The organism is Thermaerobacter sp. PB12/4term (assembly GCF_003403315.2).
Classification (GTDB): Bacteria; Bacillota; Sulfobacillia; order Thermaerobacterales; family Thermaerobacteraceae; genus Thermaerobacter.
Window position 1 is genome coordinate 1,785,032 of record NZ_CP048407.1, and the last position, 57,671, is coordinate 1,842,702.

The 57,671-nt window shown below is 72.6% G+C and carries 46 protein-coding genes and 1 pseudogene (2 of these 47 running past the window's edge); 26 read left to right on the plus strand and 21 right to left on the minus strand.

Annotated elements, in window-relative coordinates:
• The 3 genes from DYI95_RS07415 to DYI95_RS07425 form a co-directional block, all read right to left on the minus strand.
• Positions 1-404 carry the 5' end (the start) of a xanthine dehydrogenase family protein molybdopterin-binding subunit gene (locus DYI95_RS07415; RefSeq protein WP_116900412.1) on the minus strand. It extends 1,948 nt beyond the left edge of the window, so only the first 404 of its 2,352 coding nucleotides appear in the window; its start codon is at positions 402-404; its stop codon lies off the left edge, out of view.
• Position 405: 1 nt separating this feature from the next.
• Entirely contained in the window at positions 406-951 is a 546-nt protein-coding gene (locus DYI95_RS12615; RefSeq protein ID WP_371731902.1) for a (2Fe-2S)-binding protein, read from the minus strand.
• A gap of 233 nt (positions 952-1,184) precedes the next feature.
• Entirely contained in the window at positions 1,185-2,081 is an 897-nt protein-coding gene (locus DYI95_RS07425; protein WP_116900411.1) for a xanthine dehydrogenase family protein subunit M, read from the minus strand.
• A gap of 265 nt (positions 2,082-2,346) precedes the next feature.
• On the opposite strand from DYI95_RS07425, the gene DYI95_RS07430 reads away from it, so the two are divergent.
• A complete protein-coding gene (locus tag DYI95_RS07430; RefSeq protein WP_116900410.1) occupies positions 2,347-4,482 on the plus strand; it encodes a PucR family transcriptional regulator ligand-binding domain-containing protein in 2,136 nt (711 codons plus the stop codon).
• Between the two features lie 30 nt (positions 4,483-4,512).
• Here DYI95_RS07430 and DYI95_RS07435 read toward each other — a convergent pair whose 3' ends face one another.
• On the minus strand, positions 4,513-5,370 hold the full coding sequence (locus DYI95_RS07435; protein WP_116900409.1) for an enoyl-CoA hydratase/isomerase family protein: 858 nt from the start codon (positions 5,368-5,370) through the stop codon (positions 4,513-4,515).
• Positions 5,371-5,676: 306 nt separating this feature from the next.
• Here DYI95_RS07435 and DYI95_RS07440 point away from each other — a divergent pair, with 306 nt between their 5' ends.
• Complete coding sequence (locus DYI95_RS07440; RefSeq protein WP_116900408.1) at positions 5,677-7,632, plus strand: acetate--CoA ligase; 1,956 nt, start codon at positions 5,677-5,679, stop codon at positions 7,630-7,632.
• A gap of 171 nt (positions 7,633-7,803) precedes the next feature.
• Here DYI95_RS07440 and DYI95_RS07445 read toward each other — a convergent pair whose 3' ends face one another.
• Positions 7,804-9,312, minus strand: a complete 1,509-nt coding sequence (locus DYI95_RS07445; protein ID WP_116900407.1) for an MFS transporter — start codon at positions 9,310-9,312, stop codon at positions 7,804-7,806.
• 263 nt (positions 9,313-9,575) lie between these two features.
• Here DYI95_RS07445 and DYI95_RS07450 point away from each other — a divergent pair, with 263 nt between their 5' ends.
• From DYI95_RS07450 to DYI95_RS07460, 3 genes are all read left to right on the plus strand, one after another.
• Positions 9,576-11,489: a 2-oxoacid:acceptor oxidoreductase subunit alpha gene (locus DYI95_RS07450; protein WP_116900406.1), complete on the plus strand. Its 1,914-nt coding sequence runs from the start codon at positions 9,576-9,578 to the stop codon at positions 11,487-11,489.
• Positions 11,482-12,828: a 2-oxoacid:ferredoxin oxidoreductase subunit beta gene (locus DYI95_RS07455; RefSeq protein WP_116900405.1), complete on the plus strand. Its 1,347-nt coding sequence runs from the start codon at positions 11,482-11,484 to the stop codon at positions 12,826-12,828. Before DYI95_RS07450 ends, DYI95_RS07455 begins: the two co-directional genes overlap by 8 nt.
• Positions 12,829-12,914: 86 nt before the next feature.
• Positions 12,915-13,352: a DUF2267 domain-containing protein gene (locus tag DYI95_RS07460; protein WP_116900404.1), complete on the plus strand. Its 438-nt coding sequence runs from the start codon at positions 12,915-12,917 to the stop codon at positions 13,350-13,352.
• A gap of 117 nt (positions 13,353-13,469) precedes the next feature.
• Here the strand turns inward: DYI95_RS07460 and DYI95_RS07465 are convergent, their stop codons facing one another.
• Together DYI95_RS07465 and DYI95_RS07470 are read right to left on the minus strand one after the other, a co-directional pair.
• Entirely contained in the window at positions 13,470-15,149 is a 1,680-nt protein-coding gene (locus DYI95_RS07465; RefSeq protein WP_158556042.1) for an aldehyde dehydrogenase family protein, read from the minus strand.
• Between the two features lie 98 nt (positions 15,150-15,247).
• On the minus strand, positions 15,248-15,625 hold the full coding sequence (locus DYI95_RS07470) for a PH domain-containing protein (RefSeq protein ID WP_116900402.1): 378 nt from the start codon (positions 15,623-15,625) through the stop codon (positions 15,248-15,250).
• A 212-nt stretch (positions 15,626-15,837) separates the two neighbouring features.
• Between DYI95_RS07470 and DYI95_RS07475 the strand changes: the two genes are divergently transcribed.
• The 3 genes from DYI95_RS07475 to DYI95_RS07485 all read left to right on the plus strand — a co-directional run bounded on the left by DYI95_RS07475 (position 15,838) and on the right by DYI95_RS07485 (position 18,224).
• Positions 15,838-16,038, plus strand: a complete 201-nt coding sequence (locus DYI95_RS07475; RefSeq protein WP_116900401.1) for a hypothetical protein — start codon at positions 15,838-15,840, stop codon at positions 16,036-16,038.
• Positions 16,039-16,278: 240 nt separating this feature from the next.
• A complete protein-coding gene (locus tag DYI95_RS07480) occupies positions 16,279-17,901 on the plus strand; it encodes a hypothetical protein (RefSeq protein ID WP_116900400.1) in 1,623 nt (540 codons plus the stop codon).
• Positions 17,902-17,906: 5 nt separating this feature from the next.
• Complete coding sequence (locus DYI95_RS07485) at positions 17,907-18,224, plus strand: metal-sulfur cluster assembly factor (protein WP_203530595.1); 318 nt, start codon at positions 17,907-17,909, stop codon at positions 18,222-18,224.
• A 144-nt stretch (positions 18,225-18,368) separates the two neighbouring features.
• Here the strand turns inward: DYI95_RS07485 and DYI95_RS07490 are convergent, their stop codons facing one another.
• Positions 18,369-19,121, minus strand: coding sequence for a DUF2249 domain-containing protein (locus DYI95_RS07490; protein WP_116900399.1), 753 nt, complete (start codon positions 19,119-19,121; stop codon positions 18,369-18,371).
• Positions 19,122-19,665: 544 nt separating this feature from the next.
• On the opposite strand from DYI95_RS07490, the gene DYI95_RS07495 reads away from it, so the two are divergent.
• The 6 genes from DYI95_RS07495 (at position 19,666) to DYI95_RS07520 (ending at position 25,734) form a co-directional block, all read left to right on the plus strand.
• Positions 19,666-21,015, plus strand: a complete 1,350-nt coding sequence (locus DYI95_RS07495) for a sulfurtransferase TusA family protein (protein WP_116900398.1) — start codon at positions 19,666-19,668, stop codon at positions 21,013-21,015.
• Positions 21,016-21,221: 206 nt separating this feature from the next.
• Positions 21,222-21,725, plus strand: coding sequence for a hypothetical protein (locus DYI95_RS07500; RefSeq protein WP_116900397.1), 504 nt, complete (start codon positions 21,222-21,224; stop codon positions 21,723-21,725).
• A 16-nt stretch (positions 21,726-21,741) separates the two neighbouring features.
• Complete coding sequence (locus DYI95_RS07505) at positions 21,742-22,230, plus strand: Fur family transcriptional regulator (RefSeq protein WP_158556041.1); 489 nt, start codon at positions 21,742-21,744, stop codon at positions 22,228-22,230.
• Positions 22,231-22,580: 350 nt separating this feature from the next.
• The gene (locus DYI95_RS07510; protein ID WP_116900395.1) at positions 22,581-23,135 is read left to right on the plus strand and encodes a TQO small subunit DoxD; all 555 of its coding nucleotides are present in this window, start codon (positions 22,581-22,583) and stop codon (positions 23,133-23,135) included.
• Positions 23,136-23,235: 100 nt separating this feature from the next.
• Complete coding sequence (locus tag DYI95_RS07515) at positions 23,236-24,393, plus strand: glycosyltransferase family 2 protein (protein ID WP_243149675.1); 1,158 nt, start codon at positions 23,236-23,238, stop codon at positions 24,391-24,393.
• Between the two features lie 231 nt (positions 24,394-24,624).
• Positions 24,625-25,734, plus strand: a complete 1,110-nt coding sequence (locus DYI95_RS07520) for an Mrp/NBP35 family ATP-binding protein (RefSeq protein ID WP_116900394.1) — start codon at positions 24,625-24,627, stop codon at positions 25,732-25,734.
• Positions 25,735-26,137: 403 nt separating this feature from the next.
• Here DYI95_RS07520 and DYI95_RS07525 read toward each other — a convergent pair.
• Positions 26,138-26,371, minus strand: a pseudogene (locus DYI95_RS07525) (ferredoxin); the annotation flags it as partial.
• An 88-nt stretch (positions 26,372-26,459) separates the two neighbouring features.
• Entirely contained in the window at positions 26,460-27,203 is a 744-nt protein-coding gene (locus tag DYI95_RS12830; RefSeq protein ID WP_116900392.1) for a DUF2249 domain-containing protein, read from the minus strand.
• Between the two features lie 174 nt (positions 27,204-27,377).
• Here DYI95_RS12830 and DYI95_RS07535 point away from each other — a divergent pair, with 174 nt between their 5' ends.
• The 4 genes from DYI95_RS07535 (at position 27,378) to DYI95_RS07550 (ending at position 32,372) form a co-directional block, all read left to right on the plus strand.
• Positions 27,378-27,860, plus strand: coding sequence for a DUF4149 domain-containing protein (locus DYI95_RS07535; RefSeq protein WP_116900391.1), 483 nt, complete (start codon positions 27,378-27,380; stop codon positions 27,858-27,860).
• 339 nt (positions 27,861-28,199) lie between these two features.
• A complete protein-coding gene (gene nirK, locus DYI95_RS07540) occupies positions 28,200-29,333 on the plus strand; it encodes a copper-containing nitrite reductase (protein ID WP_116900390.1) in 1,134 nt (377 codons plus the stop codon).
• Positions 29,334-29,552: 219 nt separating this feature from the next.
• Positions 29,553-30,650 (plus strand): radical SAM protein, encoded by a 1,098-nt coding sequence (locus DYI95_RS07545; RefSeq protein WP_116900569.1) that lies wholly within the window; start codon positions 29,553-29,555, stop codon positions 30,648-30,650.
• 564 nt (positions 30,651-31,214) lie between these two features.
• The gene (locus tag DYI95_RS07550) at positions 31,215-32,372 is read left to right on the plus strand and encodes a multicopper oxidase family protein (RefSeq protein ID WP_243149964.1); all 1,158 of its coding nucleotides are present in this window, start codon (positions 31,215-31,217) and stop codon (positions 32,370-32,372) included.
• 297 nt (positions 32,373-32,669) lie between these two features.
• Here the strand turns inward: DYI95_RS07550 and DYI95_RS07555 are convergent, their stop codons facing one another.
• Positions 32,670-33,362: a Crp/Fnr family transcriptional regulator gene (locus DYI95_RS07555; protein WP_116900389.1), complete on the minus strand. Its 693-nt coding sequence runs from the start codon at positions 33,360-33,362 to the stop codon at positions 32,670-32,672.
• Between the two features lie 814 nt (positions 33,363-34,176).
• Here DYI95_RS07555 and DYI95_RS07560 point away from each other — a divergent pair.
• On the plus strand, positions 34,177-35,682 hold the full coding sequence (locus DYI95_RS07560; RefSeq protein ID WP_243149676.1) for a hypothetical protein: 1,506 nt from the start codon (positions 34,177-34,179) through the stop codon (positions 35,680-35,682).
• Between the two features lie 170 nt (positions 35,683-35,852).
• Here DYI95_RS07560 and DYI95_RS07565 read toward each other — a convergent pair whose 3' ends face one another.
• The 6 genes from DYI95_RS07565 to DYI95_RS07590 form a co-directional block, all read right to left on the minus strand.
• Entirely contained in the window at positions 35,853-36,707 is an 855-nt protein-coding gene (locus DYI95_RS07565; protein WP_116900388.1) for a YhfC family glutamic-type intramembrane protease, read from the minus strand.
• A 45-nt stretch (positions 36,708-36,752) separates the two neighbouring features.
• Positions 36,753-38,279, minus strand: coding sequence for an aldehyde dehydrogenase family protein (locus DYI95_RS07570; RefSeq protein ID WP_243149677.1), 1,527 nt, complete (start codon positions 38,277-38,279; stop codon positions 36,753-36,755).
• On the minus strand, positions 38,276-39,328 hold the full coding sequence (locus DYI95_RS07575; protein ID WP_116900565.1) for a R2-like ligand-binding oxidase: 1,053 nt from the start codon (positions 39,326-39,328) through the stop codon (positions 38,276-38,278). Before DYI95_RS07575 ends, DYI95_RS07570 begins: the two co-directional genes overlap by 4 nt.
• Before the next feature lie 105 nt (positions 39,329-39,433).
• Positions 39,434-40,480 carry an alcohol dehydrogenase family protein gene (locus tag DYI95_RS07580; RefSeq protein ID WP_116900387.1) on the minus strand — a complete coding sequence of 349 codons (1,047 nt, stop codon included), beginning with the start codon at positions 40,478-40,480 and terminating at the stop codon, positions 39,434-39,436.
• Between the two features lie 76 nt (positions 40,481-40,556).
• Positions 40,557-40,985 (minus strand): SCP2 sterol-binding domain-containing protein, encoded by a 429-nt coding sequence (locus DYI95_RS07585; RefSeq protein WP_116900386.1) that lies wholly within the window; start codon positions 40,983-40,985, stop codon positions 40,557-40,559.
• 185 nt (positions 40,986-41,170) lie between these two features.
• A complete protein-coding gene (locus DYI95_RS07590; protein ID WP_116900385.1) occupies positions 41,171-41,863 on the minus strand; it encodes a TetR/AcrR family transcriptional regulator in 693 nt (230 codons plus the stop codon).
• A gap of 566 nt (positions 41,864-42,429) precedes the next feature.
• On the opposite strand from DYI95_RS07590, the gene DYI95_RS07595 reads away from it, so the two are divergent.
• From DYI95_RS07595 to DYI95_RS07625, 7 genes are all read left to right on the plus strand, one after another.
• Complete coding sequence (locus DYI95_RS07595) at positions 42,430-43,143, plus strand: NTP transferase domain-containing protein (RefSeq protein WP_243149678.1); 714 nt, start codon at positions 42,430-42,432, stop codon at positions 43,141-43,143.
• The gene (locus DYI95_RS07600; protein WP_116900384.1) at positions 43,140-43,709 is read left to right on the plus strand and encodes a PH domain-containing protein; all 570 of its coding nucleotides are present in this window, start codon (positions 43,140-43,142) and stop codon (positions 43,707-43,709) included. The genes DYI95_RS07595 and DYI95_RS07600 overlap by 4 nt, the downstream gene beginning before the upstream one ends.
• Positions 43,710-43,984: 275 nt before the next feature.
• Positions 43,985-44,839: a YCF48-related protein gene (locus DYI95_RS07605; RefSeq protein ID WP_243149965.1), complete on the plus strand. Its 855-nt coding sequence runs from the start codon at positions 43,985-43,987 to the stop codon at positions 44,837-44,839.
• A 463-nt stretch (positions 44,840-45,302) separates the two neighbouring features.
• On the plus strand, positions 45,303-47,099 hold the full coding sequence (locus DYI95_RS07610; RefSeq protein ID WP_116900382.1) for an AarF/ABC1/UbiB kinase family protein: 1,797 nt from the start codon (positions 45,303-45,305) through the stop codon (positions 47,097-47,099).
• 27 nt (positions 47,100-47,126) lie between these two features.
• Positions 47,127-49,748 carry a long-chain-fatty-acid--CoA ligase gene (locus DYI95_RS13270; RefSeq protein ID WP_371731860.1) on the plus strand — a complete coding sequence of 874 codons (2,622 nt, stop codon included), beginning with the start codon at positions 47,127-47,129 and terminating at the stop codon, positions 49,746-49,748.
• 32 nt (positions 49,749-49,780) lie between these two features.
• The gene (locus tag DYI95_RS07620; RefSeq protein ID WP_116900381.1) at positions 49,781-50,146 is read left to right on the plus strand and encodes a hypothetical protein; all 366 of its coding nucleotides are present in this window, start codon (positions 49,781-49,783) and stop codon (positions 50,144-50,146) included.
• Between the two features lie 251 nt (positions 50,147-50,397).
• A complete protein-coding gene (locus DYI95_RS07625; RefSeq protein ID WP_116900380.1) occupies positions 50,398-52,575 on the plus strand; it encodes a CocE/NonD family hydrolase in 2,178 nt (725 codons plus the stop codon).
• 504 nt (positions 52,576-53,079) lie between these two features.
• Here the strand turns inward: DYI95_RS07625 and DYI95_RS12635 are convergent.
• From DYI95_RS12635 to DYI95_RS07645, 4 genes are all read right to left on the minus strand, one after another.
• Entirely contained in the window at positions 53,080-54,288 is a 1,209-nt protein-coding gene (locus DYI95_RS12635) for a ribokinase (protein ID WP_116900378.1), read from the minus strand.
• A 179-nt stretch (positions 54,289-54,467) separates the two neighbouring features.
• Positions 54,468-55,403: a carbohydrate kinase family protein gene (locus DYI95_RS07635; protein WP_158556039.1), complete on the minus strand. Its 936-nt coding sequence runs from the start codon at positions 55,401-55,403 to the stop codon at positions 54,468-54,470.
• A gap of 140 nt (positions 55,404-55,543) precedes the next feature.
• Positions 55,544-56,692: a pseudouridine-5'-phosphate glycosidase gene (locus DYI95_RS07640; protein WP_116900376.1), complete on the minus strand. Its 1,149-nt coding sequence runs from the start codon at positions 56,690-56,692 to the stop codon at positions 55,544-55,546.
• Positions 56,689-57,671, minus strand: partial view of an XdhC family protein gene (locus tag DYI95_RS07645; RefSeq protein WP_116900375.1) — the 3' portion only. 364 nt of this gene lie beyond the right edge of the window; only the last 983 of its 1,347 coding nucleotides appear in the window; the start codon falls outside the window, past its right edge — the gene reads right to left on this strand; the stop codon is at positions 56,689-56,691. Before DYI95_RS07645 ends, DYI95_RS07640 begins: the two co-directional genes overlap by 4 nt.

Consider the following 57,671-nt stretch of genomic DNA (forward strand, 5'->3'; position numbering starts at 1 on the left):
GCCGGCAGGGGCTCGTACTCCACCTCGATCAGGTCCAGGGCGTCTTCGGCGATGTAGCGGCTCTCCGCCACCACCAGAGCCACCGGCTCCCCCACGTGGCGGACCACCCCCGGCGCCAGGGCGTACTGGGTCCGGGCCCGCAGGGTGGGATGGGGGATCAAGAGGGGCAGGGGCCCGGCCAAAGGCCCCAGGTCCTGGTTCGTCCACACGGCATGGACGCCGGGCAGGGCCCGGGCCCGGGAGGTGTCGATGCGGAGGATCCGGGCGTGGGCGTGGGGGCTCCGCAGGATGGCCGCGTGCAGCATGCCCGGCAGGTGGACGTCATCGACGTACAGGCCCCGGCCGGTCAGCAGGCGGGGGTCCTCGTTGCGCGGAACCGGCAGGCCGAAGGAACGGGTGGTCATCTCAGGCGCCCTCCCCTCCCGCGGGCTGGTGCCGCGGCACCGCGGGCACCCCGGTCTCCGCCAGCAGGCGGGCCGCCCTCTTGACGGCCGCCACGATGTGCTGGTAGCCCGTGCACCGGCACAGGTTGCCCGACAAGGCCTCGCGGATGGCCGCCTCATCGGGGTCGGGGTCCGGGTGGTCGCGGAGGAACGCGGCCACCGTCAGCAAAAACCCCGGCGTGCAGAACCCGCATTGCAGGCCGTGGGTCTCGCGGAATGCCTCCTGGACGGGGTGCAGCCTTCCGCCGGGGGAGGCCAGGCCCTCCACGGTGGTCAGGTGGGCGCCGTCGGCCTGGACGGCCAGCAGCAGGCACGACCGCACGGGCTCCCCGTCCCAGAGCACGGTGCAGGCGCCGCAAACCCCGTGCTCGCAGCCCACGTGGGTGCCGGTCAGCTCCAGCTCGTGGCGGAGGAAGTCGGCCAGGAGCATCCGCACCGGCACCTGCCGCCGGTAGCGGATCCCGTTGACCCAGACGGTGATCTCCCGCCGGGGTTCGGCGGCCTCCAGGGCCCCGGAGGACTGCGCCCTGCCGGCTGCAGCCGCCGGCGAGCCGGGTTCCACCTCCCGGACGCCCCCTTCTCCCGCCGCCCGCTCCAGCCCGCCAGGGGCCTGCCCCGGCCGGCCCCCCGCGTCCGGCCGGGCCTCCGCCGGGCCCGCCGGCTGCCGCGCGGCGCCCGCCGGGTCCATCGCCGCGTGATGCGGCGCCGGTTCGCCGGTCCCGAAACCGTACCGTTCTGCCGTCACCGGCCCTCACCTCCGCCGCTCGCCGGCACCACGGCCCGCCGGGCCGCCTGATCCAGGGCCCGGCGCGCCAGCACACCCGCCAGCTGGCGCCGGTAAGCGGAGCTGGCGTGCAGGTCCGAATCGGGTTCGACCTCGTCTTCCACCAGGGCGGCCGCCTCCTTCCAGGTGGCCTCCCCGGGTTCCCGGCCGGCCAGGAAGGCCTCGGCCCCGCGGGCCCGGCAGGGGACCGGTCCTACCCCCGCCAGGCCGAGCCGGGCCCGGGCGATCCGGCCCTGGGCGTCGAGTTCCACCACCGCCGCCACCGCGGCCAGGGCAAAGTCGCCGTGCCGGCGGGCCACCTCCACGAAGGCCCAACCGGCGCCCGGCGGCAGGTGGGGCAGCCCGGCACCCACCAAAAGCTCGGTGGGCTCCAGGGTGGTGGTGAAGTAGGTCAGGAAGAACTCGGCCGCCGGCACCTCCCGCTCGCCTTGCGGCCCCCGGGCTCGCACCACGCCGTCCAGGGCCACCCAGACCGCAGGAATCTCGGCGGCCGGGTCGGCGTGGGCCAGGCTGCCGCACAGGGTGCCCCGCTGGCGGATGGCCGGATGGCCGACCCAGCCCATGGCCTCGGCCAGGAGCGGGCAGTGGCGGCGCACCAGCTCCGACCGCTCCACCTGCCGGTGCCGAACCAGGGCCCCGACCTCCAGCCGGTCGCCGGCCAGGGTCAGGGAGTCGAGCCCCGGGATGCGGTTGATGTCGATCAGCGCCGCGGGCCGGGCCAGGCGGAAATTCAGGAGGGGAATCAGCGACTGCCCCCCCGCCAGGATCTTGGCCTCACCCCCGTACCGGCCCAGCAGTTCCACGGCTTCGTCCAGCGACCGGGGGTCGTGATAAGCAAACCGCGGCGGCTTCATGGCACGTCCCTCTTTCTCCCGCCCATGGCCGGGCGCGTTCCCGGCCCCTCAGGGTACCGGAGGGTTCGTCCCGCCGGGCGGTCGCCCCTTTGGTGGGTTTTCCTAAAGACCCTTGAGGAGAGTTAGCGATTTTTTACGAGAACGCCGGGCTTCATGGCAGGAACCCGCCGGTCGCCGGGCCAATGACCCTCTTCATGCGGGGAAGCCCGCTTTAGGCAGGGCAAGCCGCTTCATCCGAGGTAAGCCGCCTGGGGGAGGGGTGCGGATGACGGGGTTTGCCGGCGGCAGCCCGGGTCCCGGCGGGGCCGCCGACGCCGTGACCCTGGCCGAGGTGCTGCGCCTGGAGCCGCTGCGCGAGATCAGGGTGCTGGCCGGGAACGGATCACTGCACCGGCCGGTGCGCCTGGTGAACGTCATCGAGGTGCCCGATATCGTCGACTGGGTGCTGGAAGGCGAACTCCTGCTGACCACCGGCTTCACCTTCCGGGACGACCCGGGCCACCTGGCGAAGCTGATTCCCGGCCTCGCGGCCAAGGGAGCGGCGGGCCTGGGCATCAAGCCCCGCCGCTACATGGCCGAGGTCCCGGGTGAAGCCATCCGCCAGGCCGAGGAGTGCGGCCTTCCCCTGCTGGAGATCCCCTACCATCTCTCCTTTTCCGAGGTCATCGGCCCGGTGATGCAGGCCATCGCCCACCGCCAGGCGGCGGCCACCCTGGCCGCGGACGGTCTCCAGCGGGAACTGCTCGACCTGGTCCTGCGGGGGGCGAGCCTGGACGACCTTTGTGCCGCCGTGGCCCGCCACCTGGCTCGCCCGGTGTGGATCGAGGACGCCGCAGGAGCCCTGGTGACCCAGGCCGTGCCGGGGCTGCCGGGCCCGCCCCCGTCCCTGCAGGAAGGCGGTACCCCAGCGACCGTCACCCCGGACCCCGCGGCCGGCCTTCAGCGCGGCCCGGCCTGGCGGGTTCCCGTCGCCTCCGGCGGCCGGTTCTTCGGGACCCTGTGCGCGGCGTCGCCCGGCCGCCCTCCCCTGGCCGTGGAGGCCGGCCTGCTGGAGAGGGGGGCCGCCATTCTGGCGCTGCAGTGGGGCAAGCAGGCCGCGGTGGTGGAAGTCCAGCGCCGCTTCCGGACGGAGTTCCTGGACCGGCTGCTGTCGGGCGATCTCCCCCACCCGGCGGAAATGGCGGAGCGGTGCCGCGCCCTGGGTTGGGACCTGAACCGCCCCCACACCGTGGTGGTCTTCGGCCCCCTGGCACCCCCCGGCCCCGGACCGGCGGCCGGTCGTCCGGACGCGGCCGCCGGGCAGCCGGCCCGCGGGAGCGCCGGTTCGTCCCCCCGGGACGAACCCGGCCCGGACCGGGACCTGCAGCCCCTGCTGCGGGCGGTTGAGATGGTGCTCTCCATGGAGGGCGGCGAGCCGGTGGCCGGCATCCGCGACGGCCTGGTGGTGGCCCTGATCCCGGGCGACCCGGCGGATCCGGCCGGGCGCCACCGCATCCTGACGGTGGCCAAGGCGGTGCTGCGTTCCTATGCCTCCAGCACCGGTGCCGCCCGGGGGTCGCGCGGCCCGCTGCCCGCCGGCCATGGCCCCGCGGCCGGCATCCCCCCTGCCACCGGCGGCGCTCCCGGACCCGACGTCCGGCGGCCGGTCCGGGACGGCGGGCCGGCCGGGGCGCCCGGCGGGGGACCGTCCACCGGCTGGGGGAACGGGACGGCGGCGGCCGCCGCAGGTGTAGGGCGGGTGGCACCCGGCCCCACTGCCCTAGCCCGCAGCTACCGGGAGGCTCGCACCGCCCTTCAGGCAGCCCGGGCCACGGCCGCCCACCGGGACGGCAGGGCCGAGCGGACCGGCATCGCCGGGCGGGCCGGCATCCCCGGGCGCACCGCCGCCGGCACCTCCGGCAGCTCCCCCCGGCGCGCCCCTGCCGGCATCCCGGGCGGCTCTCCCGGGCGCGCCGCCGGACGAGCCCCTGAGGCCGTCCAGTTCTTTGCCGAACTGGGCATCCTGCGCCTGCTGCACCACCAGCCCCGGGAGGAACTGGCCGGCTTCGTGGCCGACCACCTGGGCGCCCTGCTGGCCTACGACCGCCGCCATGACGGCAAGCTGCTCGAGACCCTGGAGGCCTACTTCCGTTACGGCGGCAACATGAAGCGGATGGCGCAGGCCCTCTACACCCACTACAACACCGTGGCCTACCGGCTGGGGCGGATCCGGCAGATCACCGGCCTCAACCTGAAAGACCCCGACCAGCTGTTGAGCCTGCAGGTGGCTCTTCATGCCCTGCCGTTGCTGGACGGCATGCCGGCATGGGAAGGGCCCGCCCGGGAACCGCGCGACGCCGCAGCCGGCGGCCCGGGTCCCGGCCGGCCCTCCCTGGGACGGAGCGGCCAGGAAGGTCCGTGAGCCGGCGGGCCCCTTGGGTCACCGCGGCGCTTAGGGCCGGTGACCGTTGCGCTCCGCCGGATCGGGGGAGCGGGGCGAATCCGGGGAGCGCGCGGGGCGCGGCGGGCGGGCCGCCCGGTCGAAGCGCGGCGCCCGCTTCTCGAGAAAGGCCCGCACGCCCTCGCGGAAGTCGTCCTCGTCGATGTAATAGGGCACCGGCTCGCCGGCCGGATCGGGCGGCGGAGCGGGCTGGGACAGCAGCACCGAGCGCTTGGCTGCCCGGATGGACGAGGGCGAGAGGCGGGCCATGTTCTCCGCCAGCCGGCGTGCGAAGGGGTCGACCTCTTCGTGGGGCACCACGTGGGTCACCAGGCCCACCGCCCGTGCCTCGGCGGCGTTCAGCAGGCGGCCGGTGAAGAGCAGGTCCTTCGCCTGGTTGGGCCCCATCAGGGCCACCAGCCGCCGGGTGAATTCGGGGCTGAGCATGATGCCCAGCCGGGCGACCGGCATCCCCACCTGGGCCCGCTCCGAGGCAACCTGGAGGTCGCAGGCACAGGCCAGCTCGAAGGCCGAGCCCAGGGCGTAGCCGCCGATGGCCGCGATCACCGGGTACGGCAGGCGCTCCACCTTGCTGATGGTCTGCTCCATGGTCAGGAAGCAGCGCCGCACCTCGTCGATGGTCATGGTGGAGAACTCCTTCAGGTCCGACCCGGCGGAAAAGGCCCGCCCGCCCTCACCCCGCAGGATCACCACCCGCAGGTCGCTGTACCGGCGGGCTTCCTCCGCCAGCCGGTCCAGGATGCCCCCCAGATCCCGCCACATGGCGAAACTGATGGCGTTGTGCTGCTCGGGCCGGTCGATGGTGATGGTCACCACGGCACCGTCCTCGTCGACCCGCAAAAACCCCATGCCCTCGCCCCCTTCCACGGCCCCGGTGTCCCGCCGCAGCGCCGCGCCGGTCCGGCCGGCGCCGCATCCATGTTCACTCCCGGCGCTTTCATCCTCGGCGCTGGCCGTCCAGCGCCCGGTGACCGGCGGGACTTCCGAAAGGGTTCCACCAGGGACCCAGCAGACCCTTGTGAACCCTTTACAACCTTGGCGGCACCCCTTCGGGCCGCCCGGCCCTGGCAGGAAAGGGCAGGCCGGATCCCGAATGGCCGCCGCAGGATGACGCGGGGGCGGGGTGCCGGCCCGCCCCCACCGGGGGGGAGCGTCATGGACGGGATGCCTTCCGCGGCCGCCCCGGCCCCGGGGCCGGGGCTCAACCCGCTGGTGCGGCGGCGGGTCGAGGAGGGCCTGGCGGACTGGGAGGGATTCTGGGCCCGCGAAGCCCGCAAGCTGCCCTGGTTCCGCCCGTGGGACCGGGTCTTCCAGCCCGAGCCGCCTTCCTTCCGCTGGTTCGCCGGGGGCCTGACCAACCTGGCCCACAACGCCCTGGACGTCCACCTGGAACGGGACTGGGGCGGCCACGCGGCCCTCATCGCCCTGAACGAGCGGGGCGAGCGCCGGGTGTACACCTATGCCCAGCTCTGGCACCAGGTCCGGCAGGTGGCGGCCGCCCTGCGGGGACTGGGCGTGCAGCGCGGCGACCGGGTGGCCCTCTACATGCCCACCATCCCTGAAGCCATCTGCACCATGCTGGCCTGCGCCCGCATCGGCGCCATCCACATGGTGGTGTTCGCCGGCTTCGGCAGCGCCGCCCTGGCCCAGCGCATGCAGCTGGCCGGGGCCCGGGTCCTGGTGACGGCCGACGTCACCTGGCGCAAGGGCCGGGAAATCGACCTCTGGGGGCTGGCCGTGGACGCCCTGGCCACGCCGGGCTGCCCGGTGGAGCGGGTGGTGGTGCTGCCCCGCAGCGGCCGCCACCTCGCCCTGACCCCGGGCCGCGACATGACCTGGGACCAGTTCCTCTCCCTGGCCGCCGATGGCTCGCCCGAGGTGGAGTTGATGGAGGCCAACGAGCCCGCCTTCATCCTCGCCACGTCGGGCACCACGGCCCAGCCCAAGCTGGTGGTCCACAGCCAGGGAGCCTACCAGGTGGGGGTCTACAACGCCGCCACCATGGGCTTCGGGCTCCGGCCGGGAGACATCTGGTGGTCGACCTCGGACATCGGCTGGATCGTGGGCCACGGGTACATCGTCTACGCTCCGCTGCTGGTGGGATGCACCACCATCGCCTATGAGGGCGCCCTGGATCACCCCGGGCCCGAGACCTTCTACCGGATTCTGGAGGAGAACCGGGTGACGGGAATCTTCACCGCACCCACCGCCGTGCGGATGCTGATGGCCTACGGCACCGAACCGGCCCGCCGGTTCGACCTGAGTTCGGTGGAGCGCGTCTTCTGCGCCGGCGAGGTGCTCAATCCCCCGGCCTGGGACTGGCTGCAGAACCGGGTGTTCGGCGGGCGGGTCCCGGTGATCGACCACTGGTGGCAGACGGAGACCGGGGCACCGGTCACCGGCAACCCCTACGGCATCAGCCTGCTGCCCATCAAGCCCGGTTCGGGGGGCATCGCCCTGCCGGGGCGGGAGGTGGAGGTGCGGACGCCGGAAGGGGAGCCCTGCGGCCCTGGCGAGAAGGGCGTCCTGGTCATCACCCGGCCTTTCCCCGGCTTGACGGCAGAGCTGTGGGGTGATCCCGAGCGGTACGCCTCCGATTACTGGGGGCGCATCCCCGGGGTCTATTTCACCGGCGATGCGGCCGCCATGGACGAGGACGGCTACGTCTGGTTCAGCGGGCGCAGCGACGAGCTCATCAAGATCGCCGGCCACCGCATCGGCACCATCGAGGTGGAAACGGCCTTCCTGCGCCATCCGGCCGTGGCCGAAGCGGGGGTGACGGCCCGCCCGGACCCGGTGCGGGGCGAGGTGATCGTCGCCTTCATCGTCCTCAAGAAGGGCCACGAGCCGTCTGCCGCCCTGCGGGAGGAGCTCATCGCCACCGTCCGGCACCACCTGGGCCCCGTGGCCGTCATCGGCGACCTCCACTTCGTGCCCCTCCTGCCCAAGACCCGCAGCGGCAAGATCATGCGGCGGGTCCTGGAGGCGGTGGTGCTGGACCGCGACCCCGGCGACATCTCGACCATCGAGGATGAAGGGGCGGTGGAGCAGGCCCGCCAGGCGTGGCAGGCCATGCGGGCCAGCCTGGAGTCGGACGCGGCCGGGACCTGACGGGACGAACCGGCCCCTCCGGCCGTGGCACGGGGGGCGGTATCCGTGGCGCAGGGCCCGGGGAAGGTCCAAAGCCCCCCGGGCCCGGGGACGGCCCAATGCCCCTTGGGGCGTCACTTCCGGGGTGGCCCGAACAGGGCTTAGCGGGCTTGCGGGCCCGCGCCGGGCGCTTCACCGGGCGGCGGGGGCTCCGGCTCCGCCCGCCGCCCGGCCTGCCGGCGCCGGGCCGCAGGTGATCCGGGGACGCCGGGCGCCGCCTCCCGCACCCAGGGCCCCAAGGCCAAACACCGCCGCCGCCAGCACGCCCAGGGCGGCCATGGCCGACCAGAGGAGCTCCGGCCCCCCCTTGCCCAGCAGCGCCCCGCCGATGGCCGGCCCCAGGGTCCAGCCCATCCCGAAGAGCAGGCTGGCCGCCGCCTGATAGCGGCCGCCCTGGCCGGGCGGGGCCATGGCGGCGACCCCGGCCTGCAGCAGCGGGGTGAACATGATCTCGCCCACCGTCAGCACCGCGAAAGCCACCAGGAACAGGGCGACGGGCTCGGCCACCAGGATCAGCAGTGCCGCCACCGCATAGAGCAGCGCCGCCAGCACCCGGCGCGGCCGCGGGCTGTATCGCTGCAACCACCGGGTGGCGGGGTACTGCAGCAGGGCGATCATCGCGCCGTTCAGCGTCCACAGCCAACCATACCAGGAGACTTCGCCGAACCGCTGGTTCAGGTCCAGGGGCAGGTTCGACCCCATCTGGCTGTAGATCAGGTTCATCACCAGGGCACCGGCGGCCAGCTGCCAGAAGGCCGTGTGGGAAAGGGGCGGGAAGAACGCCAGGAACCCGCGTAGGACCCGGCGGCTCAGCCCGGTGCCGCCGTCGGTCCGGCCGGAGGAGCGGGATGCGGAAGGCGGTTCGACCGCCTCGGGGCGACCCGGCCCCGTTAGCCCCATTTGGGTCCTCGTTGCGACCGCCCGTTCGGATGCCGCTCCGACCGCCCCGCGAGGGTCGCCCCGCGCCGGCGCCGGTTCGGCCTCCCCGAGGCGATCCGGCCGCGCAGGCGCCGGCGCCGGTTCGGCCGGGGCCGCGTTCGTCCCCGGCGGCTCGGTGGCCGGAACCGGCCGGGTCCCGGTCCCGGCAGCAGCCTCCCGCAACGCCGGCACCCACCGGGCCACGATGGCGGAAAACGCCAGGAAGGACAGGCCGTCCAGCAGGAAGATCAGCCGGATGTCCCGCTGCACCACGTAGGTGCCCAGCACCGGCCCGATGGCGATGCCGGCGTTGGACAGCAGGTTCATGATGCTGTAGGCCTCTTCCCGCCGGCGCGGCGGCACCATAAGCCCCGCACCGTGCAGCAGGGCGGGGAACGATCCCCAGACCATGGCGCTCATCAGGGCGTAGCAGAAGGCGAAGGTCCACGGTCCCGGCGCCCAGCCTGCCAGCGTCACCGCCACCCCGGCGCCCGCCAGGCCTGCCACCACCACGGGCTTGAAACCCAACCGGTCCGCCAGCCAGCCCGCCGGCATCCGGGCCACCAGGGAGAACAGCCCGGCCGTGCTCATGATCAGGCCTACCTGCTCCGGGGGAAGGCCGTGGACCCGCTGGAGGAACACGGCGATGAAGGGGAAGAAGAAGCCGTCGCCCAGGGCGCTGATGAACCGCCCCGCGGCCAGGGCCCAGAAGGCCGGGGTCATCCTTCGCTCCGTCTCCTCTCCGCCGGCCGGCGGTGGCCGCGCCGGCAGTCTACGACTGATGGTAGCCCAGCCGCCCCACCGGACCAATGGGAAGGCCCATCCAGGCAGGAAGGCCCATCCAGCCGGCCGGCGCCCCGTTCCGGCGCCCCGTTCCCCCACCCCGCAACGGCAGCCCCGCGCGCCCGGCCGCCGCCCGCAGGCGGGTATAATCGTCCCCCGTTTCGGCATCCTGACCAGTGCCAGCGCATTGGGGAGGGTTGCCCATGTCCGCCGATCACGGCCGGACCCAGCGTCACGGATCCACGCCCCGCCTTGCGGCCGGCGGGTCCCTGGCACCAGAGCCCGGACCCCGCGGAGCCGGCGCGGCCCCGGCCGTGGCGCCCGGGGCGCGCCGGGCCGGCACCCCGGGGGCCGGCACCCTGGACCTGAGCATCACCATCGGCGGCGATGCCGGCCAGGGCGTGGAGTCCAGCGGCGCCGGCTTCACCAAGGCCCTGGCCCGCAGCGGCCTGCACGTCTTCAGCGTCACGGACTACCGCTCACGGATCCGCGGCGGCCACAACTTCTACCAGGTCCGGGTGGCGGACCGGCCGCTGTACTCCCACGCGGACCCGGTTCACGTGCTCATCGGCCTGACCGAGGAGACCATCAAGATCCACCTGGACAACCTGGCGCCCCGCGCCGCCGTGATCTACGACGAGGAATTCCGCCACGTGGATGCCGATGCGCTGCGGCGGCACCACGTCCAGCCCGTGCCCCTGCCCCTGAGCGAGGTGGCCAAAAAGCACGGCAGCAAGGTGATGATGAACACCGCCGCCCTGGGCGCCGCCGCAGGGCTGATGAACTACAACATCGAGTACCTGGAGTCGGTCATCAAGGAGAACTTCGCCAGCAAGGGCGACCGGGTGGTCGAGGCCAACCTCAAGGTGGTGCGGGAAGGCTGGAAGCTGGCCCGGGACGCGGCGGGCGACTTCCCCTATACCCTGCCCGACCCGGGAGGCCGGACGCGCCGCATGGTCCTGCACGGCAACCACGCCTTCGCCCTGGGCGCCGTGGCGGCCGGCTGCCGGTTCGTCGCCGCCTATCCCATGACCCCCGGGACCAGCCTGTTCGAGTGGATGGTCGCCCACGCGGACGAGCTCGGCATCGTCACCAAGCACGCCGAGGATGAGATCGCCGCCATCTGCATGGCCATCGGCGCCGGCCACGCGGGCGCCCGCAGCATGATCACCACCTCGGGCGGCGGCTTCTCCCTGATGGTCGAGGCCCTGGGCATGGCCGGGATGGTCGAGGTCCCCGTGGTGCTGGTCGTCTCCCAGCGCGGCGGCCCCTCCACGGGCCTGCCCACCCGGACGGAGCAGGGCGACCTGCTCTTCGCGATCCACGCCTCCCAGGGCGAGTTCCCCCGCATCGTCCTGGCCCCGGGCACGGTGGACCAGTGCTTCGAGGCGGCGGTGCGGGCCTTCAACTTCGCCGAGCACTACCAGACGCCCGTCATCGTCCTGCTGGACCAGTTCCTGTCGAACCACCTGCGCTCGGTGGACCCGGACACCTTCCGCTGGGAGGACGTCCGCCACGACCGGGCCACCACCCTGACCCACGAACAGCTGGACCGGCTGGACGGGCCCTACCTGCGCTACAAGGACACCGATGACGGCATCTCGCCCCGGGCCATCCCCGGTCACCCCCGGGCGGTCTACGCCATCACCACCGACGAGCACGACGAGGAAGGCCACATCAGCGAGGAAATCCGCAACCGCCGGCAGCAGATGGAAAAGCGCATGCGCAAACTGGACACGGCCCAGGCGGAGATGCGCGGGCCCACCTGGTACGGGCCGGAAGACGCGGACCTGACCTTGATCTGCTGGGGTTCCACCTACGGGCCCTGCCGGGAGGCGGTCGACCTGTTCAACCGCGACAAGGGCGAGGGGGCCCGCCTGAACCTCTTGCACTTCACCGACATCTGGCCCTTCCCGGTGGAGCAGACCCTGGCCGAGCTGCCCAAGATCCGCCGGGCCGTGGCCGTCGAGCAGAACTACACCAGCCAGTTCGCCCGGCTGCTGCGGATGATGACGGGCTTTGAGGTCCACGCCACGGTGAACAAGTTCGACGGGCGGCCCATCGCACCCCAGGAGATCCTGACCCAGATCGAAGGGGAGGTGCCGGTCCATGCCTGAAGACCAGGAACGCGGTACGGGCGGCGGGAGGGCCCGCAGCGTGCCCCCGGCCGGCCCGGCCGGAGAGGGGGGCCAGCCCTCGCGCGCCCGCCCCGCCGCCAGCGACTTCCACGGGGCGGTGAAGCGGCCGGCCTCGCCCCACGGCGCCGGCTGGGGCAAGACCCAGCGGGTCGACCCCGACCTGGGCGGCGGCCGGGGCGGCGACGGAGCGTCGCTGGGTGCCCGTGGCGCCGGCGCGGGCGGGCCGGACGCGGCCCGCAGGGAGGTGCCCGGCGCCCCCCCAGCCGGCGGGGCGGGCGGAGCCGCCGCGGGGGTCGAGGGCGGGTATGTCCCGGCGGGGGAGGTTCCACCCAGCGCCTTCCGCGGGGGTGAAGCCGGCGGCACGGGGGCCGGCCTGGGCGGCGCCCGGCCCGCGGCCGGCGGCAGCCGCACCCCCTCCCGGGTGGCCGTGGCCGACCGGGCCGAAAGGCTGACGGTCAAGGCTTACGCCAGCGACCACCGGCCCACCTGGTGCCCCGGCTGCGGAGACTTCGGCATCCTCACCGCCCTGAAGAAGGCCCTGGTGGATCTGGAGATCTGGCCCCACGAGGTGATGATCGTCTCCGGGATCGGCTGCGGCAGCAAGCTGCCCGACTACATCAACGCCAACGGCTTTATGACCATCCACGGCCGGCCCCTGGCGGTGGCCACGGGCATCAAGCTGGCCAACCCCAGGCTGCACGTGATCGTGGTCCACGGCGACGGTGACGGCTACGGCATCGGAGGCAACCACTGGCTGCACACCATGCGCCGCAACGTCGATCTGGTGGACATCGTGGAGAACAACCAGATCTACGCCCTGACCAAGGGCCAGTACTCGCCCACCAGCGAGCGGGGGTTCAAGACCACCACCTCGCCCACCGGGGCGCCGGAAGACCCGATCCTGCCCACCCGGGTGGCCTTTGCCGCCGGCGCCAGCTTCATCGCCCGGGGCTTTGCCGGCCAGCCCAACCAGCTGGCGGACATCATCGCCGCCGCCATCCGGCACCGCGGCTACGCCCTGATCGACGTGCTCCAGCCCTGCGTGACCTTCAACAAGCTGAACACCTACGACTGGTACGCCGAGCGGGCCTATTCCGTGGAGGAGGAGGGGCACGACCCCACGGACCCGGAAGCCGCCTGGGCCAAGTGCAACGAGTGGGGCGACCGCATCCCCATCGGCATCCTCTGGCGCAACGACCAGGCGGTGCCCTATGAAGAGCGGGTGCCCGGCCTGGCCGGCCGGCAGCCCATCGTGGAGCGGCCCCTGGACGACCTGGGCGCCGAAGGGCTGGAGCGGCTCAAGCAAGCGTTCTTGTAGTTCGCCTCAGGGCCGCCCCGCGGCGGGCGGTCGTGGCCGTCCTGCCGGGGTCCGCTGCCCTGCACCGAGAAAGGAGGTTGCCGGCCGTGCCCGCCGACGCCGAAGCCATCTACCGCGACGTGCAGCAGCGGGGCCGCCTGGGTTCCGTGGAGGAAGCGGTCACGGTCACCCGGATGACCCTGCAGAGCCTGGCGGAAGTGCTGGGCCAGGAAGGGGCCCGGGCCCTGGCGGCCGCCCTGCCGCCGGAGCTGGCCGCCGAGCTGGGCCGAGCTCCCCAGAGGCCGGACCCCCTGATCGACCGGGAGGTCTTCGTCGGCCGGCTCGTCAACCGGATGGACACGGAATACGGCTACGACCAGACGGTGGGGGGCCTGGACCTGGTGGCCGCCTACATGGACGACGACGCCGCCACCCGCATGCAGGCCGTGTTCGGTGCCCTCAAGCAGCATCTCGATCCCGGGACCGCCCGGCAGGTAGCGGCGGCCCTGCCGCCGGAGATCCGCGACTGGTGGGAAGCCGGCTAGGAAGCCGGCCAGGCGCCCGGCCGCGGCAGGCCGGGGACCGCTGGGGCCCCCGGGCGGACCCCGGCAGAACCGGTCCGGGGCGCGCCGGGCCGGGCCCGCGCCTGCCGGCCGCCCCCCTCACCCGCAGAAGACGCGCATGAACCAGGAGAACAACCGGTACTTGCGCCGGTACGGGTACCAGAGGAGGCTCGAGACCAGCTTGCCCGCCAGCCAGCCGGGTTCGACCAGCACTGCCGACGGGTAGGTGAAGGCCTCCAGCCCCGCCCGCCCGTGGTAGGCGCCCCAGCCGCTCTCCTTGACACCGCCGAAGGGCAGGGCCGGATGGGCGAAGTGGATGATCACGTCGTTGATGCACACGCCGCCGGCCTCAAGGCGCGAGGCGATTTCCCGGGCCAGCCGCCCGTTGCGGGTCCAGACGCTGGCCCCGAGGCCGAAGGGCGAATCGTTGGCCAGGCGCACCGCCTCGTCGGCCGAGCGGAAGCCGGCGATGGCGATCACGGGACCGAAGGTCTCCTCCCGCATCACCCGGGCCTGGGGGTCCACGTCGACCAGCACGACGGGCGGGACGAACCGGCCCTCGAAGGAAGGCACCGGGGTCAGCGCCCGGGCGCCCCGGGCCAGGGCGTCCTGGACGTGTTCGCGGACGATGGCCACCTGGCGCGGGGTGGTCATGAGCCCCAGGTCCAGATCGGGGTCGGCGGCCACCCGGGCGGGGTCGCCGCCGGTACCCTCGGGCTCGGCCCGGCGGAGGCGGGCCAGTTCGTCCAGCACCCGGTCGACGAACCGGTCCTTCACCGCCTCATGGACATAGATCCGCTCCACCCCGATGCAGGTCTGGCCGCAGTTGGCCAGGGAGCCCCACACGGCCGCCCGGGCGGCCCGGGCCAGGTCGGCATCGGGGAAGACGATCATGGGGTCCTTGCCGCCCAGCTCCAGCACGCTGGGCGTCAGCCGCTGGGCCGCGGCGGAAGCGATCCGCCGGCCGGTGGCGGTGCTGCCGGTGAAGAAGACGAAGTCGGGCCCCGCATCGAGCACCGCCTGGCCCACCTCGGCGCCGCCATGGACGACCTGGACCACTCCCGGCGGAAAGCCGGCCATGAAGAAGGCCTCCTCGATGGCGCGGCTGATGCCGGGGGTGACCTCCGTGGGCTTGAGGATCACGGTGTTCCCGGCCAGCAGCGCCGTGGCCGCGGGCACCACCGCCAGGTTGAACGGATAGTTCCAGGGCGCCACTACCAGCACGCAGCCGTAGGGCTTTCGCTCCACGTAGGGGATCTTGCCGAAGAGGAGAAGCGACATGGGCTGTCGCTGGCGGCGCAACACCCGGGGCGCCAGCTTCTCCGCCGACTTCAGGGCGTCGGCGGTGGTCAGCAGGTCGTGGACCAGCGCTTCCACCAGGGGCTTGCCGGTACCCGCGCTGATCACCCGCGCCAGTTCGTCCCGGTGCCGGACGATGTACCGCCGCAACCGGGCCACGCAGGCCACCCGCTCGCGCACGGGCAGCTGCGCCCAGGCCGGAAAGGCGGCCCGCGCCCGGGCCACCACAGCGGGGATCTCGGCGACGGGCGTCCAGCCGGCGGGCGCCGGGGCGGGCCCTCCCCCCGCGGCACCGGTGGAACCGGTAGGCGGGGCAGGCGCGGGGATCGCCGAGGCGCCGGAAGCCGCCGCCAGCCCGGCAGCCGGCGAGCCGGTGGACGGCTGGCCGGCCGGAGCCGGTCCGGGGGCCGCTGCGGCATCGCTCAGGGGCGCCGCCCGGGCCGTCCCCGGGGCACCCCCTTGGGGATCCCTGGGTTGCATGCGCATCCCCCCATGCCAATAACTCTTCGCACGCGGCGCCGCCGGAGGAGGGTGGGGCAGGACGGTTCCGCCGCTGTTTCGCCTCCTCCGGGGACCTCTCAGCGAAGGACGTAGGTCGCCAGCAGCCGCTGCACGTAGTAGATGTCCAGGTCGCGGTGGAAGGTCTTGACCAGCGGCTCCCGGCTGCCCGCCAGCCAGATCTTGAGCTCGGCCTCCAGGTCCAGGTGGCCAGCCGTCTCCACGGCAAACCGGTTGATGCTTCGGTACGGGATGGACAGGTACTCCACCTTCTTGCCGGTGAGCCCCTGCTTGTCGACCAGGATGAGGCGCTTGTTCGTGAAGATGAAGAGATCACGGATCACCTGGTAGGCGGCCTCGATCCGCTCCCCCTCCGCCAGGAGGACGCTGTATTCCTGTTGAACCCGCTCCAGGTCGGCTTCCCCGGCGTGGCCCATCATGCGGCCGATCCAGCTCACGGGCGGCTCCCTCCCCACGGCGTGCCCCGGGCCGCGCCCCCCGTCACCCCGCGCCGCCGGAACCGGCTACGGACGCGGCCTCGCACAAGCGGGTTCGTTTTATACATTAAAGGTACACGGCAAGGGGCCGGGGCTTGACCGGCAAGATGCCCGCATCACCGAACGGGTCTGCCCTTGCGACCGGCGATGCCCAGCCCCGGGAAGGAGCGCCCATGCGAATCCGGCCCGGTCAGATCGTCGCCCACCCCGAGCTCCCTCTCCGCGGTCTGGTGCTGGCGGTCCGCACCAACCCCGCCTGTCTGATGCCCGTGGTGGTCGTCCGCTGGGAGAACGGCGTGGTGGAAGAGCTCGATGCCCTGCGCTGGGGCCCCCTGGAGGACGCCCCGGACGAGGAGGACCCGCCCGGCGGCTGACCGGCCGGCGCGCCGCCGCCATACCCCGCAGCCAAGGCCCATCGGGCCTCGCCCTGGCAGGGCTCGGGACGGCCCGGTCCAGGCTCCCTTCGGCAGCATGTCCTCTTGTGACGGCCATCACGGCACCGGCCCCGGGCGATCCCCTAGTCTAAAAGCGACATCCGAACCGGGACGGACCTGGCGCCGCCGGGCCGCCACGGCCGCACCCGGCGCACCAGGCAGGAAAGGGAGGCAATTCCCATGGGCGTGCGCGTCTCCCGCTGGACCCTCCCCTATTTCACCGCCGCCCTGGTCTGCTTCGCCGTCGCCCAGGCGGTCCTGGCCCTTGGCTGGGCCTACCCGGAGGCAGGCCTCGGGGCTCCGCCCACCCTGGCCGTGGTCCACCTCCTGACCATAGGCTGGCTGAGCCTTTTGATCCTGGGCGCCCTGCAGCAGTTCGTACCCGTCATCACCGAGCGCTCCCTGGCCAGCGACACCGCGGCGGCCTGGGCTTTGGGCCTCATCCTGACCGGCCTGGGGGGCATGGTGCTGGGCTTCCTGGCGTTGCCGGGCGGCCCGCTGGCCGGCAGCACGGCTTCGGACCCGGGCCCGGCGGGTGGGTCACTGGCCGTGCCGGCGCCCGCGCCGGCCCTGCGCAGCGGGCTGCTGGTGGCGGCGTTGCCTGCGGGCGGCACCCTGGTGCTGGCCGGCTTCGCCGTCGCCGCGGTCAACCTGGCCATCGGCCTCTGGCGCGCCCGGCCCCTGGTCCTGCCGGCGCGCTTCGTGGCGGTGGGCCTCGCCTTTCTCTTGCTGACGGGCGGCCTGGGGGTCAGCCTGGCTCTGGTCCTGGCCCTTCCGGACGCCGCCGGCCGCCACTTGTCGCCCGCTCTCACGGCCCAGCTGCTGGCGCGCGGGCTCCCCCTGCACATGGCGGCGGGCCTTGGCGGCTGGTTCACCCTGACGGCCATGGGCGTCGCCTACAAGCTGCTCAGCATGTTCACCCTGGCGCCGGAAGAACGCGGCCCCGTGGGGCGCTGGGTCCTGCGCCTGGCCGGCACGGGCCTGGCCGTGGCCTGGCTGGGCGGCCTGGCATTTTTGCTGCTGGCCGCAGCCGGCGCCACCGGCCCGGCGGGGGCCGGGACTCCGGATCCGGCGGGCGCCAGCACCCCGGCGACCGGCTCCCCAGGTCTCACAGGGACGGATGCGCTGGCAACCGGACTGGCAGGCCTGGCCACCGCCGGCTGGGTCGCCGCCGGCGCGGGGGTGCTGCTCTACCTGTGGGACATGCGGCGCCTGTACCGCCAGCGCCGGCGGCAGGCGCTGGAGCTCAACGCCCGGTACGCCCCCATCGCCTTCGGGGCGCTGGCCGCGGGTGTGGTGTTGATGGCCGCCGGCGCCTTCCTGGGCCGGCTGGCCGGCCTGGCCCCGGCGCTGGTGTACCTGCTGCTCTTCGGCTGGCTCTCCGGCCTGGGGCTGACCCAGCTCTACAAGATCGTTCCGTTCCTCACCTGGCTGGAAAGGTTCGGACCCCGCCTCGGGCGCGGGCCGGCCATCCGGGTGCAGGACCTGGTCAACGAGGACCGCGCCCGGCCCTGGTTCTGGCTTTACTTTGCGGCGGTGGCCGCGGCCACCGCGGCGGCCCTGGCCGGCTGGGACGGCCTCTGGCGGGCCATGACGGGCCTGACCCTGATGAGCACGCTGGCCATCGCCCTGGAGCTCTGGCGGGCGCGCCGGGCCGACCCCAAACCGCAGGCAGCGCCGGTTCCACCCCCCTGGCTGGGGGAGCGCGGGCGCGCCGGCGGCGCTGCGGGCCGGGTTCCACCAGGGGGAAGCGGGGGCCTTCCGCCGGTTCGTCCCGGTGAGGGCGCCGTGCAAGGGAGGTGAAGGGCGTGGCGGAGCCCATCGTGACGGAGGACGACATCCGCGAAGCCTTGATGGACGTCATCGACCCCGAGCTGGGGTTCAACATCGTCGATCTGGGTCTGATCTACGGCGTCACCGTGGAAGACGGCAAGGTCCACATCGTGATGACCATGACCACCCCGGGCTGCCCGGCCACCAACTACCTGCAGGAAGGCACGCGGGAACGGGCGCTGGCGGTCCCCGGGGTCAAGGAGGTCGACGTCCAGGTGGTCTGGTCGCCGCCGTGGACGCCCGACCTGATGAGCGACCGGGCCAAGCGGTTCTTCGGCTTGATCGAAGGCTAGACGCTGCCGGTGGCGGTCGGTGACCGCGCCGAACCCGCCTTCGGCGGCGTGTCGGCCCTTCGGCAACGCGGGCCGGGTCCTCAGAGACCCGGCCCGCGTTGTGCCTGCCCGCGCCGCCCGCGGCCAAATCCGCGGGCGGCCCGCCTATTCCGGCCGCCAGAAGGTGACCCGCCAGGCCCCGTCCGGATCCCGCTCCGCCCGGTGCTCGAACCCCTTGCGCTTCATCACCCAGTAGAGGGGCACGGGCTCGAACCCGACGATCAGCACGAAGGGCTGGCCCGGCTTGAGGCGCGCCACGTTGGCCATGATGTCCCGGAAGGGCTCCTGGCGGCGGGCGAAATAGGGCCGGACGTCCATGACCAGCGGCTCCACGCCCGCGGTGGCCGGCGTGGCCGCGTGCTCCTGTCCCTTTCCGCCTGCTCCGGGCTGTCCGGCAGGGTCAGCCGGTTCGGCCGAACCCGGCACCGCCTGGGCGGCCGGCTCACCCCTCGCCGGCAGGGCGGCCGAACCCCGGGAACCCGGCGCCGCGCCGGCCCGCCAGATGCGGATGATCACCGAGCCGTCGTCCTGTTCCGCCATGGCGTATTCGAAGCCGCGCTCGTCCAGGTGAGGCAGGAGGAACATGGGCTTGCGGTCGTTGTGGGCCTGCAGCACCTGGCCGGGCTCCAGCTGGTCCAGGGCGGACAGGATCCGCACCATGGGTTCGGGCGGCTGCAGCCCGCGGTTGTCCAGCTGAAGCGCCGGTTCGGCCGGAGAGGGTGGCAACCGCAGGCCCCCGCCCGCGGTCCCGCCCGGCGCAGCCTGCCCGTTCGGCGGAGCCTGCGCGCCGCCCGCCGCCCCTGGGCGTTCCCCGGCTGGTTCGGCCCGGCCGGCACCCTTGCCCCTGCGGAAGAACATGCTCCCCACCTCCTCGTCTCCTTGGCACGTTTCCTCAGGGCGATGGTGCCCAATGGCGGGGTGCGCCGGCTGTGATGCCCGTCACCGGGCGCCTAAGGAGTTGACGCCGTCCGGTAACCACCGTGCGACCGGTCCCCGCCCGGGATCCTGCCGCCGGGCGGTCCAGACGCCGGGCGTGGCGGCCGGCCGCTCCCACCACGCCGGGCCACAGCGGTCACGGCGAACGCCGCGCTCGCCGGGCCCCGGGACGGGACGGCCCACGGCCCGGGGCCCGTTGCCCCGCCGTGCCCCATCGCCCCGCCGGCCCGCGGCTGCCGCCGGCGGTGACGGCCGTCACAGCCCGGCCGGTCCGCCTTGGGGCAGGGTAAAAGCGAAGGGAACACGGAGGTGACGGATGATGCCGGTCCCCACGCAGATCGCCGGCCCTGAGCGGCTTGCCCGGGGGCCCGCACCCGCCCCGGCAGGTCGCCCGTCCCCCGCTAGCCAGGATGAAGTGCCATCCCTGACTGCCGCCGCCCAACCCGCTCCGCCGGCAGCCCCGCCCATGCAGCGCCCGGCGGTCCCGGACGGGGAGGCCGGGGCCGGCGCGGCCGCAGAGACGGCGCCGGCCGACTCCCTGCTGGGGCGCTACGTCAACCGCTACCTGCTTCCCCGGGTGGCGCTGACGGTCATCAGCCTGGCCTCGCTGGTCGGTGTTTACCTGACCCTGCGCGCGCAGGGCATGCCGCCCTGGCTGGTCGTGCCGCGCTGGGCGGGCCTGGTAGGGCTTGGCATTCTGGCCGGCGGCACCATGTGGTGGTCGCGCTTCGTCGTGCCCCGGGACACCCAGCCCGCCGCCGTGGCCCGGCTGGCGGCCGCCCAGGCCCGCCACTACCGGCCCCTGATGGCCGGAGGACTGGTGGCGGCGCTGGCGGGCGGCGGGGTCTGGGCCGCCTGGGTCGGCCCGGTGGCCGCCGCCCGCGGTTGGGTCGGGCTCTGGCTGCTCGTCATCGGGCTCTACGGCGGCCTGGTCGCTGCCACGCTGGCGCTGTCAAGCCTGCCCGACGGCGAAGCCCTGGCGGCACGCCGCCAGGCGCTGGCCGTCCTCTGGTCCGCCACCGCCCTCCTGGTTGCCATGGGCCTTCTGGACGCGGCCCTGACCTTCGGCACCTGGTGGCCGGCCTGGGTCCTGCGCCCCCTTCACCTGGGGGCCTTCGGCCTCTGGCTGGGCGGGGCCGTGTGGAACATCTTCGTCGCCGTGCCCGCCGCCCGGGACGAGCTGGCCTTTGCCACGGTGGCCGCCTCGGCCACCCAGCTGGAACGCTTCCGCAAGCGGGTCCGGGTCTTCCTGCCCCTGCTGCTGGCCACCGGCCTTGCCCAGGCGGCCGCCTATGCCGGGTGGAACCCCTTGGCCTGGCCCGGGAACTGGGTGGGGCGCCTGGCCCTGGTCAAGCTGGGGCTGGTGGCGGCCCTCTTCGTCATCTTCATCACCTGCCCCCTCTGGCGCGCCTGCTCGCCGATCAAGGGGATGTGCGATCTGGAGGAGCTGGCCGGTCCGGCGGCTGGAACGAGCCCGGGCCGCGCCTCGCGCCGGCGAGACGAAGCGGGCCGTCCAGCCGCCGCCTCCCTGCCTGGGGCGGCTGCGGCCGCCCCGGTGCGGCGTCTCGACCGGCGCGGCGCCGGTTGTGCCGGGTTCGTCCACGTGGAAGAAGCCCTGGCCGGCATGGCACCGGGCGAGCTACTGGAGCTCTTGAGTTCCGATCCCATCTCCTGGTGGGAACTGCCGGCCTGGCTCGAAGTCCACGGGCACCGGCTGCTCTTCCGCGAGCGGCGGCGCGTCTGGCCCTGGCGGTATTTCCGGTTCCTCATCCAGCGGGGGGCGGGAACGTCGCCAGGTCGTCAGGTAGCCAGGTAGCAAGGTAGCAAGATAGCAAGGTAGCAAGGTCGCGAGGTCGCAAAGCGGCAACGTGGCAACCTGGCGCCGTAGCCACGTAGCGGCGTGGCCATGGTCACGGGAGGCTATAGGAACCCGGCGCGAGCCGGGCACGCGGAAACCGGGGCACGAGGACGGCCCCACAGGAAGCCGGGACTTGTGGTGGAACGGGACAGGGGGAGACGACCGTGCTGTGGAAACCCCGCCAGGCCGAACACGGCCCAGAGGCGCCGGGAAGCGAGGAGGCCCGCGAGGACATCGCCGGCGGCCACCAGGACGCCGGCCGCAGCCGCCGGGAACCAGGGGACGGGGCCGGGCGGCCTATCCCGCCGCCACCCCTGCAAGGCAGACGCCCGGCGGCCGGCGCGGGCCGGTCGACCCCCACCCCCCGCTCCGGCAGTCCCGGGGCGCCAGTCGGGCCGGCTGCTCCAGCGGTTGAAACCGGCAGCGGGCGGGTTCCAGCCGGCCCTGCCCTGCCCTCCCGGGAGGTTCCCGCGGTCCCGTCCCTGGTTCGCCTGTTCGTCCAGGCCCTGCGCGAGCTGGCCGCCGCCGGGGAACCGGAGCGGGCCTGCATGATGGCGGCCCAGGCCTGGTCCCTGCTGCGCCACGACTTCCCCCGGGAAGCGCAGCGCCTCAACGGCCTGCTCCACGCCTTGACCGGTGCGACCCACCCCCGTCACGCCGGCCATTGAGATGGGAGGAACCTGCATGGCCCGACAACGAGCGTGGCAGCAGCTGGCCCGCCGCCTGCGCCGGGCTGGCCAGCGCCCGACCATCCAGCGTGTGGCGGTCTACGAGGCCCTGCTGCGCGCGGCCAGGGCGGGGATCCATCCGACGGCCGACGAGGTGCACGCAACCCTCCGGCCGTCCCTGCCGACCTTGAGTCCCGTCACCACCCGGCGGGTCCTGGCCGCGCTGGTCGAGGCGGGGCTTGCCCGGCGGGTGGTCATGCCGGGCGAGCCCGACCGCTACGACGGGGATCCGGCACCCCACGCCCACCTGGCCTGTGTGCGCTGCCACCGGTTGCAGGACGTGGCGCTGCCCGAGCTGGACGAGATCGTCCGCCAGGTGCGGGAACAGACGGGCTTTTTGATTACCGGCCAGGAACTGGTCCTCGAAGGGCTGTGCCGCCACTGCCGTCACGGGCGGCCCAGTCCCCCGGCTGCCGCCGGTTCCCCAGAAGCTCCCGGCGGTTGATCCCCGGCGCACCCGGTGGAGGGGCCCGGTGCGCCGAACCGGTCGGTGGCGGCGGAAGGCCTGTGCCGCCGGCTCCCGTCCCCGGCCCCCGCCCCCCGCTCCCCAGACCCCGCCCTGTCCGCCGGCCCGGTCGTGACGGATGGCCGGGGATATGGGGACTTTCTGCACGGGCAGGCTTCGTCCGGTGCCCCCGAGCCCCTTTTTCCGTTGCTTTTCTCCCCCTCGTCCTGCATCATGGGGCCATGGAATGTCAACCCACCTGCCACCGGTGACCGGCGGCGGGAGTACCACGGGCAGCCGTGGCGCACAGTAACGTAGAACGCAGGGGCGGAAAGGACAGGAGGGGGATCGTGGCCCGCGACGTCTTCCCCGAAATCCACGAGCCGGCGCCCGTACGCTGGCTTTTGGCCCATCCGCGGGCTGGGTGGGTATGGTTGTTGCCGCGCCTCTGGCTCGGGTGGCAGTGGCTCCATGCCGCCCTTGGCAAGCTGGGTGACCCGGCGTGGACCGGTCCCCAGGCCGGCGCGGCCCTGCAAGGGTTCATCCAGGGTGCTCTCCAACGCGCCCAGGGCCCCCACGCCGAAGTCACGGGCTGGTATGCCCGGTTTCTCCGCGATGTGGTGCTCCCCAACGCCGCCTCGTGGGCCAAGCTGGTCGCTTACGGAGAGCTGCTGGTGGGCATCGCCCTGCTGGCCGGCATGCTCACCGGGATTGCGGCCTTCTTTGGGAGCTTCATGAACTTCAGCTTCATGCTGGCGGGTACGTCCAGCGCAAACCCGGTGATGTTTGCCGTCGCCACCGCCCTGGTGCTCGCCTGGCGGGTGGCGGGATGGATCGGCCTGGATCGCTGGCTCCTGCCCCTGCTCGGCACGCCGTGGGAGCCGGGGCGCGCCTTCCGGCGCTAGGAGCCACCACCACCCTGGTATCGACGGCCGGGGTCTCCAAGGACCGGTGGGGCCCCCTACCCGGCACGGTTACCGGGTAATCAACCGGGGGTGGGGCAGCGTGCTGTTTGCTGCGCTCCTCCTGGCTGCGTGCACCCTGAGCGGGGCACTATGCATTGAAGCCCTGGGCGCCCGGTTCAGAATCCGGCGCCTTGGCGGCGAACCGATCGGCCATCGCTCGCACTGGCCACGGGTGTCCATCGTCGTGCCGGCCCACAACGAAGAAGCCCATCTGGAACCGACCGTTCGCTCCCTCATGGCACAGGACTACCCCAACCTCGAAATCGTGCTCGTGGACGACCGGTCGCAGGACCGGACCGGAGCGATGATGGACGAACTGGCTCGCCAGGATCCGCGTATCCGGACGCTCCACGTGCGGGATCTCCCGCCGGGGTGGATGGGAAAGAACCACGCCATGTGGGTCGGAGCTCGTGCGGCCACGGGCGAGTGGCTCCTCTTCACCGACGCCGACGTCTACATGCACCCTGACACGGTCCGCCGTGCCGTGGATCACGCCCTTCGCCACGGACTTGACCACCTCACGGTGGCGCCTCTTCTGACGGTTCGCGGTCTGGCCCTGGCGGCCTGGGTCGGTCTCTTCACCCTTCTGTTCATCGCCTCGGAAAGACCCCATCGGGTCCGGGACCCAAGATGCAGGCACGGGGTCGGCGTCGGTGCGTTTAACCTGATCCGGCGCGCGGTGTACGAGGCCATCGGCACCCATCGTGCCATCGCGCTCCGTCCCGACGACGACCGGCAGCTGGGCCGGCAAGTGAAACGCCACGGCTACGTACAGGACATGCTGGTCGGCGGCGAACGGATCCGCGTCGCTTGGTACCACACGCTTAGGGAGGCGTTCCGTGGCCTAGAAAAGAACACGCTCGCAAGCATGAACTACCGCTGGGACATCGCGCTGGTCGGGCTGGCTGCCGTCGCCCTGGCGATGCTGTTGCCATGGATCGCGCTGATCCTGGGCGCCGGGTGGATCCGGTGGACAGCGGCTGCCGCGATCATCGCCATCGCGGCGGGCTACCTGCTGGCAAACCCGCCTCCCTTGTGGCGCGGTCTTCTCGTCCTGCCCGTCGGGTCCGTGGTACTGGTCTACGCTTTGGCGCGGGCGCTGGTGGTTACCGCCCTCCGGGGCGGCGTCCACTGGGGTGGCCGGTTCTTCCCCCTTGAGCAATTGCGGCAGAACACCACGCAGAACGCCTCGCTGTGACGTGCCGGTACCGCCCCAGGGGGGCGGCGCCGGCGTCCAAGGGTCGTCAGCAGCAAGATGCAATCGCCGATACCGTTCGCGTCTCCACCCTCCCCGGAGGAGCGGTTTGCCCAGCAGCCCCCACCGGCTCCACCGGCTTCCCCTGTGACCCCCATCACCGACCGCACCCGGCTCGCGCGGTACGCTGGAACCGGCAGAGCCAATGGCCTGACAACAGGAGGAAGCCGGCCCATGAACAAGCGCGACGTGTTGCAGCAGCTGGTCCGGGTGCGACTGGCCGACGGCAGCAATCCGTTGGCAGACGGTCGCATCCAGGACGTGCTGGTGGAAATGCACGGCGAGCGAGCCCACGTGGCGATCCTGATCGATGAGAACTGGGACGGTGGTTCGCCGCCGGCCGACACCCAGGAGCGCCTGCGGCAGGCGGTGATGGCCATGCCGGGTGTAGCGTCGGTGCGCATCGTCCCGCGGCCACGCCCCCGCGCCCGCGGGGTGACGGTGCCCGGTGCCACGCCCGCTCCGGCGGGAGGGGACGCCCCGGCCCGGAAGCTGCCCGAGGGCCTGCAGGGCGCCCGCTTTGTGGCCGTGGCCAGCGGCAAGGGCGGCGTCGGCAAATCCAGCGTCAGCGTCAACCTGGCGGTGGCCCTGGCGCGGCGCGGCCTAAGGGTGGCCATTCTGGATTGCGACATCTACGGCTTCAGCGTCCCGGCCCTGATCGGCCTGGAACGGGCGCCGGCCCTGGACGACGACCGCAAAGTCATTCCTGGTCACGGCCACGGCGTCGACGTCATGTCGATGGACTTCTTCGTCCAGAACAACAGCCCGGTGGTGTGGCGCGGCCCCATGCTGGGCAAGGCCCTGCGCCAGTTCCTGTTCGATACCGTGTGGAACCATCCGGACGTGGTGGTGCTGGACCTGCCCCCGGGCACCGGGGACATGGCGCTGGACGTGCAGCAGCAGTTCCCGCCCATGGACGTGCTGATCGTCACCACCCCCGACCCCTTCGCCGCCCGGGTGGCCGAGCGGGCGGGGTCCATGGCCCAGAAGATGGGTCACCGGGTGATGGGCGTGGTGGAGAACATGGCGTACCGCCAGTGCAGCGGCTGCGGGCAGCGGGAATACCTGCTGGGGCGCGGCGGCGGGGATGCCGTGGCGGCGGCCCTCGGCACGGAGGTCCTGGCCCGGATCCCCATGGAACCCCCGCCGCCCGGGCTGCGCCGGGACGGCCTCTTTCCCCCGGAATCCGCCGCCGGTGCTGCCTTTGCCGAGCTGGCCGCCCGGGTCGCCGAACGCCTGGGGGTGGGCGTCCCGCAGCCGGCCGGGGCCGACCGGGCTCGCTGACGCCTCTTGCCCGTACGGGGCGGCCGGGTTCCTCCCAGGCCGCCCCCGCGCTGTGCGACGCCAGTCCCCTCCCGTGGGCCGGCCCGCCCGACCGCAGCCGTTGATCTGGGAGGCGCGCAGCTTGACCAGGTGCAGGAGCGAACGCCCGAGCCCGCTCCGGGCCACGAAGCTCTCGAGCGCCCGCATGGCCTCCACCGCTCCAGGTGCCACGGCCGCATAGTCGACGCGCATTCTACTCCTCCTCCCCTGAGCCATTCCGGCGTTGCCAAGGGGCAACCCGCAAGCCGTCCCGAGGGGGCGGCAGAAATGTCACAGCGACGCATGCCGCCGGCAGCCTGTCCGGCCGCATGCGTCGCCGTTCACGCGCTCAAGGGACTGCTCACTGCGCTCAGAGGACCGCTCACTGCTCAAAGAACTTGCGGTTCTTCTCGATGTAGCTCTTCCACTGCTCGGGGACCTCGTCCTCGTCGTAGATGGCTTCGACGGGGCAAACGGCCGCGCACGCGCTGCAGCCGATGCACTCGTCAGGGTTGATGTACAACTGGTCGTCGCCCTCGTAGATGCAGTCGACGGGACAGACTTCCTGGCAGGACTTGTCCTTCACCCCGATGCAGGGCTCGCAGATCACGTAGATCACGGGTCTCACCTCCACCTTGACGGTAGAACCGGCCGGCGCCGGCCGCCGTGACGCCGGTCACGCCCTGCCGGCACCTGGCGCGGGCAGGTCACACCTTGCCGATGCGCACGCGCCAGGCTTCGGGGCCTTGCTCAAGGTATTCCCACTCGAACGCGCCGGGATGCTCCGCAGCGAACTGGTAGTACAGCGGCTTGGGATCGTGATCGTTGACCAGGATGAAGGCCTGGCCCGGCCGCATCGCCTCGTAGGTGGCAAAGATCAGCTGGTGGCGCTGGAAGGGTGGCAGGGCGCGAACGTCGAGCTCCGGCGTACCGTCCTCCTCCGCGGCGGCTCCCCCGCTCGTGCCCGCCTCCCCGCCGGCCTCCAGGGCTGCACCCGTCAGCCGCTCGTGCATGCCTTCAAGCAGGGCCTCCAGGTCCTCCGCCGGTTCTTCCATCAAGACGGGAAGCAGGGCGTCGTTCTCCTCCGCCGCGTGGCTGATGAAGAGGGCCGTCAGCGCGGACGCCAGGGCGACGGCCTCCAGGGCGTCCCCGGCTCCCTCCAGCCGCCGCAGGGTCTCCTGGATCGTCCCGTGCTCGGCCGTCAGCCCCTTCACCAGGGCGCGCCCCGCCTCTCGCCGGGACGCGGCGGCGTAGAGGGTTTCCTCCTCGGCCGCGGCGTGGGGCAGGATCTCCTGGCGGACGTACTGCAGCACGTTCTCCAGGGCCGGACGGTACGGCTCGCCCCGGCGGACGGCCGCCACCAGGGCGTCCAGCCGCCCGTCCAGCTCCCGGGCCATGGCGTCGTGGTGGGCGCGGATCCGCGCCGCCACCGTTTCGTTGCGCGTGGTCACGTGGACCCCCTCCTTCGCAGTGCGACCCTGCGCCTGCGGGTCGATGCCAGCGTAGCGCCGGCGCGCCGGCCGAGGCTGTGATAGCAGTCACAGCCCCGCTGGACCGGCATGGTACCGTTACAACGGTGACGGTCGCCGCCGGCGGAGACAGCCTGGGCAAGGAGGAGGCCGCCGATGACCGGGTACGAGCTGATCGTCTACGTCCACATCCTTGCCGCCATGGTCTGGGTGGGCGGCATCCTGTTCCTCAGCCTCGTGGTGGTGCCGGCCTCACGGCGTTATCCCCAGGACGTCCGGACGCGCCTTTTCACCGACGTGGGGCGCCGGTTCCGGGCGGTGGGATGGACGGCCCTGGGGATCCTGGTGGTCACCGGGTCCATCCAGATGGCGGCCCGGGGGGCCACCCTGGCCAACGTGCTCAGCGGTACGTTCTTCGACAGCCCCTGGGGGCGGGTGATGGGGGCGAAGCTGCTGGCCGTGTTCGTCATGATGCTGCTGACGGCCATCCACGACTTCGTGGCCGGTCCGGCCGCCGAGCGGGCCGCCCGCAGCGGAGCGGATGCCACCGCCCTGCGCCGCCGTTCGGGGCACCTGGCGCGCCTGACGGCGCTGCTGGCGCTCGTCGTGGTGTTCCTGGCGGTGCAGCTGGTCCGGTGACGGGCCGTTGCGGGCGGCCGGACTGCCGGCCCGTCATGGCAAGGCGGGGGTAGCCCGGCTACCGGCCGCCGGGGGCCGGCGACCAGCCTGTCGCAGCGATGGGCCGGTGGTGGGCGAGCGGGTTGCCCGGCCGGCCGCCCCGGAAGCGGCCCGCCGGGGCGGCCGCCAATCCTCAGGCGGCGTTCACACCCGCCTCAGCGGAGACTCAGGATCCTCCCCCAGCATCGGAACTGAGCACCGCAGCGCGCTCCGGGATCACCAAGGAGCGGAGCGCACCAGCGGCGGGGATGCCGGCGAGGGCGGAGCGGTGCGCAACTTCCGAAAGGGGAGGGACCTCCGATGGCACGTCCAATGAGCGGTCCCCAGGGCCGCGCGGCACAGAAGAGGCGGCGTACTCGCGGATGGCTGGCGCTGCTTTTGGGTCTCAGCCTGGTGGCGGTGACGGCCTGCGGCAGCACCGCCGCCGGCGACAGCAACAAGGGGCAGGCGGGTTCGTCCGGTTCGGGTACGGAACGGGCCCAGCAGGTCGAACCGGCCCGTGCCGATGCCAAGGTGGTGGCCGCCGATCCGACGGCGGTCCCGGAGCCGGTCGGCAAGCGGCCGCCCAAGACGGTGCGCATCGACCTGGAGGCGGTGGAACTGGACGGCCAGCTGGCCGACGGCACCACCTACACCTACTGGACCTTCAACGGCCAGGTGCCCGGGCCCATGCTGCGGGTGCGGGTCGGCGATACCGTGGAACTGCACCTGAAGAACTCGCCCCAGAGCGGCCAGATCCACTCCATCGACCTGCACGCGGTCAACGGCCCCGGTGGCGGCTCCGTGGCAACCCAGGTCAAGCCGGGCGAGGAGAAGGTCTTCACCTGGAAGGCGCTGAACCCGGGCCTGTACATCTACCACTGCGCGTCGCCCCACATCCCGAGCCACATCGCCAACGGGATGTACGGCCTGATCCTGGTCGAGCCGGAAGGTGGCCTGCCGCCTGTCGACAAGGAGTTCTACATCGTCCAGGGCGAGATCTACACCGACCTGAAGCACGGCGAGAAGGGCCATGCCGGATACGACTATGAGGCCCTGCTGGACGAGGAGCCCAACTACGTGGTGTTCAACGGCGCCAGCGCCTACTGGACGGGCGAGCGGGCGATGAAGGCCAAGGTGGGCGACCGAATCCGGATCTTCGTCGGCAACGGCGGCCCCAACCTGATCTCCAGTTTCCACGTGATCGGTGAGGTCTTCGACGCGGTCCACGACCAGGGGGCCACGGAAGCGGTGCACAACGTGCAGACCACGCTGATCCCCGCGGGCGGCGCGGCCTGGGTTGAGTTCACCGTCGACGTCCCGGGCACCTACACCCTGGTGGACCACTCCATCAGCCGGTCCATCGACAAGGGCGCCCTGGCCCAGATCGTGGTGGAGGGCGATCCGAACCCCGAGGTCTTCGACGCGCCCGAGATGACGGCGGACGGGCACTGACCCCGGTCCCTCCGCCGGCCCTGACCGGGCGGACGAACCAGCCGCGGCGATCCGGCGGCCCCCGCCGCCGGATCGCCCTTTCGCTGGGGCCGGTATCACGCCCCATCCGCGCCGGGCAGCCCGATGGACGGGGGCACGATGGACGGGGGCAGCCCGACGGACCGAGCCGGCGGAACCCGCGGAGATGCGGAGATCGTTCGCCAAACGGAGGTGCTGGTCGTGAGCCACCTGCCGAAACCCCCGGATGCCGCCCGCGCCCGCCCACCCATCGACTTCGACCGCGCTCCCGTCATCCTCATCTGGGAGACCACCCAGGCGTGCGATCTGGTCTGCCGTCACTGCCGCGCGTCGGCCCAGCCTCACCGCCACCCTCTGGAACTGACCACGGACGAGGCGCGCCGGCTGGTCGACGAGGCGGCGGAGATGGGGACGCGCCTCTTCGTCTTCACCGGGGGCGACCCGCTCAAGCGCCCGGACCTGAACGACCTGATCCGCCACGCGGCGCGCCGGGGCCTGCATCCCTCGGTGACCCCCAGCGCCACGCCCCTTTTGACCGCCGAGCGCATCCGGGCCATGGCCGAGGCCGGCGCCGAAGCCATCGCTCTCAGCCTGGACGGGGACGAGGCCGCCCTTCATGATGCCTTCCGCGGCTGGACGGGGTCCTTTGCCCGCACCCTGGAGGCGGCGCGGGCGGTGCGGGAGGCCGGGCTCCGCCTGCAGATCAACACCACGGTGACCCGGCTCAACTGGCGGCGACTGGACCGGATCGCCCGCCTGGTGGCCGAGCTGGGCGCCGGTCGGTGGAGCGTGTTCTTCCTGGTGCCCACGGGCCGGGGCGCGACCTTGGAGCCCCTCGACGCCGCCGAGCACGAGGCGGTGTACCGCTGGCTGGCGGACCTGGAAGGCAAGGTCCCCTTCGCCATCAAGACCACGGAGGCTCCGGCATACCGCCGCGTGCTGGTCGAACGCGGCCGGCCGCCGCGTCCGGCCATCGGCGACGGCAAGGGGTTCTGCTTCGTTTCCCACACGGGTACCATCTTCCCCAGCGGCTTCTTGCCCCTGGCGGCGGGCAACATCCGGACCAGTTCCCTGGCGCGCATCTACCGGGACAGCCCGCTCTTCCGCTCCCTCCGCGACCCCGCCCAGCTGAAGGGGAAGTGCGGCCGCTGCCCCTTCCGCCAGCTGTGCGGCGGGTCCCGGGCCCGGGCGTACGCCTTGACGGGCGATCCGCTGGCGGAAGAGCCGACCTGCGCCTACGATCCCAGCACCGGAACCGCGGCGGTGGCGGAGCTGGTGTTCGCCGGGGAAAGCGCCTGAGTCCGGGCGGCCGCGCCGCTTGAGTGCGGCCGGTCCTGCCACCTGGGTACGGCCGGTGCTACCGCTTGGGTGCGGCCGGCGCTGGCGCCTGAGTGCGGCGGACCCTGCCGCCTGGGTGCGGTCGGCCCAGCCGCCCGGGTAAGGGCGACCTCGGGCGGCGGCCGGCCCTGCCGGCGGCCGGTCTCCCCGGCTCCCCTGCAGGGGGAGCCGGGCAGTGGCGACCCGGGCTTGCACCGGTGTCCTCCCGGCCCGTCATCTGGGCGGGGCCGTCCGGCGGGGCCAAGGTGGCCCGGTCGGGGCCGGGTTTGCCCGGGTTCCCGTAACCGGATCGGGCCCCGCTCCCGGGTCCCTGCCGGGTTGGTACCGTTGAAGCTGGTCTGCAATGCACACCACCGCCGCCAGTCTTTCCTGGCGGCCTTCGCATTTGGGGGCGGTTTGCATTTGCGTCCGGGCCACCATTTCCTCAGGTGCCGCTCAGCTTTGCCTTAAGTACCCTTCAGGATCGCCTGCCACCATGGCCTTGTGGACGCTGATCCAGCCAACGTCACAGGAGGTGCGGCAGTGATGGGAACGGGCGCATTGGACCGCCGGGAAGCGCGCGGGAGCGGCGGGGGGAACCTGCCCCCGGGCCAGGGTGCCGCAGGCGGCACGGGCGGGCACGGGGGCAAGGTGAAGACCCGCCGGCGCTGGTGGATGCTGGCGGGCGTGGTGGTGCTGGGGCTGCTGCTCTGGGCCGTCTACCCCATGGCCGGCGCGTCCGGTTCGGGCAACGACGGGACCCCGGCAGGAGCCGGTTCGTCCGCAGCCGGCACCACCGGCAGTGCCGAAGGGACCGGCCACGGCGGCCAGGGAGGCGGCGAAGCGGCTGCGGATTACACCATTTACCCCGCGGGCACGGGCTCGGAGGGCCAGAAGGCGCTGCCCGAGGGGCAGCAGCTGGCCCGGTACCGCGTGGAGAATGGCGTCAAGGTCTTCGAACTGACGGCGCTTCCCGTCAAGTGGTCCGTGGGCGACAAGGAATATGAGGCCTGGACCTTCAACGGCACGGTGCCCGGCCCCCAGATCCGGGTCAAGGAGGGCGACCGGGTCCGCATCATCGTGAAGAACCAGCTGCCCGAGCCCACCGTGATCCACTGGCACGGGCTGGCCGTACCCAACAAGATGGACGGCGTGCCCATGGTGACCCAGGATCCCATCCCGCCCGGAGGCCAGTTCGTCTACGAGTTCGTGGCCCGGCCGGCGGGAACCCACATGTACCACACCCATCACAACACGATGAAGCAGAAGGGCATGGGGCTCTATGGAACCTTCATCGTCGAGCCCAAGGACCCCGAGCCCTGGAAGTACGACGCCGACTACAGCCTGATGATCTCCGACGGGCAGCTGGGCTACGTGATCAACGGCAAGTCCTTCCCCCACACCGCGCCGATCAAGCTCAAGGTCGGCGAGACGGCCCGCTTCCGGCTGATGAACATCGGCGACCAGGTGCACCCGATGCACCTGCACGGGTCGGACTTCACCATCATCGCCAAGGACGGCCAGCCCCTGCCCCAACCCATGAAGGCCAACACCCTTGACCTGATGCCGGGCGACACCTACGACGTCCTGGTCAACTTCGACCGCCCGGGCACGTGGGTCTGGCACTGCCACATCATCTCCCACGTGGAAGACGCCCAGGGCAACATGATGGGCCTGATCCAGGTGCTCCAGGTGGAGGAGTAGGTATCGCCGTTCCGGAAGTCACGGGCGCGCGGAAGTCACGGGAGGGCGGCGCTGCCAACCCAGCCCCTGCGGGTCGCCTGCGGGTACGGGATCGCAAGACCAGGAGAACCGGGAACTGAACCAGGAAGAACCAGCAAATGACCGAAACGGTCTAGGCAGGGCACGGATGATCTCCGGGGGAGTGGCGGCCTGGCGGCCGGTGCTCCCCCGTTTTGGCCATAGTGCCTCGCTATGGCCCGATTTGCCGGTACGCGGCGGGATCGCCGCCGGCATGGGGCCTGCCGCTCCTGGCTGCCGCTACCGCCCGTCGCCCCCTCGGGGTCGCACCCGCCAGCGGCCGCTGGGGTCCCGGGTCACCAGTCCCTGGCGCTTGAACTCGCTGATCACCCGGCTGACGCTCTCCCGGGCGGCCCCCACCAGGGCCGCGATCTCCTGGTGGGTGAGCTGGTCGCCCATGTGCTTGACCAGGACCTCAAGGACCCGGGTGCGCAGGTCGCGCCAGACCAGGCTGCGGATGCGATCCTGCAGGTAGCGGATGCGTTCTTCCTGGGCCATCAGCAAGGCCATGGCCAGATCCCCGTGCCGGCGCACCAGGTCGAGGATGGCCTCCCGGGTTACCGTCCCCACCACGCCGTCCTGGATCACCTCGGCGGTGGCGGGGTAGCCGCCGCCGGTGAAAAGCCCCACGGCGGGGAAGAGATCACCCGGTCCCAGAAGATGCATGATGTACTCGCGGCCCTCGTCGTCGACGGCCACGATCTTGACGCGCCCCTGGCGCAGGAGGAACACGGCCTTGACAGGCTCGCCCTCGCGAAACAGCACGTCGCCGGCGTGGCACGGTCGCCAGCGCACCTGCTCGGCCACCCGGGCCACCAGCTCGGCGGGCACCTGGTCGAAGGGGTGGATGCGGCGCAGAGCGGCCACCACCGCCTCCCGGGTGTCGAAGGCCCCCCGCCGGGAGGGCAGTACGGGCTGGTCCATGGGGTCCATGACGATCCTCCCCGAGTCTTCCCCAGCATCAGTTTTCTCCCGCACAGCCCATTCCTGCCAGCGGGGCCGGGGCCGCGTTGCCGCGCCGGCGCCTCCGCTGTCCCGTGCGGCGCCCTGGCGGGGCTGTGCCATCCAGGTGCCGCGCCCTCGCGGGGCCGCCGCGTGGCGGTGCCTCGCCAGGGCAGGGTTGCGCCGGCCCGATGCCGCGCGGGCGCGGCCAGGTGCCATGCCATTGCGGAGCTTCCGCCAGCGCGGTACGCGGTCGTCGAGGTATCGAGGTGTCGTGGACAGGCGCGGGTGGGCCTGGTCACTCTGCCGGGCCACGATGGTGGCAGGTCATGGTCGCTCGCTTCGTCACCTCGCGCGGTGCCATGAGCCGGCCCGAAGCCGTTCCCAGCGCCACCCTGTGACCCAGCGCACTGCGGGGCGGGCAGGCTGTGGGGGATGATGAGGGCGAACTTACCCATGGAACCAGCACGCGGGGCCGGTGGCACGCGGCGTGGAGGGCGCAGGGTGAATGCACAAGGTACCGAGAGAGGTGGGCAGCATGACCCGTGAACCCCAGGCTCCCCAGGGCGGGACCGCGGGGCATACCCTTGAGCCGGCAATGCCCCTTGCCCGGCCCGTGGACGAACCCGAACCCCGCCCCCGCCAATCCGAACCTGGCCCCCGCCCGGCCGGGGGAGAAGCCGAAACAGGCTCTCTCGCCGCAGTCGTCGCGGATGGCGGCCCGGCCCGGCGGGCGGCGGCACCGGAGGGCCCGCGGACGGCCCAGGGAGCGGCGGTCCCGAGAGAGGGGGCCGCTGGCCCCAGCGTGGCGGCCCCCGGGAGCCGGCGCCCCAGCGTGCCGGCCTCCCAGCGCCGGAAGAACCGGCACTGGCCCTGGCTCCCCTTTTTCGACCTGGCCGTGCTGGCCGCCCTGGTTCCGGGCTTCCTGCTGGGAGGCGTGCTGGCGGCCGCTGCCTGGCAGGGATGGAGCTGGGCTTCCGCCTACCCTGCCCTGGCCCAGGCCCACGGCCACGCCCAGCTGGTGGGCTGGGGCGGCGCGCTGATCCTGGGGGTGGCGTTGCAGTTCCTGCCCCGGCTGCGGGGCAGCACGCTGAGCGACCCCCGGCGCATACCCCTGGGGTTCATGCTCCTGGCCGCCGGTCTGGCCTTGAGGGTGGGTGGCCAGGCCCTCGCCGCCCTGGTGGCAGCACCAGCTGCGCGGGCAGCGGGCCTCTGGATCCTGGCCGCCGGTGCCGCCCTTGAGGTGGTGGCGGCGGGGTTGCTTGCCGGGCTGCTGGCCCGTTCGTTGCGCCAGGGCCCGCCCCTGGGCCAGAAGAAGGCCTTTGCCCAGGTGGCCCCCCTGTTCGTCCTGGCCGGCGCCAGCCTGCTGGCCGGCCTCCTGTTGTGGACTCTAGGCGCCTTCAGCGCCGCAACCGCGGCGCTGCGGGCGGCCGCCGGCTTCAACCCGGCCGCCGGTGCGGGAGCGGCGGCGGCTCCCGCCAGCCTCCCCGCCGCCGTGCCGGCCACCCTGCCGGGGCCGGTGGATGCGGCGGCCCTGCGCCTCACCCTGTTCGGTTTCATCGGCACCATCTCGGTGGCCATGTCCGCCCGGGTGTTCAGCCTGTTCTTCCGGATTCGCCCGGCACGACCCGGGTGGCTGGCAGCGGCCGCCGGCGCCTTCGGGGGGGCGCTGCTGCTGGATACGGCAGCGGGAATTGGCGCCCTCCTCACCGGCCGGCCCGCATCGCCCGGGGTGTCGGCAGCCGCCGACCTGGCCTGGGGTGCAGCCCTGGTCCTCGGCACCATAGGGGTGCGCGTCTTTGAGCCCCGGCTGGTGTTCCCCGGCGATAAAGGGGGCTATCGCTGGTGGCGGGATCCCGCCGGGGTGGCCGCCGTGCTGGCCTACGTCTGGGCGCTGCTGGCGGCATTGATGCTGGGGCTCCGGGGTCTGGGAACGCTGGGCGTGCAGGTGGCCGCCAGCACCCCGCCCGCCGACGCGCCGCTCCATGCCGTGGGCGCCGGCTTCATGACCCTGCTCATCATGGGTGTTGCCCCCACCATGCTGCCGGGTTTCGGCGGGGGACGCCTGCGCAGCCGCAGGGGGGTCGCCGTGGCCGTGGCCCTGGCAGCTCTCGCGGCCCTGTTGCGGGTTCTGCCGGGCCTTGGCCAGACCCTGACGGGACGGGCCGCCCCCTGGAGCACGCCGGTCATGGCCCTGGCCGGCGCGGCCGGCCTGGGTGCGGTGATCGCGCTGGTCCTGGTTCTGCGGGCCAGCTGGCGGACCGCGGGAGCCGCCGGCGACCGGCACCACGACACCCGCAAGGGGCGCTAGGAACCAGACCAGTCTTCAGGGGCGGGTTGCCCGGCCCGCGACCCAACGCGGTCACCCAGGGCGGCGGGCGGGGCCGTGCGATCTTGGGACAGAGCCCCCGCCCGTCATGGTGATCGGCTCCGGCGGGGGGCAGTCACGGGGTTACCGCCACGACGTTGCAGCCCCCCGCTCTACGGTACCGCCGGCTGCGTTCCCGCCGGGTCGTTCGAACCCGCCGCCGCATCCAGCAGCGGCCCCCAGCGCAGGCCGGTGTACAGGGTCAGGCCCGCCAGCACGAGCACGACCGCCTCCGCCGCCACGGCGTGGCCCATCTGGGCCAGGGCCACGGCCGCCGCATTGGCCGCGAAGTGGATGCCCACCGCCGCCAGCCACAACACGGCACGCCGCTGGACCCACGCCGCCGCCACCAGGATGCTGAGGCCCACGTGCAGGGTAAGGGCGGCGGCCCGCTCGACCAGGGCGAGTACGGGGGCCAGCATCCCGCCCTCCAGGGCGGCTTGCCGCAGCTGGTCGAGCGCCGCCCCCGCCTCGGGGGGCAGGGTGGGCCACCCCGTCCCCGGGACGGCCCCGCCCCCGGCATCGGCACCACCCCCGCCGGCGCCCAGCAGCGGCAGGGCCAGCAACGCGATCCCCGTGCCCAGCAAGGAGAGCCCCACCAGCACCGCCGCTTCGAAGCCGCCGTGCCCGACCCCCATGGCCGCGGCATCGGCCAGCCGGGGCCTCCGGACGGCCACCCGATACGCTACATAGCGCCCCGCCTCTTCCCAAAGGGCCGCCGTCAACGACGCCAGTAGCCCTGCCGCCACCACGCCCCAGCGGGCGGTGGCCCAGGCGCTGAAGGCCGGCTGCCACGGCAGCCGCAGGACGCCCTGAAAGACGAGGAACGTGGCCGCCCCCACCAGCGCCACCCGGGCTCGCCAGCCCCACCGGCGATACCCGGCGACGAACACGAAGGCGGGCAGCACGATGGCTCCCGCCCCCGCCACCATGTAGGCCACGGCGATGGCCCGCAACGGATCCCCCACTCCGTCTCCCCCCAAGGACTCCACCCGAGCCCGGCGCTTGCCGGTTCAACCCAGATTGATCCAGACGCTCTTCACCTCGGTGTAGTGCTCCAGGGCATAGCGCCCCATCTCCCGGCCGATGCCGCTCTGCTTGAACCCGCCCCAGGGGCTGGTGGCGTCCAGCAGGTTGTAGCCGTTGATCCACACCGTCCCCGCCTTGAGGCGGTGGGCCACCTTGATGGCCTTCGCCACATCCCGCGTCCAGATCCCCGCCGCCAGCCCGTAGGGGGTGTCGTTGGCCCGCCGCACCACCTCGTCCAGGCTCTCGAAGGGCAGCACCGTCAGGACCGGCCCGAAGATCTCCTCCCGGGCGATAGTCATGTCGTCCCGGCCCAGGAACACCGTGGGTTTGACGAAATAGCCCGTTCCGGCCTCGGGGTTGGGCTCCCCGCCCACCAGCAGCTCGGCCCCTTCGGCGCGTCCCTTTTCGATGTAGCCCAGCACCCGCTCCATGTGGGTTTGGCTGATCAGGGGTCCCATCTGGGTCATGGGGTGGATCCCCGGCCCCTGGCGCAGCCGGCCCGCCCGCTCGGCGATGGCTCCCACCACCCGGTCGAACTGCTCCTTGTGGACGAACAGGCGGGAGCCGGCGCAGCAGACCTCACCCTGGTTGAAGAAGATGCCCATCATCGCCCCCGCCACGGCGCTGTCCAGGTCCGCGTCGGGGAAGACGATGTTGGGCGACTTACCGCCCAGCTCCAGGGTGACCCGCTTGAAGTCCCGGGCCGCCGCCGTCATGATCTTGCGGCCGACCCCCGGGGAGCCGGTGAAGGAGATCTTGTCGACCCCCGGATGCTCCACCAGCGCCCGTCCGGCGGGCTCGCCGTAGCCCGGCAGGACGTTCACCGTCCCCGGGGGGAAGCCGGCCTGGCGCACCAACTCGGCCAAGCGCAGGGCCGTCAGCGGCGTCAGCTCGCTGGGCTTGAGCACCACCGTGTTCCCCGTGGCCAGGGCCGGCGCCAGCTTCCAGGAGGCGATCATCAGGGGGAAGTTCCAGGGCACAATGGCCCCCACCACGCCCACCGGTTCCCGCCGCGTGTAGGCCAGGTACTCGCCGGGGAAGGACACGGGCAGCGTCTCCCCCGTCCACTTGGTGGCCCAGCCGGCGAAGTAGCGGAAGTGTTCGACGGCCAGGGGGATGTCCGCCATGCTGGTCTCGGTCACCGGCTTGCCGGTGTTGAGGGACTCCAGCTGGGCCAGCTCCTGGGCGTTCTCCTCCAGAAGGTCGGCCAGCTTCCAGAGCAGCCGCCCGCGCTCCGCCGGGGGCAGCTTCCCCCAGGTGCCCTCCAGGGCCCGCCGGGCCGCCTGGACGGCCAGATCCACGTCCTCCTCCCCCGCCTCGGCCACCTCGGCCAGCGGCTCGCCCGTGGAGGGGTCGGTCACCGTCAGGTAGCGGCCCGAGCGGGGCTCCTGCCACCGCCCGCCGATGAAGAGCTGTTTGGGCGAGCTCAGCCACTGCCGCAGGGATGGGGCCACGAAGGGAAGCTCCAGGGTCTGCGACCGGGACGAACCCGGCCCCTCCCGCGAACTCATGCGCCGGACCCTCCTCCGCCAGCCGCCAGGCCGCCCGGGCCCGCCCCAGCGGCCGGTTCGTCCGCAGCGCCGGTGGCCTCTTCCACCTGGTCGGCGGCCAGCCGGTAGACCTCGGCCAGGGACTTGCCCCGGGCCTGCTCGATGCGCTGGGCCCGCAGGCTGAACTGCTTGATGGCGTAGTCGATGAACTCCTTCTGGTCGACCTCGAAGGGATGCTGGCCCCCATAGGCCGCGTAGATCTCGTGGGTCACGCCCAGGGCGTAGGGGAGCAGGTAATTCAACCGCCGGTCGATGACCTGCCAGATGGCGTCGTCGGCCGCCACCAGGCGCTGCAGCAGGAAGACCCCGTAGGCCAGGTGCCGGGATTCGTCCCGCTGGAAGTTGCGGATGCCCTGGATGAAGCCCGGCATGACCCCCTGCCGCTGGAGGGTGCGGTAGAAGGCGTAGTAGCCTGTCTCGGCCAGCACCCCCTCGACGATCAGGTTGTAGGTCACCGAAGCCTCCGCCTGGGCGGCTGGCGAGGGGTCTTCCAGCAGCCGGTTCATCGCCCGGGGCAGCTCCTCGTAGAAGATCCTGCGGTAGCTGGGGGTGTGGTAATGGTGCAGGTCGGCCCCGGAGACCCCGGCCACCTCGTCGAGGAAGCGGCGCATGAACTCGGTGTGCTTCGCCTCCTCCCAGAGGAAGGTGGTGAGGAACATCTCCTCCTCCAGGCGGCCCTCCCTGGCGATCACCATGATGAGCGGAAGGAGGTCCAGGGTGACGGACTCTTCACCAGCTGCGAACAGCGACACCAGCCGCAACAGGGCATCCTTCTGGGCGTCGCTGAGCAGGTGCCAGTCCTGCCGGTCCTGGCTGAGGTCGATGGCCCGCGGATCCCAGGTGCCGAACTTCTTGGCCTTGTGGTAAAGCCGCATCGGCGGCAGGTCGTGGTTCAACCCGCGGCTGCTGGTGGTGGTGAAGGCATCGTGGCGCGCCACCGCCACCGCCGGGCGCCCCTGGCCCGGCTCCGGCGCGGCGCCTGCCGCACCGGGCGTCACTGCACCGGCCATGTGCATCCCCGTCCTTTCCTGGCGATCTGGCCCCGCGATCCTCCCGGGATCGCCGGCGATGGCTCCACCCCCCAGGGACCCATCTTGCCGGCCAGCCCGCCGCCGTCACTCGCCGGGGATCAGCACCACTTTCGTCGCCTCGCGGCTGTCGAACAGGCGATATCCTTCGACGGCCTCCGCCAGCGGCAGGCGGTGACTGATGATCACCTCAGGGTCGATCCGGCCCCCCGCCACCAGGGCCAAGGTGGCGTCGATGTCCCGGTGGATGTTGGCCAGGCCGATGCGGAAGCTGATGTCCCGGGTCAGGCTGGTGGCCAGGGGGAAGGGGAAGCTCTCGGCCGTGGTGACCCCCACCGCCGAGATGCGCCCGCCGCCCCGCACCAGCTCGAAGGCCAGGGCCACCGTCCTGGGACCGCCCACCGCCTCGATCACCACGTCGGCCCCCAGGCCCCCCGTCAGCTTGTTGACCTGGGCCACGGGGTTGGTCTCGCTGGCGACGATGGGAACCGCCCCCAGCCGCTCGGCCAGCTCCACCCGGTCGCGCAGCAGGTCGATGGCCAGGACCCGGGCCGCTCCCTGGGCAAGGGCGCTCTGGATCGCCATCAGGCCCACCGGCCCGCAGCCGATCACCGCGACCGTCTCTCCCGGCTGCAGCTGCGCGTTGCGGACCGCGCCGTAGGCGGTGGTGAGGATGTCCCCGCAGAAGAGGGCCTTCTCGTCGCTGAGCTCCCGGGGAATCACCCGCAGGTTGACGTCGGCATAAGGCACCCGGATGAACTCGGCCTGGGATCCGGGCAGGTTGCCGAAGGCCACCCCGTAACCGAACACCCCGTATTCCCGGCACTGGTTGTAGGCGCCCTTCCGGCACATGGGGCAGTGACCGCAGGCGGTGTGGAAGGTGCCCACCACGCGGTCTCCCTTGCGGAAGGCCTGGACGCCGGGTCCCACCTCCTCCACCACGCCGGTGAACTCGTGGCCGCAGACGGACCCCGGCACCATGCCGGGGATGTGACCGTGGTAGATGTGGAGGTCCGAGCCGCAGATGGCGCAGCGGGTGACGCGGACGATGGCGTCACCGGAATGCTGGATCTTGGGCTCGGGGACGTCTTCGATGGCCACCTGGCCCACGCCGCGGTAGGTGACAGCCTTCATGTCAGGCCACCCCTCCCTCGCTCCGGCCGCACCGCCGGGGTCGTCATGGGGCCTTTATGGGGCCGCCATGAGGCCGTCATGCCACCCCTTCGGGGAACTCCGTCTCCACCCGCTGGGCGGAGGTCACCAGCTCCTTGGCGGCGATGACGTAGCCCGACAGCACCCCCATGTCGCCCTTGAGGATCTTGAGCTTGCCCCGCATCATGGCCGCCAGCGGGTCCAGCTGGCCGTCCATCACCTGCTTCCAGGTGTAGGCGTCGGCGCTGATGACGTAGGGAACGTTCTCCAGGTCATCCTTGCCGCCGATGCGGGCATCCCGACACTCGCCCTGGTAGAGGTCCAGGATGATGGCCCGTTCCTCCTCGATGCCCAGGGACGGGTCCGCCTCCAGGACGAAGGCCAGGGGCCACTCCCAGGTCCGGGCCGCCTCGCGATAGTTGGGGTTCGCGTTGATCTGCTCCTTGTAAGCCTTGGCCCACTCCTCGGAAAACGCCTGGTACGCCACCGGCCATCCCCTCCCGAAAACGCGCGGTTCGGAATTGGAGCGAACAGATCACCGAACGGATCACGGGAATGGAACCTGCCGCACCGGTACCGGCATGCCACCGGCCTGCCGGCCCCCTCGCTTCGCTCTCCCGCCGGTCGGCCGGATCCCCCTACGGCCATCCCGTGGCGGCTGTGGGGTCCCCGTCACGGGTGCCGGCCGCCCCTTCCCCCTCGACCGGACGAACCCGGCCGCGGCGGGCAGCCGGCCGTGGCCGCCACCTGGGCGATGAGCGCTCCGGCCACTTCCGGCCGTAACACCCCCTTCGCGATGTACAGCAGGAAGGCGTCGGCGATGGCCTCCGGGCTCTGGGGACCGTCCGGCCGGTACCACACCGTGACCCAGTTCATGGCCCCGAAGCCGAAGAGGCGAAGAAGCCGCAGGTCGACGTCCGCCTGGAAAAGCCCTGCCGCAGCGCCTTCCTCCAATGTACGAGCCCACAGCGCCTCATAGGCATCCCGGGCGGCCACCACCTGTTCGGCCGCCTCCGGGCTCAGGTAGCGGCTCTCCTGCAGGATCACGGCGACGAAGTCCTGGTGCTCCAGGCACGTCAGCAGGTGGGTCCGCAGCCCGGCCCAGATCCGCTCGGCCACCCCGGGACCGGCCGCCGCCATTGCCGCCTCCACCCGGCGGTGGACCACCTGGATCCCGTGCAACATCACCTCGAGCAGCAGCTGGTCCTTGTTGCTGAAGTGGTAGTAGAGGGCTGCCGGGGTGACCCCCAGCGCCGCCGCCAGATCCCGCATGGTGGTGGCGGGGTACCCCTGGCGGGCAAACAGGCTGGCCGCCCGCCGGAGGATGGTCTCCTGTTGTGGTGCCAGGATCTTTCCCTGTGCCAACGCCGTCCCCCCAACCGCCGGTTCACCTCACCGGGCCGGTCCACCGCACCGGGCGGTGGCCGGATTGCCAGCCGGGTTGCTAGCAGGATTACTTAACGTTTATTAAGGGTACATTGGGGTTTCTTTTTCGGCGCTCCCTCGCCAGTTCCTTCCGGATCCCGGGCCAGAATCCTGCCCTGAACTGCCCCGGCCAGCGCCGCAACCCGTGCCCGCCGGCAGGTAGCGGGGGCTAAGCGGGCAGCGTGCCGTCCCCGGTGGTGCCGGGGGCCTGCACCGCCGGGCGGCCCCGCCGGTTCTTTCTGCGGGGACGTACCGACGTACCCAGGGCGCGCCGTCGGCCGGCAGCGACCCGGTGACAGCGCTCCGCCCAGGGTGGACAATAGCGAAGGCAGATCTCGACCGGCCGGTCCTGCGCCGATCCCAGGGGGGAGGGCCGATCCCGGCCAGAGTCCGGTCCCTCCAGGCTGAAGTCCATGCCTGGAGGCCAACAGGGCGAATGCCCGGCGGCCCCTGGGGCGAGCGACCGGCCCAGCCAGAAGCCCGGCCCTCACCGGGGGGTGGATACGGTGGAAATCCAGGCCACGGCTTGGGGTGGCGACATGACGTCCTCTCGGATCGGCATCATCGTGCTGGCGGCCGGTCAGGGGACCCGCATGGGGCGGCTCAAGCAGCTCCTGCCCCTGGGCGATCAGCCCCTGGCCCAGCGGGTGATCGACGCGGCCCTGGCCGCCACGGCAGGCCCGGTGGTGGCCGTCCTGCACCCCGCCGTGGCCGCGGCCGACATCCCCCGGCGCCCCCACCCCTGCCTCCACCCGGTGGTGAATCCCTGGCCCGAGCAGGGCCAGGCCCGGTCGCTGCGGCTCGGCTTGCGCGCCCTCCTTCAGGTCGAACCCGCCCTGGCGGCCGCCATGATCGTCCTGGCCGATCAGCCCTTCATCACCCCCGGGGTGCTGGCGGACCTGGCCGGGGCTTTTGCCCGGGCGGTGAAGCAGGCGGCCACCGGTTCGGCCCCGGGGGGGGCCTCCTGGCCGAGCGGCGCTCCCGTCGCCGCCCGCCCCTTCTGGCAAGGCCGGCCGGGCCACCCGGTGGTCATCGGCCGGCCCCTGTTCGCCGGGGTCCTGGCGCTGGCGGGCGACGAAGGGGCCCGGCCGCTGCTTCAGCGGTACCGGGACCGCGTGCTCGGCTGGCCGGCACCGGGACCGGAGGTCACCCTCGACGTGGACACCTGGGCAGACTACCTGGCCGCCTGCCGGCTGCTGAAGAAGGAGGAACAGCCGTGACCTCGCCACCCCGCCGGCCCGCACCGTCACAGCCCCCTGCCTGGCGGGCGCTGCCTTTGATCCCAGCCCGGGACGAGGGCCTTTGGACCGCCCTCATCCTGCTCCTCTTTGGCCTGGCGGCCTGGGGCACCCGCGTCCCCTGGCTCTTCGCCTTCGGACCGGCCCTGGTCTTCCTGGGCTACCTGGCCCGGGCCCGGCTGGCCTATCTGGCTGGACCGGACCGGCTCCTCATCCAAACCCTGCTGCGCCGGCGGGTGATCCCCTACGCCGCTATCCAGCGGGCCGAATACCTGGAACTGGCCGGGGGCATCCGCCTGCTGGCCACTTATGCGCCGGGGTACGCGGTGGGCTGGTTCTACCTCAGCGGCCTGGGCCGCCAGCTGCTGCTGGGCAGCACCGACCGGGGTCCCGCCGTCCGCCTGCACCTGCACCGGGGCGCGGTGATCGTGACACCGCAGGACCCCGTGGAGGCGCTGGCGCTTCTGGAGGAACGCGGGGTGCCCCTCGACGCCCCCCGCTGGGTCCTCAAAGAAGTGCGCCGCCGCCGCAAGGGTGGGCGCGGTTAGCAACAACGCCACAGACCCAAACACCACCAGGAGGATAAATTTCCAGCACGCCGAATCTGGCCCAAGCCGAATTGGGCCGGTGCGCTCCTGTTTCACAGAAAGGGCGACGGCCGATGCTCAGGAGCCGGCGGCACCCCCCGCAAAGCATCGGGATCGGAATCCTGATCCTGTTGCTGCTGACGGGTTGCACCCCAGGACGCGGCAGCCAGCCGCACGAGGGAGACGGTCCACCGCCAGGTGAGGGCAGGCAGGGGCAACTGCAGCAGTTGGAGCAGGTGCCGCTGACGCCCGTGGATGTCGACTTCGTGAATCCGGACACGGGTTTTGTCCTCGGCGAGGACGGCTGGCTGGCCAGGACGGAAGACGGCGGGGCCTCCTGGCACGTGATCCACCAATTCGGCGAGCCGGTCGGCGGCATCGACTTCGTCTCGGCGAGCGTGGGCTGGGCAACGACCCGCGACGTCATCTGGTCGACGACCGATTCGGGCGCGTCGTGGACCAGGGTCCAGACGCCGTTCCCGCCGGGCTTCGTCGACCTGGTGGGCGAGGGCGTGGCCTGGGCGACCGACGACCGGTTCCGGTTGTACCACACCACCGACGGAGGAAAGCGCTGGGAACCCAAGACAAACCCATGCACTTCGCTCGAGAATCCGGCAGCCTGGTCGGCCTCCTTCATCGGCTCCAATGACGGCTGGTTCATTTGTGGGAGCGATGAAGGTATGGGTGGCGAAACCAAGGTGCTGCTGCGAACGGCGGACGCTGCCCGTACGTGGGAACGCATCGCGGCGGTCGAGCGCGATGGCGATGAGGTGCCGGGCGGCCTCCCCGCGGGTGGCTACGTGGGCGACCTGTTCTTCCTTGACCCGAAGACGGGTTGGTTTGGAACCACCCGGTATGGCGAAGTATGGCATACGCAGGACGGCGGGAAGTCTTGGCAAAAAGTCAACCAGGGGCCGTCCGGCGTGCGGGCCTTTATCGAGCTGGACTTTATCACGGCGGAACTGGGCTGGGGCCTTCTCTTCGTGCAGGGCGACGGCGGCTGGCGCCTGGCCCGGACGCGGGACGGCGGCGTCACCTGGGAGACGGTCAACGTCACCGTCGGAGCACCGCCGGCACCGGGTTCATCTTGACCCGCCACCTGCCTCCTGGTTCCCAGGTCCCTCAGCGGACGGAGCCCCCACCGGCGGTGGAACCGGCACCGCCCGCTCCTTCACCGCCCCTCTACCGCCGGGCCGGCAGGGGCCGGGCCGTTGCGGAACATCCACGACGTTTCCCGCCAGGGTGGCGTCGCCCCCCGTGGCGCAAACCGGGACCCCTCCCGCGAATATCCTTTGCCGAAACGAGCCTGCCGGCGAGCAACCGGCACGGGGGCGGTCCCCAGCCGGCGGGCTCTGGGGGATGCCCGTTCCGCCCATCGCACCCTGTTGCCTTAACGACCGTTCGGTGGAACCGGCCCAGGGCCCGCAGGCTGCTCGCGGGCCGGCCGGGCGACCGGCGGGCGGTGCCGGCGCGGCGCGAGCGCCGCGATGGCCCACCCGGCCCGTCGCCGCCCCGGCGGACCCGCCCGCCGCCCTGAAAGCGAGGGGGGTTTCCATGGCCATGGCCACCCTGCCCCCGCGGCAGGCGGCCACCCCAACCGGCCGGCGGGTTGACCTGTCGGCCGCCTGGTGGTCGTCGCCCCGGTGGGCGGAAGAGAAGAAGCGCATCAAGGCGGAACTGGCCGCCCTGGAAGCTGGCATCACGCCCCGCAAGCGGCTGCGGGCCGTGGTCCGCACCCTGGCCCGCCACGGCCTGCTCTACCTGCTCCAAGACCGCAATGCGGTGAAGGAGCTGGCCGGCACCGGCCCGGGTAGCCCCCAGGACCTGCGCTTGCGCCAGATCGGGCGGCGGGTGCGGCTGGCCTTCCAGGAGTTGGGCCCCACCTTCATCAAGCTGGGGCAGGTGCTCGTAACCCGGCAGGAACTGCTGCCCGAGCCCATCACCATGGAGCTGGCCCAGCTGCTGGACCAGGTCCCGCCCATGCCCTTCCCCTACATGGCCGTCCTGCTGGACGACGAGTTGCCCGACGGCCTGCAGACCTTTGCCTGGATCGACCCCGACCCCATCGGCTCGGCCTCGCTGGCCCAGGTCTACCGCGCCCAGCTGCGGGACGGCCGGCCCTGCGCGGTCAAGGTGGTTCGTCCCCTGGTCGACAAGCTGTTCCAGACGGACATCGCCAACATCGCCAAGCTGGCCCGGCGGCTGCAAAAGCTGCTGCCGCCGCCCATGGCGGCCTCCTCCGACCTGCCCGGGGTGATCCGCGACTACTACAGCAGCGTGGCCAGCGAACTGGACATGCGCATCGAGGCCCGCAACACCAAGGAGGGCCGCGCGATCGTCGAGGAATTCGCCACGCTGGCCGTACCCGAGGTCTATCTGGCCACGCGGCGCGTGCTGGTCACCGAATACATCGACGGGTGGAACATCAAGGACTTCCCCGTCGACTTCTTCACCTTCGAAGAGCGCTTCGAGCGCATGATCGACCTGGCCCACCTCTACATCAAGGAGTTTCTCGACGGGCGCTACCACGCCGACCCCCACGGGTCGAACCTGATGGTCTGCCGCCACACCAGGAAGGTGTACGTCATCGACTGGGGCATGGTCGGGCGGATGGACGCCCTGCACACCGAGGCCATCTTCCGCCACCTGCTGCACATCCGGCTCAACCAGGCCGAAGACGCCGCCGAGGTGATGCTGGACGTCTTCGAGCCCACGCCCTATACCGACGCGGGCCGCCTGAAGGACCAGCTCCGGTCCCTCTACATCCAGTACGTCGACACCGAACAGGCCGGATCCCACAACTGGGGCCATCTGCTGATGGAAGAGATTCGCATCGCCATGGAGAATCATTGCCGCATCCCCGCCGGTCTCTCCCTCTGGGCCAAGGGGTGGTCGGCGGCGGAGGGCACGGCCCGCTGGCTCTGCCCGGAGATCACCTACCACACGGTGGTCGAATCGGCCGACGTACAGATCCTGCGCCGGCTGCTGGCGCGCCGGTTCAACTACCGGGCCAACGCCGCCTGGATTGCCGAGGCTTCGGAGCTTGTGGCCACGCTGCCGCGGCGGCTGAACAAGATCCTGGAGCGGGCGGCGTGGAACGACTTCAAGCTGCCGGTGGAAGGGAGGCTCAGCGAACAGGCGACCCGGAACCTGAACCGGATGGTCAACCGCGCCACCCTGGGCCTGATCTCGGGCAGCTTCTTCCTGGGCTCCGCCCTGCTGGCGGCCCTGGGCGGCGGCACCCTGGACCGGATTCCGGGGCTGGCGGCGGTGACCACCACCGCGCTGTGGGGATCCCTGGGGGTTGGCGTGTACACCGTCTGGCGCGTGTTGCGGTCGAACAAGGCCTGAAAGGCCGAGAGGGAGGGGTGAAGGACCATGTCCATGCAGCATGCAGCCTCCGGCCCGGGCGGGGCCGGGATCGCCCTGGCCCGGGATCCGGGGGGTCCCAGCACAGGAGGAGCGGGGAGGGGACCCCAGGGGGTTCCCGCCCGCCCCGGTGGCGGCTTCCGCGCCTGGAAGGCCCAGCGGCCCTTCTGGGGAGCCACCTTGAGCCTGATCGCCGGGTTCCTCATCCTGTGGATGCCGCTCAACCTGTTTCCCTTCGCGTTCCTGCCCGACACCCTGATCTTCTTGGGATATCTCTTCTCCGGGCTGGTCATCGCCACGGCCATCGCGGGCTTTCTGCTCCCGGCGGCGTCGACGTACCTGGGCATCCTGGTCATCCTGTTCTCCATCGTATCGATCTTCGGCGCCCTGGGCGGCCTGTTCGTGGGAGCCATCCTGGGGATCCTCGGCGGGTCGCTGATGGTCGCCTGGCAACCGGTGATCGTGACCCCCGCGATGATGAACGGGCAGGCCCATGGCGCCGGGGGTGCGACCCCTGGCGAGGACGCGGCGGGCCCGGGTTCCGCCGGTACAGCCCGGGGCCGCGGCCGCAGCGGCACCGGGCTGTACCAGGTGCCGGCCGGCGCCACCGTCCATGCCACCGAGCTGGTACCTGAAGAAGAGATCCGCCAGCGGCCCTGGCTCCGGTACTACCCTGCCGGGGTGCGCCCCCACCTGAACTACCCGGAGATCCCCCTGCAGCGGCTGCTGGAGCGGGCGGCGGAGATGCGGCCCCGGCAGCCGGCCATCCACTTCTTCGGCCGCACCATGACCTACGGCGAGCTGAACCAGCTGGCCGACCGCTTCGCCCGGGGGCTGGCCAACCTGGGCATCCGGCCCGGCGACCGGGTGGCCCTGATGATGCCCAACTGCCCCCAGTTCGTCATCGCCTACTACGGCGCCCTCAAAGCGGGGGCCGTGGTCGTCAACTGCAACCCCCTCTACAGCCCGCGGGAGCTGGAATTCCAGCTCAACGACAGCGGCGCCCGGGTCATCGTCGCCCTGGACCTGATGTATCCCACGGTGCGGCAGGTGGTCCACGCCACGCCCCTCGAGCGGGTGCTGGTGACGCGGATCAACGAGTTCATGTCGCCCCTCCTGGGCCGGCTCTACCCTCTCAAGGCCAAAAAGGACGGCACCTGGGTGGAGATCGGGCGGCATGAGAACGTGCTCTGGTTCGGCCGGCTTCTCCGGGAGGCGCCCCCCGCACCGCCGCCGGTGGAGGTTCAACCCGACGACCTGGCCCTCTTGCAGTACACCGGCGGCACCACCGGTACGGCCAAGGGCGCCATGCTGACCCACCGCAACCTGGTGGCCAACGTGCTGCAGACGGCGGAATGGACCCTGCGGGGCCGCTGGGATGAGGCGCACCAGCAGGTGATCCTGGGCGTCATGCCCTTCTTCCACTCCTACGGCATGACCACGGTGATGAACCTGGCCATCGCCCTGCAGTGCGCCATGGTGCCCCTGCCGCGCTTCGAGGCGGAGATGGTGATCAAGGCCATCGCCAAGTACCGGCCCACCATGGTGCCGGGAGTGCCCACGATGTACGTGGCCTTGATGAACCATCCCAAGTTCCACAGGATCGACGTCTCGTCCATCGAGGCCTGTGTCAGCGGGGCGGCTCCCCTGCCCCTGGAGGTGCAGGAGCGCTTCGAGGCCAGCACCGGCGGCCAGCTGGTGGAAGGGTACGGCCTGACGGAGGCCTCGCCGGTCACCCACGCCAATCCCCCCAACGAGTACAAGCGCAACGGGACCATCGGGCTCCCCGTGCCCGACACCGAGGCCCGCATCGTCGACATCGAGACCGGGACCCGGGTGCTGGGGCCGGGCGAGGTAGGCGAGCTCATCATCCGCGGTCCCCAGGTGATGAAGGGCTACTGGAACCGGCCCGAGGAAACGGCCCGAACCCTGCGGGACGGCTGGCTCTACACCGGCGACATCGCCACCATGGACGAAGACGGCTTCTTCCGGATCGTGGACCGGAAGAAGGAGATGATCATCAGCGGCGGCTACAACGTCTACCCCCGCGAGGTGGAAGAGGTCCTCTACGAGCACCCCAAGGTCCTGGAGGCCGCCGTCATCGGTGCCCCCGACCCCTATCGCGGCGAGATGGTCAAGGCCTTCGTGGTGCTCAAGCCCGGCCAGACCGCCACGGAGCAGGAGATCATCGAGTTCTGCCGCCAGCGCCTGGCCAAGTACAAGGTGCCGCGGGCCGTGGAGTTCCGCAGCGAACTGCCCAAGACGCTGATCGGCAAGGTGCTGCGCCGGGCCCTGCTGGAAGAGGAGCGCCGGAAGCAACCCGAGGGCAGCCCCGCGGCGCCCTCCCAGGGCACCGGTTCTGCGGGAACCGCCGCCACCGAAAGCGCCGTCGAGGAAGCGGGCCCCGGGCGTACCGGCGCAGGCAGCGACGATGCCGGTGCCGCTGGCACGGCTGGCGGGGGAACCGGCGCCCCGGCCGGCGCGGCGGCTGCGGGCGAACCGGCCGGCGGGCCGGGCCACCTCCCGCCCGAACCGCCCGCCCGCCTGGTCACGCCGCAGGAGCTGCTGGAGCCGGGACCCCAGGGCGAGGCCGCCGAGGGCGAAGGCGACTGGCGCAAGTGGTTCCGGTAAGGCCCAGATCGCACCAGGCGGGAGGTGACCCTATGCCGGCCAGCAACGGGCGCCGCATGACGATGGAAGAGCGGATCCAGGCCTTCTTCCGGCAGAGCGGCGGCCCCAACAACCCGCAGATCCCCAAGCTGGTCGAAAAGCACCTGCTCTACGGCAAGGACCACGGCATCCCCGGTTACCGGGAGACCTTCGCCGACGCCTTCATCGACGCCGTGGTGGGCGACCCCTCGCTGCTTTTGATCTACGAGCGGCTGCAGCGCTGGCGGGCCCAGCGCCAGCGGGAGCGCCAGCAGGCCGGTGGGGCCGGAGGAAGCACCGATCCGGAACTGTTGCGGCGTTTGGAGCGGCTGGAGCGGGAGGTGGCCCGGCTGCGGGAGGCCGTCGAGCGGCTCGGGTAGAGCGTCTAGGTGGAACGGAATCAAGGCGAGGCGCCATGTGCAGCCGGGCCCGGGGATCCCAGGCCCCCGGGCCCGCCCCTACGTGGCCCGCCGGGGGGACGCACCTCCGGCGGCTCGCGACGACGTCAGAGCCTCGTCGAGCCGGAAGATCGGGAATGGGGAGCGAAGATGGGGATCGCCCGGTGTGGGGGAGCCGGGCCGGTTCGGGTGGGTGGACCAGCACACCACGCGTCACGGGGAGGGATCGCCCCATGCGATCCGGCACGGGGCGGGAGCGGGCGAAAGCACCTGCCCGCCGGGACGGCGGCCGGGTGTTCCGGCCTGGTGACCTGTTCCTCCGTCGGGTGAAGGGGTTTAGGCTGGTCCGGTGCATCCTTCCGGGGTTTGACAGCCGGCCCCTGGGTCTGAGCCGGCGGGCAGCCGGCGCCTTCACCGCCCTGTTCTCGCTTCTGGCGTCCACCCTCACCCCGGTGGCTGAGGCCCTGGCCCCGGCCGCCGCGGCCGCGGCGCCGGCGGCGGCCGCCCTGGGCCTGGCCGCGGCGGCCACCCTGGTTTCTCCCGCCCGCCCGGCGGAAGCGGCTCCCACGGGCTACGTGCGGATGAGCGACGGCGTGCTCATCGCCGTCAACGTCCGCATGCCCGACGATTACGTGCCCGGGCGCAAGTACCCGGCCATCTTCCTGATGGACGGCTACGACGGCGGTTCCTCCAGCGGCACCACCATTGCCGGCGTGGCCGACAGCCGCACCCAGCTGACCTGGATGTTCAACCCGCACTACGTCACGGTGCACGCCTCCATCCGCGGCACCGGCTGCTCCGGGGGCGAGTTCGACCTGTTCAGCTGGCGCACGGCCGTGGACGGCCGGGAGGTGATCGAGTGGATCGCCCGCCAGCCGTGGTCGAACGGCAAGGTGGGCATCATGGGCCACTCCTACAGTGGCCTGACCGGTTTCATGGTGGCCGCCACCCAGCCGCCCCACCTGGTGGCGGTGACCGTGTCCGGGCTGATCGACGACCTGTACCGGGGCATCGTGTACCCCGGCGGCGTCTCCAACTACGGCTTCCCCCTGCTCTGGACGGGCATCATCCGGCCCGCCTACGAGCTGGGCGGCGGCGTGGCACCGGGCATCCTGGCAGCGGACCATGTGTGCGCCCAGAACGTGGCCTCCCACCGCCGCAACCTCGCCGGCGACCCGATCCTCCAGGGGCTGGCCTCGGACACGGACAACGACTGGTACCGCTCCCGCTCGCTGATCACCTACGCCGATCGGATCCGCGTGCCCATCCACATCACCGGGGCCTACCAGGACGAGCAGACGGGCCCCCGCGGGCCGGCCCACCTGTGGGAAGCGGTGCAGGGCGTGCCCAAGCGCCTGGTCCTGACCAACGGCGTGCACGGCACCCAGATGGACCCGCCCGAGATCTGGAAGGACCGGCTGGCGTGGATGGACCACTGGTTGCGCGGGGTCGACGGCGGGTTCGGCACCCTGAGCCAGAAGCGGACCTCGGTGGTCACCCTGCTGGAGCTGCACCGCCAGGGCGGCGTGCTGGTGTCCAACGGCCGGAAGGTCTCCCGCACCTTCCCTCTGGAGGATACCCGCTGGACCAGCTGGTACCTGCACGGGGACGGAAGCCTTTCCACCACCCCGCCCGCCGCGGCGGAAGAACCGGCCCGCTACCTCTCCGGCCCCGGCCGCCACTCCTGGAGCTACCAGCTAGGGCCGTCGGCGGGCCCGCCCCTGACCACCGCCCACCTGCCCGATGAGGTGGAGTACCACAGCGAGCCCTTTGACCGGCCGGTGCTCATCGCCGGACCCATCACCGCCACCCTCTACCTGTCGACCACGGCCCCCGACACGGAGCTCTTCGTCCAGCTGATCGACGAAGGGCCCGACGGCAGCCGCAGCTACCTGCAGCGGGGCCTCTTGCGGGCGGCCCACCGGGCGGTGGACTACAGCCAGAGCGACTACGCCGACAACGTGCTCTACCGGCCCCACCATCCCCACACCAACGCCGAGCTGGTGACGCCGGGACAGGTGGAGGAGTACCTGATCGAGATCTTCCCCGTGGGCCACGTCTTCCGGCCCGGCCACCGGCTGGTGGTCAAGGTCCATGCCCCGCCGCTGCTGGACAGCTATTACCTCTACGTCCCGCGGCGGGTGCCGTCCATCAACACCATCTACCACGACCCCCAGCACCCCTCGCGCCTGATGTTGCCGGTGGTGCCCCTGACGGGCGTGAAGCTGGGACCCGAACTGCCCTGCGGCGCCCAGGTGGGGGTGCGGTGCATCCCGGCAGGCAGCCGGGAGTTCCTGCCCGGCGGCGGTGATCCGGGCTCGAGCGGCGGCACCCAGCCGGCCCCCTCGGCCCGCCTCACCGGCCAGGGGCACGTGGAGATCCGCATCAGCTCCGGCACGCCGCTGCGATAGAGGGCCAACCCGCAGGCAGCGGCGCTGCCCTGCGCGTCAGCGGGCTCCGCCGCCAAGCGGGGTGCGTGGCACGCTGCGGGTACACAGTGCGCTACGAGTGCGCGTCACGCTGCCTTCGGTGCCTGGCCAAGGACGGGGCGAGGCCCCGGCATGGGGGGCCAGCAGCAGGGGGAAGCCGGGTGCCCAAACCCCCGCCCACGGCGAATCCGGGCGGCGGACCCGCCCCGAGGGAACGGCGAAACCGGGCGGTGACCCGCCCCGGCGGAACGGCGAAACCGGACGGCGAACCCGCCCCGCCCACGGCGAATCAAGGCGGCGACCCCGCCCGGGACAAGCGGTGGTGGCCGGCGAGCCGAAGGGGGGCCACGCCATCCGGCGTGGCCCCCTTTTCCTACCGGGCTTCTCGTCTCGTTCCTGCCGGGCTTCTCGTCTCGCCGCGGGTTCGGCGCTCGGCCGCGCCATGATCGCCATCGACCCACGATGGATCCGGTGAGCGTGCCGCGTTCAGCGGGGTGGCACCGGCGGGGCATGCCCTCTGTTTCCGGGGCCGGGCCAGGCTTCGACCTCCGCCCGGGACGGCATGGAAGGCTGGGCGCCGGGCCGCGTGACGGAAATCCCCGCCGCCCGGGTGGCGAATTGCAGGGCTTCTTCGACGGGCCGTTCTTCCGCCAGAGCCACCGCCAGGGCACCGGCGAAGGTGTCCCCCGCCGCCGTGGTGTCGACCGCCACCACGGGTAGCGCCGGAATGGCCTGGGCCGCTCCCGCCGGCGGGACGTAGAGACAGCCCCGCTCGCCCAGGGTGACCACCACGTGGATCCGGCCCTCGCCCAGGCGGCGGGCCGCAGCTTCCAGCGTCCCGGTCCCACCCGCACCCGCCGCCCCCGCCGCTGGCCCCGCCACCGGCCGCCCGGGCCCGGGGACGGAAGAACCGCCCACTGCCCCTGGGGCCGGAGGCTCTGCCGGGGAACCCGAGCCGGGCGGGCCGGCCTCCCCGCCCACCAGCGCCCACAGCTCATGCTCGTTGGGCACCAGCCAGTCCACCGCCTCCAGCAAGCCGGGCGGCAGGGGATCAGGAGGGACGGGAGCAGGCGTCAGGATCACCGTCACCCCCGCCGCCCGGGCCACCCGGGCGGCCTGTTCGACCAGGGGCAGGGGCGATTCCAGCTGCAGGAGCAGCACCCGGGCCGAGGCGATGCAGCGGCGGGCCGCGGCGTCCAGTTCCTTGAAGTGGGCGTTGGCCCCGGGAACCACCACGATCCGGTTGGCCCCACCGGCTTCCACGGTGATGGCGGCCACACCGCTGGGTCCCGGCACCCTTCGCACCCCCGCGGTGTCGATGCCCTCGGCCCTGAGGGCGGCTACCAGCTGGTCGCCGAAGGCGTCGTCCCCGGCACAGCCCAGCATGGCCACCGGCGCCCCGAGGCGGGCGGCCGCGACGGCCTGGTTCGCCCCCTTGCCGCCGCAGGCGGTGAAGAACCGCTCGCCGGACACCGTCTCGCCCTGCTCGGGGGCGCGGCGGCAAACCACCACCAGGTCCATGTTGAGGCTGCCGGCCACCACCACGGCCGGCCGGGACGCGGGCGGGCAGCCCGCCGGCCGGGATCCGGCCTGAAGTGCACGATCGTCCCGCGTAAAGGACGACGGAGCGCACCCGCCGCCTTGCGGTTCACCGGAGTCGCCTTGCGGTTCAGCGGTGCCGTCTTGCGGTTCCATCACGGACTCCCCCTGCCGCCCCCGGGGTGCTCGGCCTTCCTTCCCAGGGGGTCTCCGGTTGCCACCAGACTTGCCCTCGGGTCCTCCGGCCGGGCGCAGGCCGGCGGGGTCCCAGGCCGCCTTGCCCTTACGGCGCTCCGGCCCGGGGCTGGCCAGTGCGATCCCAAGCCGCCTTGCCCTCAGGGCACCTCGGCCGCCGCCTGGTTGGCGTGGTCCCAGGCCGCCTGCCTGTCCGTAGCCGTCCAGCCCGACGGCACAGCACCCGGCCGCTGGGCCACCCACGCCGCCACGAATCGCCCCAGCCGGGCGGCCGCCTCGGGACCAAGGCCCGCCCGGAGGCCGGCCAGCATGCCGGCATTCCAGGCATCGCCGCAGCCCGTGGTGTCGATCACCTGCGGCACGGGCAGCGCCTCGACCCGCCAGCGACGGCCCAAGGCCACCCCCCAGGCGCCCCGCGGGCCGGCCTTGACCCCCACCAGGGGGAAGAACCGGCCGAGCCGCTCCGCCGCCCCATCCCTGAAGGCCCCGCCCGCCAGGACCGCCGCCTCCTCCTCGTTGGCGAAGAGGATCGAGGCCCCCTGCCACTGTTGCAGGATGCCCTCGGGTCCCTGCCGGGCAAGGAGCGCCGCCGACGAAGCGTCGACGGCCACGGGCACCCCCGCCTTCAGCGCCCGCGCCATCACCGCGCGGGCCGCGTCCCGGGCGCCCTCCCAGAAAAAGGAGTAGCCGGTGAGATAGCAGAGGCCGGCCCCCTCCACCAGGCCGGGCGGCAAGTCGCTGGCCTCCAGGCGGTGGTTGGCCCCCGGGCCGATCACCATGGACTTCTCCCCGTCCGGTCCCACCAGCGCCAGGATGACGCCCGTGGGCGCCTGGTCGTCCCGGACGGCCCGGACCTCCACGCCCTCGGCCTCCAGGGCGGCGGCCAGTGCCTGGCCCAGGGGATCCCGGCCCACCCGGCCGCAAAACACCACGGGCACCCCCAACCGGGCCAGCCAGGCGGCGGTGTTGGCCGCCGAGCCACCCTGGCGGGGGTGCAGGGCGCCCCAGGTGTCACTGCCGCGGTGCAGTCGCTCCGGAACCTGGACGACCAGATCCAGCACCAGGTCACCGGCCACCACAACGGGCCCCTGCCGCCGGATCGGAAGAAAGGGGCGGCCCGCCGGAGGCACCGGGCGCCCTGACGGCCGGCCGCCCGCCGTGCCGGCGGGGCGTACCCCCGTGGTGTCCAGCCCTGGACCCCCTCCATCCATCGTGGTCACCGCAGCGCCGGCCGCCCTCCCCGCCCCCGGGCGGCTGGTTCTTCCGGCCCGGGGCCGGCCGGGAAGGGCGGGAGCCCGCACAGGCTGCGGGCAATGGCTGCGCCCAGCCGGGCATTGTTCAGCACCAGGGCCCGGTTGGCGGCCACCGTCCGTCCCCCGCTCAGGGCGTGGAGCCGCGCCAGCAGAAAGGGCGTGACCGCCTTGCCCTTGACCCCCTCTGCCGCCAGGTCGGCCTCGGCCTGGGCCAGCCACCGGTTGAACTCCGCCTCGTCCACGGCGTCGGCGAGGGGAATGGGATTGGCCACCACCACGGCGCCCGGGAGCCCGAGAGCCCGCCGGGCCCGCAGCACCGCCGCCGCATCGTCCGGGGAGTCGATGCGGGCGTCCACGGGCAGTCCCGTGGAGCGAAGGTAAAAGCCCGGAAACTCGCTGGTCCCGTATCCCAGCACCGTGACGCCATGGGTCTCCAGGTACTCCAGGGTCGCCGCCACGTCCAGCACCGTCTTGGCCCCCGCCGACACCACCACCAGGGACAGCCGGGCCAGGGCCGGCAGGTCGGCCGAGATGTCCAGGGTCTGCCCCCAGCCGCGGTGGACCCCGCCCAGGCCGCCCGTGACGAACACGTCGATGCCCGCCCAGGCCGCCACCTGGGCTGTCGACGCGACGGTGGTGGCGGCGCTGCGCCCGAGGGCGCAAAGCACCGGCAAGTCACGGATGGACGCCTTGGGCAGGTCGGGGCTCCGGGCCACCCGCTCCAGTTCCGCCCGGTTCAACCCCACCCGCAGGCAGCCGTCGAGAATCGCCACCGTGGCCGGGACGGCACCGGCCCGCCGGACCTCCTCTTCCACCGCCAGGGCCATCTCGAGGTTGTCGGGATATGGAAAACCGTGGGCGATGATGGTCGACTCCAGGGCCACCACCGGCCGGCCCCGGCTCAGCGCCTCCCGCACCTCGTCCCCCAGGTGGAACCGGGGCGGTTGGGAACCCGGCTGGAACCCGCCCTGGGGCCCGGTGCGAGTCCCGCTCCGGGAAGGGGCGGGTGGCGCCGCTGGTCCGGTCGGGGCCGGTGGGCCGCCGGGGCCCTCCTGTCGCGCCGGGGACGCCCCGCCCTGGGACGGGGTCTGGGACGGGGTCTGGGACGTCATCCTCGTGCTCGCTCCTCCTCGGCCCGGGGGTGAATGGGGCCCGGCCGGTCGCGGAGGAACCCGCCCTTCCGGCCGTACCGCACCGCCTGCACCTCCGCCAGCAGGCTGCAGGCGATCTCCTCGGGCGTCTCGCCCCCGGTGTCAAGCCCCACGGGGGCATGGATCCGGGCCAGTTGTTCCTCCGCCGGCTCGATCCCGCGCCGGCGAAGTTCTTCCAAGAGCCGCTCCGCCCGGTGGCGGGGGCCCAGAAGGCCAATATACCGCACCGGGCTGTCCAGAACGGCCTCGAGAAAGCCCGCGTCCTGCAAGAAGTTGTGGGTCATGATGACCACGAAGGTGCGATCATCCAGGGTGACGTGGCGCCTCAAGTCCTCGGGGTGGGTGCGCACCACCCGCCGCGCCCGGGGGAACCGGTCCGGCCGGGCAAAGGACGGCCGGCTGTCCGCCACCACCACGTCGTAGCCCAAGGGCGCCGCCGTCTCCACCACGGGCACCGCGTCGTGCCCGGCCCCGCAAACCAGAAGAACCGGCGGCGGCAGCACGACCTCGATGAAGAACTCGCCCCCGCCCGGCACGGCCAGGGTGCCCGTGCGGCCGGCGGCCAGCCACTGGCGGGCCGCGGCGGCGCAGTGGGCGTCCAGCTCCGGCGAGCCCAGGGAGCCTTCGCTGCTGCCGTCCGCCCACACCACCAGCTGCCGGCGGGGGACCGACCGGCCGGCGCCGCCCCCCGCCGGGCGGCCGGTCCCGCGGGCCCCCGTCGCGCCGGCCCCGGTCGCGCCATCCCCCGCCGTCCCAGGCGGCAGGGCTCCCGGGGCTGCGCCATCACCGGCTTCACGGGGGACGCCGTCCCCCTCGCCCGGCCACGCCGTACCGCAGCCGGCCACCGCCCCGCTCGCGTCCGGATCGCCCGCGGCGCCCGCTGCCGGCTCGGCGCCCGCCGGGTCCCGGGGTTCCAGGGGGGGCAGGGGCACCACCACGG

Coding starts and splice junctions, on each gene's coding strand:
- DYI95_RS07570 (WP_243149677.1), bottom strand. CDS start 38,279: ATGAGTTCGCGGGAGGGGCCGGGTTCGTCCCGGTCGCAGACCCTGGAG.
- DYI95_RS07610 (WP_116900382.1), top strand. CDS start 45,303: ATGGCCATGGCCACCCTGCCCCCGCGGCAGGCGGCCACCCCAACCGGC.
- DYI95_RS07555 (WP_116900389.1), bottom strand. CDS start 33,362: ATGGACCCCATGGACCAGCCCGTACTGCCCTCCCGGCGGGGGGCCTTC.
- DYI95_RS07455 (WP_116900405.1), top strand. CDS start 11,482: ATGCCTGAAGACCAGGAACGCGGTACGGGCGGCGGGAGGGCCCGCAGC.
- DYI95_RS07505 (WP_158556041.1), top strand. CDS start 21,742: ATGGCCCGACAACGAGCGTGGCAGCAGCTGGCCCGCCGCCTGCGCCGG.
- nirK (WP_116900390.1), top strand. CDS start 28,200: ATGGCACGTCCAATGAGCGGTCCCCAGGGCCGCGCGGCACAGAAGAGG.
- DYI95_RS07440 (WP_116900408.1), top strand. CDS start 5,677: ATGGACGGGATGCCTTCCGCGGCCGCCCCGGCCCCGGGGCCGGGGCTC.
- DYI95_RS07435 (WP_116900409.1), bottom strand. CDS start 5,370: ATGGGGTTTTTGCGGGTCGACGAGGACGGTGCCGTGGTGACCATCACC.
- DYI95_RS07430 (WP_116900410.1), top strand. CDS start 2,347: ATGACGGGGTTTGCCGGCGGCAGCCCGGGTCCCGGCGGGGCCGCCGAC.
- DYI95_RS07495 (WP_116900398.1), top strand. CDS start 19,666: ATGCAGCGCCCGGCGGTCCCGGACGGGGAGGCCGGGGCCGGCGCGGCC.
- DYI95_RS07465 (WP_158556042.1), bottom strand. CDS start 15,149: ATGCAACCCAGGGATCCCCAAGGGGGTGCCCCGGGGACGGCCCGGGCG.
- DYI95_RS07580 (WP_116900387.1), bottom strand. CDS start 40,480: ATGAAGGCTGTCACCTACCGCGGCGTGGGCCAGGTGGCCATCGAAGAC.
- DYI95_RS07620 (WP_116900381.1), top strand. CDS start 49,781: ATGCCGGCCAGCAACGGGCGCCGCATGACGATGGAAGAGCGGATCCAG.
- DYI95_RS07550 (WP_243149964.1), top strand. CDS start 31,215: ATGGGAACGGGCGCATTGGACCGCCGGGAAGCGCGCGGGAGCGGCGGG.
- DYI95_RS07625 (WP_116900380.1), top strand. CDS start 50,398: ATGCGATCCGGCACGGGGCGGGAGCGGGCGAAAGCACCTGCCCGCCGG.
- DYI95_RS07535 (WP_116900391.1), top strand. CDS start 27,378: ATGACCGGGTACGAGCTGATCGTCTACGTCCACATCCTTGCCGCCATG.
- DYI95_RS07520 (WP_116900394.1), top strand. CDS start 24,625: ATGAACAAGCGCGACGTGTTGCAGCAGCTGGTCCGGGTGCGACTGGCC.
- DYI95_RS07425 (WP_116900411.1), bottom strand. CDS start 2,081: ATGAAGCCGCCGCGGTTTGCTTATCACGACCCCCGGTCGCTGGACGAA.
- DYI95_RS07445 (WP_116900407.1), bottom strand. CDS start 9,312: ATGACCCCGGCCTTCTGGGCCCTGGCCGCGGGGCGGTTCATCAGCGCC.
- DYI95_RS13270 (WP_371731860.1), top strand. CDS start 47,127: ATGTCCATGCAGCATGCAGCCTCCGGCCCGGGCGGGGCCGGGATCGCC.
- DYI95_RS07450 (WP_116900406.1), top strand. CDS start 9,576: ATGTCCGCCGATCACGGCCGGACCCAGCGTCACGGATCCACGCCCCGC.
- DYI95_RS07640 (WP_116900376.1), bottom strand. CDS start 56,692: ATGACGTCCCAGACCCCGTCCCAGACCCCGTCCCAGGGCGGGGCGTCC.
- DYI95_RS07575 (WP_116900565.1), bottom strand. CDS start 39,328: ATGGCCGGTGCAGTGACGCCCGGTGCGGCAGGCGCCGCGCCGGAGCCG.
- DYI95_RS12635 (WP_116900378.1), bottom strand. CDS start 54,288: ATGGAACCGCAAGACGGCACCGCTGAACCGCAAGGCGACTCCGGTGAA.
- DYI95_RS07490 (WP_116900399.1), bottom strand. CDS start 19,121: ATGTTCTTCCGCAGGGGCAAGGGTGCCGGCCGGGCCGAACCAGCCGGG.
- DYI95_RS07480 (WP_116900400.1), top strand. CDS start 16,279: ATGGGCGTGCGCGTCTCCCGCTGGACCCTCCCCTATTTCACCGCCGCC.
- DYI95_RS07475 (WP_116900401.1), top strand. CDS start 15,838: ATGCGAATCCGGCCCGGTCAGATCGTCGCCCACCCCGAGCTCCCTCTC.